This is a genomic window from Paraburkholderia sp. JHI869 (genome assembly GCF_038900775.1).
Lineage (GTDB): Bacteria > Pseudomonadota > Gammaproteobacteria > Burkholderiales > Burkholderiaceae > Paraburkholderia.
Genome location: NZ_JAYMSC010000007.1, coordinates 1 through 57189 on the forward strand (window position 1 = coordinate 1; position 57189 = coordinate 57189).

Annotated in this window: 49 protein-coding genes; 22 read left to right on the plus strand and 27 right to left on the minus strand. The window is 65.1% G+C overall.

Going from position 1 to position 57189, the window contains the following annotated elements; all coding sequences use genetic code 11:
* The first annotated feature begins 74 nt into the window (after positions 1-74).
* Genes VSR72_RS14270 through pcaC form a run of 3 tightly spaced genes read left to right on the plus strand, consistent with a single transcriptional unit; the run spans position 75 to position 2649 of the window.
* Positions 75-1442, plus strand: a complete 1368-nt coding sequence (locus VSR72_RS14270; protein WP_342952982.1) for a 3-carboxy-cis,cis-muconate cycloisomerase — start codon at positions 75-77, stop codon at positions 1440-1442.
* A 29-nt stretch (positions 1443-1471) separates the two neighbouring features.
* Entirely contained in the window at positions 1472-2260 is a 789-nt protein-coding gene (gene pcaD / locus VSR72_RS14275) for a 3-oxoadipate enol-lactonase (RefSeq protein ID WP_342952983.1), read from the plus strand.
* Entirely contained in the window at positions 2260-2649 is a 390-nt protein-coding gene (gene pcaC, locus VSR72_RS14280) for a 4-carboxymuconolactone decarboxylase (protein WP_342952984.1), read from the plus strand. The genes pcaD and pcaC overlap by 1 nt, the downstream gene beginning before the upstream one ends.
* A 37-nt stretch (positions 2650-2686) precedes the next feature.
* On the opposite strand, the gene VSR72_RS14285 is transcribed toward pcaC, so the two are convergent.
* From VSR72_RS14285 to VSR72_RS14295, 3 genes are all read right to left on the minus strand, one after another.
* A complete protein-coding gene (locus VSR72_RS14285; RefSeq protein WP_342952985.1) occupies positions 2687-3754 on the minus strand; it encodes an NAD(P)/FAD-dependent oxidoreductase in 1068 nt (355 codons plus the stop codon).
* A 46-nt stretch (positions 3755-3800) separates the two neighbouring features.
* Positions 3801-4049, minus strand: a complete 249-nt coding sequence (locus VSR72_RS14290) for a hypothetical protein (RefSeq protein ID WP_342952986.1) — start codon at positions 4047-4049, stop codon at positions 3801-3803.
* A 212-nt stretch (positions 4050-4261) separates the two neighbouring features.
* A complete protein-coding gene (locus VSR72_RS14295) occupies positions 4262-5590 on the minus strand; it encodes an aspartate aminotransferase family protein (RefSeq protein ID WP_342952987.1) in 1329 nt (442 codons plus the stop codon).
* A 170-nt stretch (positions 5591-5760) separates the two neighbouring features.
* Between VSR72_RS14295 and VSR72_RS14300 the strand changes: the two genes are divergently transcribed.
* A complete protein-coding gene (locus tag VSR72_RS14300) occupies positions 5761-7164 on the plus strand; it encodes a PLP-dependent aminotransferase family protein (protein WP_342952988.1) in 1404 nt (467 codons plus the stop codon).
* A gap of 11 nt (positions 7165-7175) precedes the next feature.
* Here VSR72_RS14300 and VSR72_RS14305 read toward each other — a convergent pair whose 3' ends face one another.
* Together VSR72_RS14305 and VSR72_RS14310 are read right to left on the minus strand one after the other, a co-directional pair.
* Positions 7176-9551, minus strand: coding sequence for a DNA polymerase II (locus VSR72_RS14305; protein ID WP_342952989.1), 2376 nt, complete (start codon positions 9549-9551; stop codon positions 7176-7178).
* Between the two features lie 72 nt (positions 9552-9623).
* On the minus strand, positions 9624-10241 hold the full coding sequence (locus VSR72_RS14310) for a LysE family translocator (protein ID WP_342952990.1): 618 nt from the start codon (positions 10239-10241) through the stop codon (positions 9624-9626).
* A 450-nt stretch (positions 10242-10691) separates the two neighbouring features.
* Between VSR72_RS14310 and VSR72_RS14315 the strand changes: the two genes are divergently transcribed.
* The 3 genes from VSR72_RS14315 to VSR72_RS14325 are packed head-to-tail and all read left to right on the plus strand — an operon-like array spanning position 10692 to position 16229.
* A complete protein-coding gene (locus tag VSR72_RS14315) occupies positions 10692-11657 on the plus strand; it encodes an efflux RND transporter periplasmic adaptor subunit (protein ID WP_342952991.1) in 966 nt (321 codons plus the stop codon).
* Complete coding sequence (locus VSR72_RS14320) at positions 11654-14731, plus strand: efflux RND transporter permease subunit (RefSeq protein ID WP_342952992.1); 3078 nt, start codon at positions 11654-11656, stop codon at positions 14729-14731. Before VSR72_RS14315 ends, VSR72_RS14320 begins: the two co-directional genes overlap by 4 nt.
* Positions 14721-16229, plus strand: coding sequence for an efflux transporter outer membrane subunit (locus tag VSR72_RS14325; RefSeq protein WP_342952993.1), 1509 nt, complete (start codon positions 14721-14723; stop codon positions 16227-16229). The genes VSR72_RS14320 and VSR72_RS14325 overlap by 11 nt, the downstream gene beginning before the upstream one ends.
* A gap of 8 nt (positions 16230-16237) precedes the next feature.
* Here the strand turns inward: VSR72_RS14325 and VSR72_RS14330 are convergent, their stop codons facing one another.
* Positions 16238-17194, minus strand: a complete 957-nt coding sequence (locus VSR72_RS14330) for a cation diffusion facilitator family transporter (protein ID WP_342952994.1) — start codon at positions 17192-17194, stop codon at positions 16238-16240.
* Between the two features lie 62 nt (positions 17195-17256).
* On the minus strand, positions 17257-18672 hold the full coding sequence (locus VSR72_RS14335; protein WP_342952995.1) for a basic amino acid/polyamine antiporter: 1416 nt from the start codon (positions 18670-18672) through the stop codon (positions 17257-17259).
* Between the two features lie 292 nt (positions 18673-18964).
* Here VSR72_RS14335 and VSR72_RS14340 point away from each other — a divergent pair, with 292 nt between their 5' ends.
* The 4 genes from VSR72_RS14340 to VSR72_RS14355 all read left to right on the plus strand — a co-directional run bounded on the left by VSR72_RS14340 (position 18965) and on the right by VSR72_RS14355 (position 23298).
* Positions 18965-19426, plus strand: coding sequence for a hypothetical protein (locus VSR72_RS14340; RefSeq protein WP_342952996.1), 462 nt, complete (start codon positions 18965-18967; stop codon positions 19424-19426).
* A gap of 62 nt (positions 19427-19488) precedes the next feature.
* Positions 19489-20913, plus strand: a complete 1425-nt coding sequence (locus VSR72_RS14345) for a basic amino acid/polyamine antiporter (protein ID WP_342952997.1) — start codon at positions 19489-19491, stop codon at positions 20911-20913.
* A gap of 21 nt (positions 20914-20934) precedes the next feature.
* Positions 20935-22269, plus strand: coding sequence for an arginine deiminase (arcA, locus tag VSR72_RS14350; protein WP_342952998.1), 1335 nt, complete (start codon positions 20935-20937; stop codon positions 22267-22269).
* Between the two features lie 177 nt (positions 22270-22446).
* Positions 22447-23298, plus strand: a complete 852-nt coding sequence (locus VSR72_RS14355) for a mechanosensitive ion channel family protein (protein WP_342952999.1) — start codon at positions 22447-22449, stop codon at positions 23296-23298.
* A 16-nt stretch (positions 23299-23314) separates the two neighbouring features.
* Here the strand turns inward: VSR72_RS14355 and VSR72_RS14360 are convergent, their stop codons facing one another.
* Together VSR72_RS14360 and shiA are read right to left on the minus strand one after the other, a co-directional pair.
* On the minus strand, positions 23315-24085 hold the full coding sequence (locus VSR72_RS14360) for an IclR family transcriptional regulator C-terminal domain-containing protein (protein WP_342953000.1): 771 nt from the start codon (positions 24083-24085) through the stop codon (positions 23315-23317).
* 85 nt (positions 24086-24170) lie between these two features.
* Positions 24171-25484 carry a shikimate transporter gene (gene shiA, locus VSR72_RS14365; RefSeq protein ID WP_342953001.1) on the minus strand — a complete coding sequence of 438 codons (1314 nt, stop codon included), beginning with the start codon at positions 25482-25484 and terminating at the stop codon, positions 24171-24173.
* 305 nt (positions 25485-25789) lie between these two features.
* Here shiA and VSR72_RS14370 point away from each other — a divergent pair, with 305 nt between their 5' ends.
* Positions 25790-26896, plus strand: coding sequence for a VOC family protein (locus VSR72_RS14370; RefSeq protein WP_342953002.1), 1107 nt, complete (start codon positions 25790-25792; stop codon positions 26894-26896).
* A gap of 55 nt (positions 26897-26951) precedes the next feature.
* Here VSR72_RS14370 and VSR72_RS14375 read toward each other — a convergent pair whose 3' ends face one another.
* The 7 genes from VSR72_RS14375 to VSR72_RS14405 form a co-directional block, all read right to left on the minus strand.
* On the minus strand, positions 26952-27926 hold the full coding sequence (locus VSR72_RS14375) for a LysR substrate-binding domain-containing protein (protein WP_342953003.1): 975 nt from the start codon (positions 27924-27926) through the stop codon (positions 26952-26954).
* A gap of 101 nt (positions 27927-28027) precedes the next feature.
* Complete coding sequence (gene hutC / locus VSR72_RS14380; RefSeq protein ID WP_342953004.1) at positions 28028-28777, minus strand: histidine utilization repressor; 750 nt, start codon at positions 28775-28777, stop codon at positions 28028-28030.
* Positions 28778-28790: 13 nt separating this feature from the next.
* Positions 28791-30416, minus strand: coding sequence for a histidine ammonia-lyase (hutH, locus tag VSR72_RS14385; protein WP_342953005.1), 1626 nt, complete (start codon positions 30414-30416; stop codon positions 28791-28793).
* A gap of 23 nt (positions 30417-30439) precedes the next feature.
* Positions 30440-31231 carry an ATP-binding cassette domain-containing protein gene (locus VSR72_RS14390; protein ID WP_342953006.1) on the minus strand — a complete coding sequence of 264 codons (792 nt, stop codon included), beginning with the start codon at positions 31229-31231 and terminating at the stop codon, positions 30440-30442.
* A gap of 25 nt (positions 31232-31256) precedes the next feature.
* Positions 31257-32003 (minus strand): ABC transporter permease subunit, encoded by a 747-nt coding sequence (locus tag VSR72_RS14395; protein WP_342953007.1) that lies wholly within the window; start codon positions 32001-32003, stop codon positions 31257-31259.
* Between the two features lie 17 nt (positions 32004-32020).
* Positions 32021-32752 (minus strand): ABC transporter permease subunit, encoded by a 732-nt coding sequence (locus VSR72_RS14400; protein WP_342953008.1) that lies wholly within the window; start codon positions 32750-32752, stop codon positions 32021-32023.
* A 73-nt stretch (positions 32753-32825) separates the two neighbouring features.
* Entirely contained in the window at positions 32826-33677 is an 852-nt protein-coding gene (locus VSR72_RS14405) for a transporter substrate-binding domain-containing protein (RefSeq protein ID WP_342953009.1), read from the minus strand.
* A 413-nt stretch (positions 33678-34090) separates the two neighbouring features.
* Here VSR72_RS14405 and VSR72_RS14410 point away from each other — a divergent pair, with 413 nt between their 5' ends.
* Both VSR72_RS14410 and VSR72_RS14415 read left to right on the plus strand, forming a co-directional pair.
* Positions 34091-35386 carry an MFS transporter gene (locus tag VSR72_RS14410; RefSeq protein ID WP_342953010.1) on the plus strand — a complete coding sequence of 432 codons (1296 nt, stop codon included), beginning with the start codon at positions 34091-34093 and terminating at the stop codon, positions 35384-35386.
* 58 nt (positions 35387-35444) lie between these two features.
* On the plus strand, positions 35445-36656 hold the full coding sequence (locus tag VSR72_RS14415; RefSeq protein WP_342953011.1) for a M20 aminoacylase family protein: 1212 nt from the start codon (positions 35445-35447) through the stop codon (positions 36654-36656).
* 14 nt (positions 36657-36670) lie between these two features.
* On the opposite strand, the gene VSR72_RS14420 is transcribed toward VSR72_RS14415, so the two are convergent.
* On the minus strand, positions 36671-37405 hold the full coding sequence (locus tag VSR72_RS14420) for a helix-turn-helix domain-containing protein (protein ID WP_342953012.1): 735 nt from the start codon (positions 37403-37405) through the stop codon (positions 36671-36673).
* 142 nt (positions 37406-37547) lie between these two features.
* Between VSR72_RS14420 and VSR72_RS14425 the strand changes: the two genes are divergently transcribed.
* From VSR72_RS14425 to VSR72_RS14435, 3 genes are all read left to right on the plus strand, one after another.
* On the plus strand, positions 37548-38987 hold the full coding sequence (locus VSR72_RS14425) for an MFS transporter (RefSeq protein ID WP_342953013.1): 1440 nt from the start codon (positions 37548-37550) through the stop codon (positions 38985-38987).
* 133 nt (positions 38988-39120) lie between these two features.
* Positions 39121-39525, plus strand: a complete 405-nt coding sequence (locus tag VSR72_RS14430; protein WP_342953014.1) for a DUF302 domain-containing protein — start codon at positions 39121-39123, stop codon at positions 39523-39525.
* Positions 39526-39666: 141 nt separating this feature from the next.
* The gene (locus VSR72_RS14435; protein ID WP_342953015.1) at positions 39667-41001 is read left to right on the plus strand and encodes a multidrug efflux MFS transporter; all 1335 of its coding nucleotides are present in this window, start codon (positions 39667-39669) and stop codon (positions 40999-41001) included.
* A gap of 134 nt (positions 41002-41135) precedes the next feature.
* Here VSR72_RS14435 and VSR72_RS14440 read toward each other — a convergent pair whose 3' ends face one another.
* Positions 41136-41393, minus strand: a complete 258-nt coding sequence (locus tag VSR72_RS14440; RefSeq protein ID WP_342953016.1) for a hypothetical protein — start codon at positions 41391-41393, stop codon at positions 41136-41138.
* A gap of 626 nt (positions 41394-42019) precedes the next feature.
* Here VSR72_RS14440 and VSR72_RS14445 point away from each other — a divergent pair.
* Positions 42020-43705 (plus strand): alkaline phosphatase family protein, encoded by a 1686-nt coding sequence (locus tag VSR72_RS14445; RefSeq protein WP_342953231.1) that lies wholly within the window; start codon positions 42020-42022, stop codon positions 43703-43705.
* Between the two features lie 247 nt (positions 43706-43952).
* Positions 43953-45323, plus strand: a complete 1371-nt coding sequence (locus tag VSR72_RS14450) for a cytochrome c peroxidase (protein WP_342953232.1) — start codon at positions 43953-43955, stop codon at positions 45321-45323.
* Positions 45324-45436: 113 nt separating this feature from the next.
* Here the strand turns inward: VSR72_RS14450 and VSR72_RS14455 are convergent, their stop codons facing one another.
* From VSR72_RS14455 to VSR72_RS14490, 8 genes are all read right to left on the minus strand, one after another.
* Positions 45437-45775 carry a cupin domain-containing protein gene (locus VSR72_RS14455; protein WP_254315481.1) on the minus strand — a complete coding sequence of 113 codons (339 nt, stop codon included), beginning with the start codon at positions 45773-45775 and terminating at the stop codon, positions 45437-45439.
* Between the two features lie 9 nt (positions 45776-45784).
* On the minus strand, positions 45785-46213 hold the full coding sequence (locus tag VSR72_RS14460; protein WP_042260258.1) for an OsmC family protein: 429 nt from the start codon (positions 46211-46213) through the stop codon (positions 45785-45787).
* 105 nt (positions 46214-46318) lie between these two features.
* Positions 46319-47116, minus strand: a complete 798-nt coding sequence (locus VSR72_RS14465) for a c-type cytochrome (protein ID WP_342953017.1) — start codon at positions 47114-47116, stop codon at positions 46319-46321.
* Positions 47113-48738, minus strand: coding sequence for a b(o/a)3-type cytochrome-c oxidase subunit 1 (locus VSR72_RS14470; RefSeq protein WP_342953018.1), 1626 nt, complete (start codon positions 48736-48738; stop codon positions 47113-47115). Before VSR72_RS14470 ends, VSR72_RS14465 begins: the two co-directional genes overlap by 4 nt.
* The gene (locus VSR72_RS14475; protein ID WP_342953019.1) at positions 48728-49303 is read right to left on the minus strand and encodes a cytochrome C oxidase subunit II; all 576 of its coding nucleotides are present in this window, start codon (positions 49301-49303) and stop codon (positions 48728-48730) included. The genes VSR72_RS14470 and VSR72_RS14475 overlap by 11 nt, the downstream gene beginning before the upstream one ends.
* A gap of 28 nt (positions 49304-49331) precedes the next feature.
* Positions 49332-49514, minus strand: coding sequence for a hypothetical protein (locus VSR72_RS14480; RefSeq protein ID WP_342953020.1), 183 nt, complete (start codon positions 49512-49514; stop codon positions 49332-49334).
* 7 nt (positions 49515-49521) lie between these two features.
* The gene (locus VSR72_RS14485; protein WP_342953233.1) at positions 49522-50799 is read right to left on the minus strand and encodes a cytochrome c; all 1278 of its coding nucleotides are present in this window, start codon (positions 50797-50799) and stop codon (positions 49522-49524) included.
* Positions 50800-50878: 79 nt separating this feature from the next.
* Positions 50879-51484: a c-type cytochrome gene (locus VSR72_RS14490; RefSeq protein ID WP_342953234.1), complete on the minus strand. Its 606-nt coding sequence runs from the start codon at positions 51482-51484 to the stop codon at positions 50879-50881.
* Positions 51485-52009: 525 nt separating this feature from the next.
* On the opposite strand from VSR72_RS14490, the gene VSR72_RS14495 reads away from it, so the two are divergent.
* Positions 52010-52750 carry a FadR/GntR family transcriptional regulator gene (locus tag VSR72_RS14495; protein ID WP_342953021.1) on the plus strand — a complete coding sequence of 247 codons (741 nt, stop codon included), beginning with the start codon at positions 52010-52012 and terminating at the stop codon, positions 52748-52750.
* Positions 52751-52826: 76 nt separating this feature from the next.
* Here VSR72_RS14495 and VSR72_RS14500 read toward each other — a convergent pair whose 3' ends face one another.
* A complete protein-coding gene (locus VSR72_RS14500; protein ID WP_342953022.1) occupies positions 52827-54410 on the minus strand; it encodes an aldehyde dehydrogenase (NADP(+)) in 1584 nt (527 codons plus the stop codon).
* A 271-nt stretch (positions 54411-54681) separates the two neighbouring features.
* Here VSR72_RS14500 and VSR72_RS14505 point away from each other — a divergent pair, with 271 nt between their 5' ends.
* Positions 54682-56013, plus strand: coding sequence for an MFS transporter (locus VSR72_RS14505; RefSeq protein WP_342953023.1), 1332 nt, complete (start codon positions 54682-54684; stop codon positions 56011-56013).
* A gap of 39 nt (positions 56014-56052) precedes the next feature.
* Positions 56053-57141: a beta-propeller fold lactonase family protein gene (locus tag VSR72_RS14510; protein WP_342953024.1), complete on the plus strand. Its 1089-nt coding sequence runs from the start codon at positions 56053-56055 to the stop codon at positions 57139-57141.
* The last annotated feature ends 48 nt before the right edge of the window (positions 57142-57189 follow it).

Genomic DNA, 57189 nt, shown 5'->3' on the forward strand with positions numbered 1-57189 from the left:
GTCGACGGTTGCCGCGCCCGCTTCGTTCCATTTGTACTATCTGAACGCGTGCATCTTTCTACGCGCCACATTCCATGATTGAACGTCTCACGAGCCTGATCTGCGGGACCGAACCGATGAACGCGGTCTGGTCTCCCGATGCCACGCTGCAACGCATGCTGGACGTCGAGGCGGCGCTCGCGCGCGCCTGTGCCGCGCATGGTGTGATTCCGCAGTCGGCGGTGGCCGCGATCGTCGAGGCCTGTGCGGCGGACCAGCTCGACGCGCCGGCGCTCGCACGCGACGCCGCATTGGGCGGCAATCTGGCGATCCCGCTCGTCAAGCAGCTCACGGCGCGCGTGAAGTCCGCCGACCCCGAAGCCGCCAAGTACGTTCACTGGGGCGCGACGAGCCAGGACATCATCGATACGGCCACCGTGCTGCAGTTGCGCGACGCGCTCGTGCTGATCGAGCGCGGCCTGGACGCGCTGTGCGCGACGCTCGCGGACCTCGCGCGCACGCATCGCGCGACGCCCGCCGTGGGGCGCACGTGGCTCCAGCAGGCGCTGCCCATCACGCTCGGCTTGAAGTTCGCGCAATGGCTCGACGCGATGCTGCGTCATCGCGAACGCCTGGCTGTGTTGCGCGAGCGTGCGCTCGTGCTGCAGTTTGGCGGCGCGGCTGGCACGCTCGCAAGCTTGCGCGACGCCGCGCCCAAGGTGAGCGCCGCACTCGCGCAAGAACTCGATCTCGCATCGCCTGCGTTGCCGTGGCACACGCAGCGCGACCGCATTGCCGAAGCCGCATCGTTCTTCGGCATGCTCATCGGCACGCTCGGCAAGATCGCGCGCGATATCTCCCTGCAGATGCAGACCGAAATCGGCGAGCTGGGCGAACCGGCTGCGGCGGGCAAGGGCGGTTCCTCGACCATGCCGCACAAGCGCAATCCCGTGGGTTGCGCAGCAGTCCTGACGGCCGCCACGCGCGCGCCGGGCCTCGTCGCAACCGTGTTCGCTGGCATGGTTCAGGAGCACGAGCGCGCGCTCGGCGGCTGGCAAGCCGAGTGGGATGCGTTGCCCGATCTCGCGCGACTCGCTGGCGGCGCGCTCGCGCAGATCGAACAGATTACGGCTGGGCTCGAAGTGCGGCCCGAACGCCTCGCGGCGAATCTCGACGTCACGCATGGCCTCATACTCGGCGAAGCGGTGATGCTCGCGCTCGGCGACCAGATCGGTCGTCTGGACGCGCATCATCTCGTTGAGCACGCATCGAAATCGGCGGTCCAGAGCGGCCGCACGCTGTACGAAGTCCTCGCGGCGGAGCCCGCCGTGACCCAACACCTGGGCGAAGCGCGCCTGAAGGCGCTGCTCGATCCGGCCAACTACGTGGGGCAGGCGCACGCCTTCGTCGACGCGGTGCTCGCGTCGTATGAAGCGAATGCAAAGCAACGCACGTCCCATTGATCATAGAAGACACACGAGGAGTAACACGCATGCCTTACGCAGCCGTCAACGACACGCATTTGTTCTACCGCATCGACGGTGCGGAGAACCGCTCGGCGCCGTGGGTGGTTCTGTCGAATTCGCTCGGGAGCGACGTGTCGATGTGGACGCCGCAGATCGTCGAGTTCACGAAGCACTTTCGCGTGCTGCGCTACGACACGCGCGGCCACGGCCACTCGGCGGCGCCGCAGGGCCCGTACACGATCGAGCAACTGACCGGCGACGTGATCGGCCTGATGGACCAGCTCGGCATCGAGCGCGCGCATTTCGCGGGCGTTTCGATGGGCGGCCTGACCGGCGTCGGCCTGGGCGCTCGTTACGCCAACCGTATCGATCGCCTCGTGCTGTGCAATACGGCCGCGAAGATCGGCTCGCCGGAAGTGTGGGTGCCGCGTGCGGCGAAGGCTCGCAGCGAAGGCATGCTCGCGCTTGCCGAAGCGGTGCTGCCGCGCTGGTACACGCCCGAATTCATCGCGAACAATGCGCTCGTGATGTCGCAAGTGCGCGACGTGTTCGTGCATACCGACAAGGACGGCTACGCTTCGAACTGCGAAGCGATCAATGCCGCCGACCTGCGCGGCGAGGCGCCGTCGATCAAGGCGCGCACGCTCGTGATCTCGGGCACGCACGATCTGGCTGCAACGCCCGCACAAGGGCGCGAACTGGCCGAATCGGTGCCCGGCGCGCGCTATGTCGAACTGAACGCCGCGCACATCTCGAACGTCGAACGGGCGGACGAGTACAACAAGATCGTGGTCGATTTCCTGCTGGGGGCGTGATGAACGACGAAGAGCGCTACGAAGCGGGCATGAAGGTGCGCCGCGCGGTGCTGGGCGACGCACACGTCGATCGCTCGCTCGCCAACCGCACGGAAGTGACCGAGGAATTCCAGAACTTCATCTCGCGCTACGCATGGGGCGAGATCTGGACGCGTGACGGCCTGCCGCGCCACACGCGCAGCCTGCTGACGATCGCGATGATGGTCGCGCTCAACCGCAGCGAGGAACTCGCGCTGCATCTGCGCGCCGCGCGCAACAACGGCGTCACACGCGACGAGATCAAGGAAGTGCTGCTGCAAACGGCGATTTATTGCGGCGTGCCGGCGGCGAATTCGGCGTTCCATCTGGCCGACCGCATCTTCCGCGAGCAGGACGACGAAAAGGCCTGATCGTGTGGTGACAAAACGCGGGGCGCTCGCCCCGCGCTCAGTCGAACACTGGCGACTCTACGCCGAGCACCTTGTGCAGGCGCGTGCTGGTCGTTGTGTACTGCAGATGAATTTTCTTCTCGGGAAACACATGATGCGCCGCGCCGAAAGCTGCGAGCGCGGCTTCGTGAAAGCCTGAGAGAATCAGCTTCTTCTTGCCCGGATACGTATTGATATCGCCGACGGCAAAGATGCCTGGCACGCTCGTTTCGAAGCGCGCCGTATCCACCGGCAACTGCTTGCGTTCGATTTCGAGGCCCCATTGCGCGATCGGCCCGAGTTGCGGCGACAAGCCGTAGAACACGAGCAGATAATCCAGATCCAGCGCGCGCGTGACGCCGTCGCCGCCGGTTACCTTGATGCGCATAAGCTTGCCGCCTTCCTCGTCGAAGCCGGTCAGTTGGCCGACGATCGACTGCATGCGCCATTCCTCGCATAGCGCGTGCATTTTCGCGACCGTGGCGGGCGCCGCGCGATAGCCCTCGCGCCGATGCAGCAGGATCACGCTCTGCGCAACATCCACGAGTTGCAGCGCCCAGTCGAGCGCCGAATCCCCGCCGCCGCACACCACGATGTCCTTGTCGCGAAAGCGCTCGAGATCGCGCACGCGATAGAACAGCTGCGTGTCGCGGTATCGCTCGATGCCGCTCAGCTTGAGCGTGCGCGGCTGGAACGAGCCCACGCCTGCCGCGATGAACACCGTCTTCGCAAGAAACTGCGTGCCTTTGCTCGTCTGCACGAAGAAACGGCCGTCTGCGCGCGGCTCGACGATCTGCACTTCCTGGCCGAGATGGAACGTCGCGCCAAAAGGCTCGATTTGTTTCATCAGCGAATCCACGAGCTGTTGCCCGGTGCACATGAGCACCGCGGGAATGTCGTAGATCGGCTTGTCGGGGTAGAGTTCGGCGCACTGGCCTCCGACCACGGGCAGCGAGTCCACTACGTGCGCGTGTATTTCCATCAGACCGAGTTCGAACACCTGGAAAAGGCCCACCGGTCCTGCGCCAATGATGAGCGCGTCGGTTTCGATGAGCTGCGGCGGGAAGTGATCGTTGCGCTCGTTCATCGGCGCGCTCTCCTTGCTGGGGCAGGTGCGGTGTTGCTAAAGACTCCTATTCTTCCGGCTGCACGTCGGCCACATAACGGCGCAGGCAGGCGAGCAGCGCGGCTTCCTCGGCGCGGCTCGCGGCGTCGCTGGCCGAACCCGCGTCGCGTTCTTCGCCGAACATGGCCGCGGGCGCGGGGATCGTGTCGACCACGCGGCCATCGCGGAACACGCGGATCTGATGCGTGTTTTCCACATACTCGGCGATCCAGTGGACGCCCTCGATATGCGTGCCGATGCGGACTGGCATCTTCATGAAATTCCCTCCTGGCGCAGCGTACGTCGGTCGATGCACGCTCGCCGCAATCGTATTTGCTATGGCGGATAGGGCAACGATACGCCGACGGCGCGTTCCGTGCTCGATGCTGACCCTCGCGGAAAAAAAGAAAAGGCGGCCCGACCCCGGGCCGCCCTTGCGGCGCATTACCAAATGAAAGCAGGCGCGAGCGAGGGCTCGCGCCGTGCGTGTTACTGCACCGTGGCGAGCACGTCGCGCACCGTGCCGAACAGGCGCGCGATTTCCTCTTCGGTCACGATGAGCGGCGGCGAGAACGCGAGAATGTCGCCCGTGTAGCGGATCAGCACGCCCGCCTCGAAGCACTTCACGAATACCTCGTAAGCGCGCGCGCCCGGCGCGCCATCGCGCGAGTCGAGTTCGATGCCGGCAACGAGGCCGAGATTGCGTACGTCCTTCACGTGCTTCTCGCCGCGCAGCGCGTGGGCGGCGGCCTCGAACTTGGGCGCGAGCGCGGCGGCGCGCTCGAACAGGCCTTCACGGCGGTACAGGTCTTGCGTCGCAATCGCAGCGGCGGCGGCGAGCGGGTGCGCCGAATACGTGTAGCCATGGAACAGCTCGATTGCGCCCTGTGCGCCGGCGTTCACGACGGTGTCGTGAATCGTGCGGCTCGCGGCCACGCCGCCCATCGGCACGGCGGCGTTGTTGATCGCCTTGGCCATCGTGATGATGTCGGGCGTCACGCCGAAGTACTCGCTGGCCGTGGCCTTGCCAAGACGCCCGAAGCCCGTGATGACCTCGTCGAAAATCAGCAGGATGCCGTGCTTCGTGCAGATCTCGCGCAGGCGCTGCAGATAGCCTTGCGGCGGAATCAGCACGCCCGTCGAGCCCGCCACGGGTTCGACGATCACGGCGGCGATGGTCGAGGCGTCGTGCAGCGCGACGATGCGCTCGAGGTCTTCCGCGAGATGCGCGCCCCAGGCCGGCTGGCCCTTCGAGAACGCGTTGTGTTCGAGATTGTGCGTATGCGGCAGATGATCGACGGCGGGCAGCAACTGGCCCGAGAACGCCTTGCGGTTCGGCGAGATACCGCCCACGGAGATGCCGCCGAAGCCCACGCCGTGATAGCCGCGCTCGCGGCCGATCAGCTTGGTGCGCTGGCCTTCGCCGCGTGCGCGATGGTAGGCGAGCGCGATCTTGAGCGCGGTGTCGACCGACTCCGAGCCGGAGTTCGTGAAGAACACACGGTCGAGCCCGGCCGGCATGATTTCGGCAATCTTCTGGGCCGCTTCGAACGCGAGCGGGTGGCCCATCTGGAAGGTCGGAGCGTAGTCGAGCGTCGCCGCCTGCTGGGCGATCGCCGCGACGATTTCCTCACGCCCGTGGCCCGCGTTCACACACCAGAGGCCCGCGCTGCCGTCGAGCACTTCGCGGCCGTCGGTCGTGCGGTAGTACATGCCCTTGGCCGATTCGAGCAGGCGCGGAGCGGCCTTGAACTGGCGATTGGCGGTGAAGGGCATCCAGAACGACGAGAGATCGTCGATGACAGGGCGCGAAGTCATGCGTGCTTCTCCTCAGGTGGGTTTGGCTCAACTGTAGCGCCGAGGCTTGAACGGCGGCATAGACAGTCTCTATACTGATCTGCAAACCGTGCTGGACAATTCTCGCCAACTGTATTGGTCGGCGCTCGAATCGTACGGGTTTTCCCTCGCACTATACGCTTGCTTTCCCGATGATCGAACTTGAACTGGAGCGCGGCCGCGGCGTCACGACAACGCTCGTCGAACAGCTTGTACAGGGCTTCACGCGCGCTATCGAAGCGCAATCGCTGCGCGCCGGGGCGCTGTTGCCCTCGGTGCGGCAGCTCGCGCAAACGCACGAACTCTCCACGTATACAGTGACCGAGGCGTACAACCGTCTCGTGTCGATGGGCTTCGTGATCGCGCGGCGCGGCTCGGGCTACCGTGTGGCGCCCCGCAACGAGTCGGCGCGCGCGAGCGCGGCGGGCTGGCAGCCGCCCACGCTCACGGCCACGTGGCTGCTCTCCGACGTATTCGCCGACCATTCGGTGCCGATCAAGGCGGGCTGCGGCTGGGTGCCGGGCGAGTGGATCAACGAAAGCGGCCTGCAGCACGCCTTGCGCGCCATGAGCCGGGTGCCGGCCGTGCGTCTGGGCGACTACGGGCATCCTTACGGCTACGCGCCGCTGCGCGAGCGCATCGCGGCGCAACTGGACCGGCAGGGGCTGCCGGTCGAGGTGTCGAACGTGTTGCTCACGCAGGGCGCGACGCAAGGGCTCGATCTCATCGTGCGCACGCTGCTGCGGCCCGGCGACACGGTGCTCGTGGAAGACCCCGGCTACTGCAATCTGCTGCAGATCCTCAAGCTCGCGGGGCTCACGGTGCACGGCGTGCCGCGCACGCCCGCCGGGCTCGACATCGAAGCGCTCGAACGCCAGGTGGCGGCGCACCAGCCCAAGGCGATCTTCGTGAACACGACGTTGCAGAATCCCACTGGCGCGACGTTCACGATGGCCAACGCGTTCCGCTTGCTGCAGATCGCCGAGCGCCAGCGCATGTGGGTCGTGGAAGACGACGTGAGCCGCGAGCTTGCGCCGCCGGGCGCCCCGTTGCTCGCGGCGATGGAAGGCTTGCAGCGCGTGCTTTACGTCAGCGGCTTTTCGAAGACGGTCACGCCTTCGCTGCGTTGCGGCTATGTGGTCGCCGAGCGCGACGTGCTGCGCGAACTGGCGCGCGCGAAGATGGCCGTGGGGCTCACCTCGTCGTCGACCATCGAGCGCATGGTCGACAAGGTCTTGCTCGAAGGGCGCCACGCGCGGCATGTCGAACTCGTCAACGAGCGGCTGAAGGCGGCGCATGCCTGCGTGGAGGAGCGGCTCGATGCGTTGGGGCTGGAGATTTTCCACCGGCCGCGCGCGGGGCTTTTCGTGTGGGCACGTCTTGCCATCGAACCCGAACGGGCGGGCGCGATCGCCACGGCGGCGCTGCGCGACGGCATCTGGCTGGCGCCTGGCTCCTATTTCCGGCCCGACGACGAACCCGGCGCGTGGTTTCGCTTCAACGCGCCGTATTCGACGGACGACGCGCTGTGGCGGTTTATCGAGCGCGCGCGATAGGGCGTGCGCGTTTAGAACAAACTCTGCTGCCCCGACATCAGTGTATCGAAATCATCGCGCAGGAAAGGCAGAATCGCGTCCGCAACGGGCTGTAGCTGGCGGCTCACATAGAACGCGTAATCGAGCGGCGAACTCAGCGTTTCGAGCGGCTCGGGGCCGGCCGTCGTCATGACGTAGCTGATCCAGCCGCCGTTCTGATACTGGAGCGGGCGGCCTTTCGCGCGATTGAACTCGTCCGCGACGCGCGCGGCCCGAACGTGCGGCGGCACATTGCGCTGATACTCGACAAGCGGCCGGCGCAAGCGCTTGCGGTAGACGAGCTGGTCGTCCATTTCGCCATTGAGCGTGCGCCGCACATAGTCGCGGATGTACTCCACATAGGGCTCGCGCTGGAAAATGCGCCGATACAGTTCGCGCTGGAATTCCTGAGCGAGCGGCGTCCAGTCGGTGCGCACCGTTTCGAGGCCCTTGAACACGACTTCCTCGCGGCCATCCTTGGCGAGCGAGAGGCCCGCGTAGCGCTTTTTACTGCCTTCTTCCGCGCCGCGCACGGTGGGCATGAGAAAGCGCGAGTAGTGGCGTTCGAACTGCAATTCCAGGGCGCTTTGGAGACCGAAGCGTCCTTCTAGTTCAGCCTTCCACCATGCGTTGACGTGCTCGACGAGCTGCTTGCCGGTTCGAGTGGCATCGGCCTCGCTGTGCGCGTGCTTGAGCCAGACGAAGGTCGAGTCGGTGTCGCCGTAGATGACGTCGTAGCCTTGTGCCTCGATGAGCTGACGCGTTCTGCGCATGATCTCGTGCCCGCGCATCGTGATCGAAGAAGCGAGACGCGGGTCGAAGAAGCGGCATCCCGTTGAGCCGAGGACGCCGTAAAACGCGTTCATGATGATCTTGAGCGCTTGCGAAAGCGCGGCGTTGTGCTGCCGCTTCGCCTGCTCGCGGCCTTCCCAAACCTGGCGCACGATGTCTGGCAAACAGTGCTTCTCGCGCGAAAAGCGCGCGCCGAGAAAACCGGGCACGGAAGCTTCGTCGCCAGGATCGCTCAGGCCTTCGATGAGCCCGACGGGATCAATCAGAAACGTGCGGATGATCGAAGGGTAGAGGCTCTTGTAGTCGAGCACGAGCACCGAATCGTAGATGCCGGGGCGAGAGTCCATGACGAAGCCGCCGGGGCTGTTTTCGCCCACGACATCGCCGATATTCGGCGCGACGTAGCCGAGCCTGTGCATTTTCGGCAGATACAGATGCGTGAACGCAGCGACTGAGCCGCCGCTGCGATCCACGGGAAGCCCCGTCACGGATGCGCGCTCGAGCAAAAAAGCAATCAGCTCGGTCTTCTCGAAGACGCGCGTGACCAGTTCGCAGTCCTTGAGGTTGTATTTGGCCAGCGCGGGTTTGTCTTCGTCGAAGCGGCGCTGGATTTCGTCCATGCGCTGGTACGGGTTGTCGATCGATTTACCCTCGCCGAGCAGCGCTTGCGCGACGTATTCGAGGCTGAACGATGGGAAGCTCCACGTGGCCGAGCGCAGCGCCTCGATGCCGTCGATGATGAGGCGGCCCGCGGCGCCCGCGAAGAAATGATTCTCCCGCATGCCGTGCTCGCGCCACTCCATGACCTCGCCGCCGCGTCCGAGACGCAGGGGCACGCCGGTTTGCTGGGCATGGGTGTGCAACACACGCAAATCGAACTGAACGAGATTCCAGCCGATGATCGCATCGGGATCGTGCTCCGCCATCCACGCGTTGAGGCGTTCAAGCATCCGCGCGCGGCTTTCGCAGTACTCGAAGTCGAAATCGATCTGGCTCGCGTCGCCGTTTGCGGGGCCGAGCATGTAGACCTGGCGTTGTCCGCAGCCTTCGAGCGCAATGGAATAAAGCTCGCCCTGCGCGCTCGTTTCGATGTCGAGCGACACCAGTTTCAGTTGCGGGCGATAACCGTTGGCGGGTTTCATCTCGCCGTCGAGCAGCACACCGCTTTCGGTCGTGCCACCCGCGTCGCCGCGAAACAGCACAGGCGCGGTGATGAACCGCTCCATCATGTAACGGTCCGGCGGCTGGATATCGGATTCGTAGACGTCGACGCCCGCTTTGGCGAGACGCTTTGCGTGCCCCGCCAGGGCGCGATATTGCGGCGAGTAGAGCCCGAGCACCTGGCGGCGCTGAAAGTCGCACAAATTGAGCGGGCGAAGCTCAGCGCGTGCGTCGCCCTTTAGCGCAGCGCGGGCCGCTGCTTCCTGAGCGGCCGGCACGAACGCGACAGAAGGCTGGGGGCGCAGACGCACCTGGCGCGGCCCCGCGTCGGTCGCGAGCCAGAAGTCGACCTCGGTGTGTTCGCCCGTATCGCGCCAATGGCGGGTGAGAATAAAACCCGCTTCAAACTCAGACAATGTGTGACTCCGCCGCCCATGTTCCCCGGTTGCGATTGTAGCGTTTGAACCGGGGAAAGGCGGCAGGTCGTTTTAACGCTGAAGCAGGTGCGCGAACATCGGATACAGCGAAACGAGCAGCGAAAGCGCCATGAAGATATTGAAAGCGCGCAGCCGCCGCGGATTCGACAGAAAGCGCCGCATGCTGGTGCCGAACGCGGCCCAGATGCAGATGCAGGGCAGGCCGATCACGTAGAACAGGAAGGCCATCGCCATCGTATTGGTGCCGAAATTCGTTGAAAGGCGAATCGTGGTGGCGGCCGTGAGCACCATCATCCAGGCTTTGGGATTGACCCACTGGAACGCGATGGCTTCGTGAAAGCGCATGGGTCGGTGTTCGCCGCTCTTCACCTTGATGTCGCCCGAGGTGCCGATCTTCCATGCGAGATACAGCAGATACGCAATGCTTGCGACCTCCAGCACGGTATAGAGCGACGGAATGTGCCGGAACACCTGGCCAAGCCCGAAGCCAACCGAGAGCATGAGCACGACTACGCCCGCGCTGATGCCGAGAATGTGCGGCACCGTGCGGCGAAAACCGAAGTTGACGCCTGAAGCCAGCAACATGGTGTTATTGGGGCCGGGCGTGATGGTCGTGACCACGACGAAGAGCATGCCGGCGGGCAGCGCGCTGAGCATTTCGGGCAGCATGATGCGAGGGGCTCCGGAAAGAGAAGACAGATTCGACGGGAACCAGTTTATCGACAGTGCGCGGTACAGTACCGGTACAGTTTAGAAGACGCTGAACAGTACGGATTGGGGCGCGAAGGCGGCGTTCGCCCGGCCGCGTTCAAATTTCGCCGCGAAAGAATCCGCTATGCTCACTTCGCGTCAGATCGTTTGACTTTTGCATCGGCCATGCACTGCATGACGTGAACGAAGTTAGCTAACGCGTGTATGCGCGTTCGGTCGATGACGAGACAACTGATTGCGAGGGCACGAATGAGCGGTCAGGATGCCTTTTCAAATTCGAGTGCGGATGCAAGGCCGGGGGTGCAGCGGTCCACGCGCGCTCGTCACTGTGCGGTCGCGGTGCTTCTCGCCGCCGTGCTGGCGGCATGCGGAAAGCCCGCACCGACCGCACAGACGCACGAGCCGCGCATGGTCGAACTGGCTAGCGTTGGCACGAGCGCCGCGAGTCAATTGCGCGTGTTCTCCGGCCAGGTCGAAACGACCAACGTTTCCGCCATCGCATTTGAAGTGCCAGGGCGTGTCGTGCAGATCGCGGTGCTCGACGGCGCGCGTGTACGGCAAGGCCAACTGCTCGCCCGCGTGGACGACGAGCCCTACCGGCTCCAGGTGCAGCGCGCCGAAGCCCAATACAATCAACTCGCCGAAGACCTCAAGCGCAAGTCCGCGCTGCACGACGAAAACATTCTCTCCGGCGCGGCCTACGATCAGTTGAAGGCCGCTGTCGAAATGGCGCGTGCGCAACGCGATCTCGCGCGCCGCGACTTGCGCAATACCCAGCTTATTGCGCCGTTCGACGGCCGCATCGCGCGGCGTACCATCGAAACGCAACAGGTGGTGCAGGCCGGCGCCCCCGTCTTCACGCTCGAAGCGACTTCGCGGCTCGAAGTGGGCGTGGCGTTGCCCCAGAACGTCGCCGAATCGCTGCCGTTCGGCAGCGCGTTGCGCGCGCAGGCGTGGCCGCCTGACCGGCCTTCGACGATCTTTCCGCTCGTGTATCGCGAGCATTCCACCGTTTCGACGCCCGCAGGCAGTGTTTACCGCCTGCTGTTTTCGCTTGCGCGGCCCGAACAACTCACGCTGCTGCCCGGCATGGCATTGCGCGTGAGCATCGATGTGCCGGCCTCGGCTGGCGCGCAGTCCTCGCTGACTGTGCCGGTGAACGCGCTGACGGTTGCCGCGGACGGCAGTCGCGCGGTCTGGAAATATGATGCGCAGACCCATCGCGTGCAGCGCACTGCGGTCGAATTGCAGGAAATCCGGCAGAACGACGCCGTGGTGACCGGTGCGCTGCATGCAGGCGACCAGGTGGTGGCCGCCGGGTCGCAGTTCGTGTCCGAAGGCGAAGAAGTTCGCCCACTGGAAGCGAACCCATGAATCTGGCGCGAGCATTAATCGAGAAACCGCTCATTGCATGGACCATTGCGCTGGTGTCGTTGATCGGCGGCATCATCGCGTATATCGACATCGGGCGGCTCGAAGATCCGAAGTTTACGATCAAGACCGCCGTGGTGGTGACGCTCTATCCGGGCGCGAGCGCGAGGCAGGTCGAAAGCGAAGTGACCGACCGGATAGAGAGCGCGGTTCAGCAACTGGAGCAGGTGGATTTCATCCGCTCGCGTTCGATGGCGGGCTACTCGGAAGTCCGGGTGCAGATTCGCGATCAGTACGCGTCGAAGGCGTTGCAGCAGATCTGGGAGCAGTTGCGCCGTCAGGTGAATGACGTGACGCCGCGCCTGCCGCCGGGTGCCGGGCCGCCGATCGTGTTCGACCGTTTCGGCGACGTGTACGGCATGTTCTATGCGATCACGGGCAAGGGCTATTCGCAGTCGCAGTTGTTCGACTACGCACGCGACCTGCGCAAGGAACTGCTCACCATTCCGGACGTGGCCGATATTGTCATCGCCGGCAATCAGCAGGAGCAGGTCACGATCACGGCCGACCAGTCCCTGCTGGTTGCGAACAATCTGTCGTCGGACGATATCGCGCAGGCGCTCGGCGTGCAGAACGAAATTCGCAGTGCGGGACGCGAGCGCGTGGGCGATCAGCTCATGCGTCTCTCGCCAACCGGCACGCTCGACACGCTCGCTGCCGTCCGCGCGCTGCCCATCGGCACGACGCCGGGCGAGCTGCTGCTCGGCGACGTGGCCCGCGTCCATTTCGGCTACGCGAGCATACCCACGCAGGCCATCCGTTACAACGGTCAGGATGCCTTGACAATAGGCATCAGTGCGCGCTCGGGCGTCAATGTCGTGAAGGTTGGCGAGGAAGTGAAGGCGAAGATGCAGGCGCTCGAACGATCGAGACCGCTCGGCATCGAATTGCACGTGCTCTACGATCAGCCCGATGCCGTCGACGCGGCGGTGCGCGGCTTCGTCCTGGACGTTTTGCTCTCCGTTGGCATCGTGACGGTGGCGCTCGGTATCGGGCTTGGATGGCGTGCTGGCGTCGTGCTCGGCATCGAACTGTTCCTCTCCATTCTCGGCACGCTGTTCGTGATGTACGCGGTGGGAATCGAATTGCAGCGCATTTCGCTCGGCGCGCTGATCATCGTGATGGGCATGCTCACCGACAACTCCATCGTCGTTTGCGAAGGCATGCTCGTGCGCGTGCAAAAGGGGCTCTCACACATCGAAGCCGCCGCGCAGGTGCTCAAGCAGGGGCAGTGGCTGCTGCTGGCTTCGACGGTTGTCGGCATTCTCGCGTTTTCCGGCATCGGCATGTCGCCCGACGCCGTGGGCGAGTTCTGCGCGTCGCTCTTTGCCGTGGCGGCGATTTCGTTGCTGCTTAGCTGGGTCATCGCGATCGCGCTCACGCCATTGCTTGGCTATTATTTCTTCCGCAAGGCGGAAGGCGAGCAGAAGGACCCTTTCGATGCGCCGCTCTATCGCCGGTATGGGGGGCTGCTCGGCTGGGTCGAGCGACGGCGCGTGTGGGTCATCGCCGCGATGGTGGTGCTGTTCGCGGTGTGCGTCTGGGGCTTTCGCTTCGTCGAGCAGAGTTTCTTTCCTGCGTCGACCAATCCGATCTTCTATGTCGATATGCGTTTGCCGCGCGGCGCCGATATCCGCACGGTGATGGAGCGAACGAAAGGCCCGGAGAAACTGTTGCTCGCGCAACCAGGCGTGGTGAACGTCGGGACCTATATCGGCGGCGGGGCGACGCGTTTCATCCTGGTCTACGATCCCGAGACCCAGGACCCGTCGTACGCGCAGTTCATTGTGACGGTGGACGACGCCTCGCGCATCGACGGCATGATCCCGAAGCTCGACACCGAACTGCGCAAGCGCTTTCCCGACGTAAGCTGGTCAGTCACGCGGCCGAACTTCGGGCCGTCTAGCGGGCTGCCGATCCAGGCGCGCTTTCTCGGCCCCGATCCCGCGGTTTTGCGCTCGTTGGGCGCGCAGGCCGAGGCCGTGCTCCACAAGGATGCAGGTCTGCAATCAATACGCAACGACTGGGAAAACCCCGTGAACGTGGTGCGGCCGGTGTTCGACGACACGCGCGCCCGCGCGCTCGGTGTGACGCGGCGGCAACTCAATGACACGCTTGCGTACGCAACCGAAGGTCTTCGCGTCGGCATCTTCCGCGACAACGATCTGCTGCTGCCGATCGTGCTCAACGAGCCTTCTGGCGAGAACGGCATCGAGCGCGTGGCGGGCCTGCAGATCTTCAGCCTCGGCCAACGGCGTTACGTTCCCGTTGCCGACGTTCTGACCGGCGTCACGTACGGCACCGAAGATGGCTTGATCTCGCGGCGCGACCGCATCCGCACGTTGACCGTATCGGCGGGCACGCTCTACGGCGAGAACAGCGTGGCGGCCTTCGATCGCATTCGCGCGCCGATCGAGGCTATCCCGTTGCCGCCCGGCTACCGGCTCGAGTGGGGCGGCGAGTACGAGTCGTCGAACATGGCAAAGGAAAGTCTCTTCCGGCAATTACCGATCGGGTTTGCGGGCATGGTGCTGCTCGTGCTGTTCATGTTCGGGCGGCTCAAGCCCGCATTGATCGTACTGCTCGTCGTACCGATGTCGATCTGCGGCGTGACCATCGGGCTGCTGCTTTTTCGCGGCGCGTTCGGCTTCATGTCGCTACTCGGCCTGCTCAGCCTCATTGGCATGCTGATCAAGAACGGCGTCGTTCTCGTCGATGAAATCGATCTGCAGATCGCCTCCGGCCTGCCACGCATGCGGGCCGTAATTGACGGCTCCAAGAGCCGCCTGCGACCGGTCGCTCTTGCGGCGGGCACGACGATACTCGGCATGGTGCCGCTGCTTTGGGACCCGTTCTTCAAGGACATGGCGATCACGATGATGGCGGGCCTCGCGTTTGCGACGGTGCTGACCATGGCCGCGGTGCCCGCACTCTACGTGCAGTTCTTCTCGATCCGCAGCGACGAGACTGAACCGCGCAAATCGAACGGCACGAACGGAGAACATCATGAAACGTGATGATGTTCGCGATGTGCGTTCGGCGGCGCGTTGCATGCGACGGCTCGCGAAAGGGCCCGTATTACTTGCGTTGCTAGCGGCATGCACCGGCCCGCTGAAACTGGATCGACCTCCTGATCTGCCCGGGCAATATCAGCAAAACAAAGTCAATTCGACGAGTGCACAATCGCTCGATGAAACGCAGCTCGCGAACTGGTGGCTCCAGTACAACGACCCATCGCTCAACACGCTGATTCAACGCGCGCTGGAGCATAACTACGATCTCGCGCTCGCGGCTACGCGCGTGGACGACGCACGCTCGAACATCCTCGCAGCGCGCTCGGCCTTGCTGCCAACCGTAGGTGTGGGCGTGGAGGCCGCGAAATACCACGGTGGCGAAACGCAGCTCGAATTTGCGCAGTTCCTTGGCATCACCGATCTCGATGCGCAGTTCTGGCGTGTGGGGCTGCAAACACAGTGGGAAATCGACGTGTTCGGGCGCGGGCGCGCAAGACTGGCCGCCGCGCGTGCGATCACGCTCGCCGCGGCGGGCGATGCGCAGGCCGCGCGGCTCGCGGTGGTCGCCACCGTCGCCGACGCCTACATGACATACCGCGGGCTGATCGAGCAGCGCCGCTTCGTCGTGCAAAGCCGCAAGATCGCGGAGGACTTCGTCGTGATTGCGCAGCACAGCTTCACGGCCGGCGTGGTGTTGAGCACCGACATCGACGCAGCGCGTGCGGCGCTGGCGCAGGTGCAAGCGCGCGAACAGGAGGTCAATAGCGCGATTGTGGCGGCCCGTCTTTCCATCGAGCAGATCTGCGCGGCGAGGCCCGGCGAACTGGCGGATGTGCTCGACGAGACCACCGGTCTCCCGAACGCGTTACCCGCAATCGCGCCGGGGCAGCCGGTCGATTTGCTCGAACGGCGTCCCGACCTGATTGCCGCGCGCGACCGTCTGTTCGCGAGCATACGTCAGGCGGATGTGGCGCGCCTGAACTACTGGCCGACGTTTTCGCTGAGCGCCGTGCTCGCGCGCAACGGCTGGGAAATTGCGGGGCAGTCGCTCGGGCCGAGCACGTTGTGGCTCTTCGGCGTGGCGGCGATGATGCCGCTCATCGATTTTGGCGCGCGCGAATCGCGCGTGCAGGCAACAGACGCCCAGGCGCGCGCAGCGGAAATCGCCTATGAAAAAGCGGCTAACGGCGCGCTCTTCGACGTCGAGCAGGCGCTCACGCGGCTCTCGCGCCAGGCGCAACTGCAGGCCGCGCGCAACGACGAAGTGGCGCAGCGCCGCACGCTCCTCGGCAAAGCGCAAACGCAGTTGCGCGTGGGCGAGGTGGGGCGCATGGACGTCGATCGCGCGCAACTTGCGCTCGCGGATAGCGAGGCGGCGCTCGTACGCGAGCGGGTTGGCGAACTGAGCGCGCAGATCGCGCTGTTCAGGGCGATGGGCGGCGGTTGGGAAAAGACGGGTACGCCGCTGGAATTTTCACCTTCATTGAGCGCGGTTTGGTGAGGTGAGCGTCATCCCGGTTCGCGTCCGTCTTCCCAGCGCGGGTCCGCGGTGATCTGTACGGTGAGGCGGTTTTCCAGCGGGTTCGCGCTGAGCGTTTCCCAGATCCGTTCGCGCAACCGGTCCTGCGAGGCGAGATCGCTTAACGGGGACGTTGCGCCAACAAGCACATTGACTTCGACAAAATTGCGCCGGCCCGCCTGAATGACGTGGGTGTGATGGCGCAGAATGTCAAGCTCGCGTTCGAGCTTCGAAAGCGCCTTCTCGATTTCCGAGCGCGGATTGTTCTCTTCGGGGCTCATGTGCAGCAATTCAGCGAAGCTCGTGCGCACGATTTTCACCGGCGCGGAGAGAAATATCAGCGAGAGCCCCGCGGTCATCGCGCTGTCGATATAGCGCGCCCATAGATCGTGAAAGCTTTCGGGCAAGATCGAATACACGAAGAAGCCGAGCAGCGTGGCCGCGCTGAACGAGAATTTCATGATCCATTTCCAGCCATCGGTTTTGAGCAGCTTGGAATTGATCTGCGCGGCGGCGCGCTTCTTGTAGACCACCATGGCAAAGCAGACCACGCAACTCGCCATGCTGATCAGGATGACGCCGGACGCATTGACGACGTGACCCCCAGAACGTATGCCCTCGATCCCGTTCACGAAGCCATACACGCAAACCAGCAGCATCATGAGACCGTTGATGCCGTTCACGAGCGGCTCGAGAAACCAGTAGCCATATTCGAAGCGCGTCGTCGCGGGCCGGCTGATCACGGTGGCCGCGAGCAATCCGAGCGCGGAGCTGATGAGATTGAGCAGATAGAAGATGGCAGTCAGCAGCAGCGTGTCTGACTGCACAAGGAAGCCGTAACCGACGTTGGCCGCGAAACCGAGGCACACGACGTAAATGGAAATCTTCATCGCGCGCTGCTCGACGGCGGCGAGCTGCGCCTTGCGGAGCGCGTAGCTGATAGGCATGGTTCCTCGCTGTCGAACGTTGGAACATCTGAATGGCGGCGGTGCGGCGCAATGGCGCGCGGCTAACGCCAGGCGGAGCTGCTCAGCCCGAAAATCGCAACGAGTCCGCCACCCATCACCACGAGAAACGCGCACCACTCAGGCCGGGAAAAGAACGCCTGGCCACGCTCGCGCCGCGCCCACATGTAAAGCAGGCTGCCGGGCCCATACAGGAGCGCTGACATGACGAGCAGTTCCAGCCCGCAAGCGTAAAGCAGGAACAGTGTATAAATCGTGGCGATGACTGCTGTGGCATAGCTCTGCGCGCGCTTTCGTGCGCTCATGGCCGATTGCGGGAGCGCGCGTATGGCCTTGAGTCCGAAGGTCGCCACGAAAAAGTAGGGGATGAGCGCCATGGCGCTCGTGAGGCGCAGCATGAGCGAGAAAGCGTCGGTGGACCAGTACGTGCTGATGACGAAGGCCTGCACCACGCCGCTCGTGAGCCAGATCGCGGCGGTGGGAAGCTGCCGCGCGTTGCGGCGCGCAAAGATGGCTGGCATGGCGTCCGCTTTCGCGCTTGCATACAGCACTTCCGCGCAGATCAGCGACCATGCGAGGTAGGCGCCCAGAACCGAGACGATCAGGGCACCGCCAATGAACACCAACCCCGGCGAGCCGATGACGGCGCCCAGCACCGACGCCATCGAAGGTTGCCGCATGACGGCGATATCCGCGCGCATGAGGTGCGCGTAGGGCAGTAGCGTGACGAGCACGAGCAGCAACAGCACGAAGGCAAAGCCGAGTACCGTGGCGGTCCCCACGTCCGAGCGCTTTTTCGCGTAGCGGGAATACACGCTCGCCCCTTCAATGCCGAGAAACACGAATACCGTGACGAGCATGGTCCCCTTGACCTGCGGGGCAAGCCCCTGAGCGCTTTCCGCGAGATTGCTGGTAAATGGCTCCGCGCTCGCATAAACGCTCAAAATACCGATAAAAACGAAAATCGGCAAAATCTTCACGACAGTGAGAATCGCATTGATGAGCGTGGCCTGTTGAATGCCCCGCAACAGCATCCAGTGAAATGCCCAAATGCCGACCGATGAAACCGCAATGGCAATCGGCGTATTGCCGTTTCCAAATGCTGGGACGAATGCGCCGAGCGTGGATTTGATCAGCACCCAATAAGAGACGTTGCCGAAGCAACCGGCCATCCAGTAACCGAATGCGGAGAGAAAGCCGGCGTAGCCGCCAAAGCCGTCGCGTGCATAAGCAAAGATGCCCGAGTCGAGGTCGGGCCGGATTTCCGCGAGAAGCTGGAACACTCGGGCCAGCATATACATGCCGCCTCCCGCAATGCACCATGAGACGACGGCGGCAGTTGGGCCCGCTTCGAGCGCGAAATTGCGCGGCAGCGAATAGATGCCAGCGCCGACCATGGACCCCACGACCATGGCCGTCAGTACCGGCAGCGACAATTTCTGGTCATCCGTCGATTTCATGTTCGAGCCTTTTTGTGATCTTCAACCTGTCGTAATGTGAGCGCGGGAAATCGCGGATGAAAAATACGCGCCACATTGAATTGCTGAACTATTCTCGAACGAATGCCACGTTGAATACATCATGTGCGAATCGTATTCCATAATGTTCGTCAGGTGTCCGGAGGATGGATAGCAGAGGAGAATCACCGGGTACGTAATGGCTAAATGTTCGCTAATGAATATATGTTGAATCGTTAGCAAACAGGCCAAATGAATTAGCGAATCCGCAATGCGCCGCATTAGGGGGAATGTCATGCGATATCTCGCTGTAACACTTCTTGGCACAGTGGCCGCCTCGCTCGCGCTTTCCGGCTGCGAGGCGCCGACTTCGGGCTCCGTTTTCACACCGGCACAGGCGCAGCAGGTGTTCGTGATCGAACTCGGCGCGGTCGAAACCGTGCGCCCCATCACAATCCAGCCGGGTCCCACGGGCATTGGCGCGATAACGGGCGGCGCGCTTGGCGGCATCGCGGCAGGCAGCAACATCGGGCGCGGCACGGGCTCCGTTGCGGCGGGCATCGGCGGCGCGGTGCTGGGCGGTGCGGCAGGCAATGCCGTGGAGCAGCGCGTCACGCAGCGGCAGGGCCTTGAAATCGTCGTGCGTCTGGATTCGGGGCAACTGATATCGGTGGTCCAGGATGCGGATCAGCAGTTCGTTCCTGGTGATCGCGTGCGTGTGCTGATGGGCAACAACTCGGTGCGCGTGACGCGGTGAAGTGAACGCAGGTGTGGTTGGTCGCTCGATAAAGCGAAGTTCAAGACAAAGCGAGGAAACCGATGGCCGATACCGAGCAGAAGATGAGTCGCGTGCAGTTGACCGCGATGGTAGTCGGGGGCATGGTGGGCGCCGGGATCTTTTCTCTGCCGCGAACTTTCGCTAATGCAACGGGACCGGTCGGCGCGGCCATTGCGTGGCTCGTGGCGGGCGTGGGTATGTACACGCTCGCGCGCGTGTTTCAGGCGCTCGCGGAGCGCAAGCCGAAGCTCGACGCCGGTGTGTTCATGTACGCCAAGGAGGGCTTCGGCGATTACCCCGGCTTCCTCTCCGCATTCGGTTACTGGATCGGCAGTTGCATCGGCAACGTTTCGTACTGGGTGCTGATCAAGTCCACGCTGGGCGCGTTTTTCCCGGTTTTCGGCGACGGCAATACGGTCACGGCCATCATCGTCGCTTCGATCGGCATCTGGCTGTTTCACTTTCTCATTCTTCGCGGCGTGAAGCAGGCCGCGTTCATCAACACCATCGTGACGTTCGCCAAGGTCATTCCGATCGTGGTGTTCATCGTCATCCTCCTGTTCGTATTCAAGTACGGCACCTTTCACCTGAATATCCAGTCCGCTGCGCAAGAGGGCGGTCTCATCCAGCAGATTCGCGCGACGATGCTCGTGACTGTGTTCGTTTTTATCGGCATTGAAGGTGCGAGTGTGTATTCGCGCTATGCGAAGGAGCGCGCAGACGTGGGGCGCGCAACGATCTTCGGCTTCGCCGGGGTGACCACGCTCATGGTGCTCGTTTCCATGCTGCCTTTCGCCGTGCTGCCGCGCGCGGATGTGGCGGGTATGCGCCAGCCCTCCATGGCGGCCGTGCTCGAAAGCGTGGTCGGTCCGTGGGGCGGGATCTTCGTGAGCATCGGCCTGATCGTTTCTGTGCTGGGCGCGTATCTGGCGTGGTCGCTCATCTGCGCGGAGGTGATGTTCGCGGCAGCGCGCAATCAGGACATGCCGGCCGTGTTCGCGCGCGAAAACGCCAATAATGTGCCGGCCAATGCGCTCTGGATCACCAACATCGTCGTGCAGCTATTGGTGGCGAGCACGTATTTCTCGCGCGATGCGTTCTCGCTGATGCTCAACCTCACGAGCTCGATGTCGCTGATCCCCTATCTGTTCGTCGCGGCCTACGGGTTCATGGTCTCGAACCGAGGCGAGAGCTACGAGGTGCGGCCCGAAGAGCGCAAGCGCGATCTCGCACTGGCCGCGGTCGCCGTGATCTACACGCTGTTCATGATCGTGGCCGGTGGCCTCAAGTTCATCCTGCTTTCGGCGATTCTTTACGCGCCTGGCACGGTGCTGTATTTCATCGCGCGGCGCGAGCGCAAGCTGAAGGTTTTCCAGCGTACGAGCGACTGGGTCATTTTCATCGTGGCGGCGGTAGCGGCGATCGTAGGCGTCGTTGCGCTGGCCACGGGCACCATGGCGGTCTAACGAGAGCGAGTGGAGATCAATATGGCCAAGGCGAAGGGCAGTGGGAAGAGTGAAAAGGGCGAAAAGGTAGAAAAGGCAGAAAAAGCCGCGAAGGGCGCCAAGGGCAAGGCGAAGAACGACAGCGCGTTTGGCGTGTATTCGGAAGTCGGCCAGCTGCGCAAGGTGATGGTGTGCGCGCCTGGCATGGCGCACTCGCGTCTCACGCCGAGCAATTGCGACGAGTTGCTGTTCGACGACGTGCTGTGGGTCGACAACGCGAAGCGCGACCATTTCGACTTCGTCACGAAGATGCGCGACCGCGGTGTGGAAGTCGTGGAAATGCACAACCTGCTCGCCGAAACCGTTGCCGTGCCCGAAGGCAAGAAGTGGATTCTCGACAATCAGATCGTCCCGAACCAGGTCGGGCTGGGTTTCATCGACGAACTGCGCAGCTATCTGGAAGGGCTCGACGACCGCAAGCTGGCGGAGACCTTGCTCGGCGGTCTCTCGATCTACGACTTTCCCGAATCGCATGGCGGCGCGGCGCTCAAGGTCGTGCGCGAAGCGGCCGGGTCCACCGAATATCTGCTGCCGCCGCTGCCGAACACCTTGTACACGCGCGATACCACTTGCTGGATTTACGGCGGCGTGACGCTCAATGCGCTCTACTGGCCCGCGCGTCACGAGGAAACGATCCTCACCACGGCAATCTACCGGTTCCATCCGGACTTTGCGGGCAAGGTCAACGAGTGGTGGGGCGACCCTACGGTGGACCACGGCATGGCGACGCTCGAAGGCGGCGACGTCATGCCCATCGGCAACAAGACCGTGCTGATCGGCATGAGTGAGCGCACGTCGCGCCAGGCGATCAGCCAGCTTGCCGCAACGCTGTTCAGGAAGGGCGCGGCCGAACAGGTGATCGTGGCCGCGATGCCGAAAATTCGTGCGGCCATGCACCTCGACACGGTCTTCACGTTTGCCGATCGCGACTGCGTGCTGATCGCGCCGGATTTTCTCGCGCGCACCCGAACGTTCACGTACCGGCCCAGCGATCATCCGGCGGGTGTGGAACTGCACCAGGAGAAAAAGTCCTTCGTGGAAGTGGTCAGCGCGGCGCTCGGCGTCAAGAAGATGCGCGTGGTGGAAGCGGGCGGCAACGACTATCAGCGCGAACGCACGCAATGGGACAGCGGCGCGAACCTGGTTTGCACGTCGCCGGGCGTGGTGTTCGCTTATGACCGCAACACCTATACGAACACGCTGCTGCGCAAGGCCGGAATCGAGGTCGTGACCATCGTGGGCGCGGAACTGGGGCGCGGGCGCGGCGGCGGCCATTGCATGACGTGCCCGATCATTCGCGACGCGGTGGACTTCTAGTCTCGCTATATGAGGAGATCGTTGCGGACGCAGGCAATTGTCCCGCAATGGTGCCGGATTGAAGTGTGTGCGAAGACGGGGCTTTCAAAGCTTACGGGCATGCGGACTGCTGCTTGTCTGTTTGGGGTGCGCAATGCGCGCACCCCGCTCCCTATCGCAACCACTTGATTCCCGATCATGGACGATTTCTTCAACCGCCTTTTCCATCTGCAACCCTCGCTGCTCGCCACGATGACGCACGACGTGATGAATTTGATCGTCGCCGTGCTGATCCTGGTGGTGGGCTGGTGGGTTTCCAATCGCGTTGCGCACGTGTTCGCGAGCATGCTGGCGCACTCGCATGCCGATCCGACGCTCGCACCGATGCTCGCGGGCATGGCGGCGTGGACCGTGCGCGTGATCGCGCTCGTCGCTGCGTTGAGCGAAGTGGGCATCGCTACGGCTAGCGTGCTCGCCGCGCTAGGCGCTGCGGGTCTCGCCATCGGCCTCGCGCTGCAAGGCACCCTGCAAAATATCGCCGCGGGCATCATGCTGCTGATGCTGCGCCCGTTTCGCGCGGGCGACGTGATCGAAGGCAGCGGCGCGGCGGCCGGCATCGTGTGCGAAGTGGGCCTGTTCACGACGCGCATCGAGCGCGGCGACGGCAATGTCGTATTCGTGCCGAACAGCCAGATCTGGAGCAATCCCGTCATCAACTACAGCAGCGGTGGCACGCAGCGCATTGACGTCACCGTCGATCTCGCGCGGCGCGATCAGGTGGACGCCGCCATCGGCAAGCTCAAGGAGATGGTGTCCACCGAACCGCGTGTGCAAAGCGGCACGACGCTCGCACCGACGGTTGCCGTGGACTGCTACCCGTCTGGCGGCGGCGCGCGCTTGCTGGTGCGTGCATGGGTGCGCAACGCCGATGCACAATACGCCGTCGACGACATACGCGGTCATGCGCGCGAAACGCTCGCAACGGCGGGGCTCGCGGTCACGGGCAACGCGCGCGTGGCTGGCGCCAATGCCGCGCTAACGCAGCGCTAGGGCACGTCAAAGCAAATCAAAGCACGTTGAGCATGGCGAGCGCGCTTTCCTGCAGATGCGGCAACACGCGCTGGAGGGCGGCCTCAGGGCTTTCGTCGCCCATCGGCATGTTGGTGCTGAGCGCGGCGACCACCTCGCCGATGCGATTCCTCAGCGGCACGGCAATGCCGCGCACGCCCACCTGCAACTGCTGCTCGATGAGCGCATAGCCATCCACACGCGCGCGCCCGATTTTCTCGCGCAGGCGCGCGCCGCTCGTGATGGTATGCGGCGTGAAGGGCGAAAGCTCGACCGTATCGAGCCATGCAGAAACCGCATCCTGGTCGGCCTCGTGCGCAAGCAGCACGACGCCTGGCGAGATGAGCGGCGCGGGCACGCGCGCGCCGAGCACGAAGCCCGTGGTCATCACGCGGGACACGCCATTGCGCGCGATCACGACGAGATCCCAGCCATCGAGCACGCTCACATAGGCCGATTCGTTGAGCGTCGCGCTCAGCTGCTGCAAATAGGGCTGCACGGTGCGCGGCAGGCGCGCCGAATCGAAGTAGGACCAGCCCACGCGCAGCACGCGCGGCGTGAGGCCGTACAGGCGGCCGTCCGTATACACATAGCCCAGCGACTCGAGCGTGAGCAGATAGCGGCGCGCAGCGGTGCGCGAGAGGCCCGTGCGCTCGGCCGCCTGCGTGGGGGTCATGCGCGCGTGCTCGCTGTCGAAGGCTTCGAGAATCGCGAGGCCTTTTTCGAGCCCGGCGATCCAGTCGCGCCGGTCCAGTGGCGGTTTCTTCATCGACGTGCGAGAGCGGGTACTGCACAACGGAAAAAGCCGCAGGCATTCAACGCCTGCGGCTTGCGAGCCAAGGATCTGCGCGCGCTCACTCCGGCTTCATGCGCGCCGCCACGATCAGCGAGATCAGGCAGCCAACCGCCAGATACGCGGCGACGAGGTGCCACGAACCGCCGCCGACGCCCACCAGCGCCACCGCGATGAACGGCGTGAAACCGCCGCCCACCACGCTCGCGAACTGGTAGCCCACGCCCGCGCCGCTGTAGCGGTACTCCGCGCCGAACAGTTCGGTGAAGAGCGGTTGCTGCACGCTCACGACCATGTCGTGGGCGATGTTCGCGAGCATCACCGAGAAGATCACGATCCAGAGCGTAGCCCGCGCTTCGAGCGCAAGGAAGAACGGCACGGCGCTCAACAAGCCGATGAACGCGCCGATGAGGTAGATGCGGCGCAGCCCGAGGCGGTCGGCGAGCCACGCGAAGCAGGGGATCGTGATGCAGCTCAGCGCGCCCACGAAGAGGCCGATGCCGAGAAAGAGGTCGCGCGACATGCCGAGGTTGGTCGTCGAATAGCTCAGCGCGAAGGCGGTCACGATATACATCGTGAAGAGTTCGGCGAGGCGCAGCGCGACGATGTACAGAAAGGCCTTGGGGTGGCGCGTGAGCGCTTCGAGCACAGGCATCTTGAGCTTGCGGTCCCCGTGCTCGACTTTCTCGACGAACTCGCGCGACTCGTCCATGCTCGAACGCACCCACAGGCCCACGAGCACGAGCACGACGCTGAAGAGGAAGGGCAGACGCCAGCCCCACGAACGGAACGCCGCTTCGCCGAGCAGGTGGCTCAGGAGCGCGACGAGCCCGGTGGCGAGCACAAGGCCCACGCCGTAGCCCACCTGCACGCCGCTGCTATAGAACGCCTTCTTGCCGCTCGGCGCGCTTTCTACGGCCATGAGGGCAGCGCCGCCCCATTCGCCGCCCACGGCGAAACCTTGCAGCGCGCGCATCGTCACGAGCAGCACGGGCGCCCACCAGCCGATGGTCGCAAAGGTCGGCAAGAGGCCGATTGCGACGGTGGAGAGGCCCATCATCATGACGGTCAGGACGAGCATGCGCTTGCGGCCGAGCCGGTCGCCGAAGTGGCCGAACACGACGCCGCCGAGCGGCCGGAACAGGAAGCCCACGCCGAAGGTCGCGAACGCGGCGAGCGTGCCCATCGTCCTGCCGACCTGCGGGAAGAACGCCACGTTGAACACCAGCGCGGCGACAATGCCGTAGAGCAGGAAGTCGTACCAGTCGACGACCGCGCCGACGAAACTGCCGAGCGCCGCCTTGCGGGCCTGGCTGCGCGACGGAGAAAGAGGGGCGGCGTCGGGCGAGCCGGTGGTGTCGAGGCTTGGGGTCATGAGTTGTCTCCAGACTTTTGCGCATGTGCCATGCTGCGGTATGCGCTAAACGTGAGACGCAGCATAGGGCGGCCCGCGCGGTCCGGCAATGCGTGGCGGCGCCGTTTTGCGCGATTATCGCCCAAGTGCGTGCGATTATCGAACGCTTTGCGGGTTTGCACCGAGATGGCGCGTGGACCGCCCGCGTACGGCGGTCTTCGTCAAAATGAACGAAATGGTTAAAATCGCGCTGCTTCGCGCGCCCGCCAGGTTTGCGGCGCGGCGGCGAAGCATCCGTTTCAGCGCTTGCGTCAGGAGCCTATTGCATGTCCAGCCCCTCTAATCCTCCGCCGCAGGCGGACAATCCGCTCGGCATGGCCGGTCTCGAGTTCGTCGAGTTCGCCGCGCCCGAGCCCGCCGAGCTCGGCCGCCGCTTCGAACAGTTCGGCTTCAAGGCGATCGCGCGCCACGTGAGCAAGGCGGTCACGCTCTACCGCCAGGGCGGGATGAATTTTCTGCTGAACGCCGAGCCCGACTCGTTCGCCGCGCGCTACGCGCAGGAGTACGGCATGGGCATCTGCGCGATCGGCGTGCGCGTCGACAATGCGAAGCGCGCGTTCAAGCACGCCATCTCGCTCGGCGCGTGGGCGTTCGAAGGCGAGCGCCTGGGGCCCGCGGAGCTGCACATTCCCGCGATCCAGGGCATTGGGGATTCGCACCTCTATTTCATCGACCGCTGGCGCGGACGCGGCGGCCAGCGCGGCGGCGTGGGCGACATTTCGATCTTCGACATCGACTTCCGGCCCATCGACGTCGCCACGGCGCATACCGATCTCGATCACGGCGGCACCGGCCTCACGCGAGTGGATCACCTCACGCAAACGGTGGGCGCGGGGCGCATAGGGGAATGGCTCGACTTCTACCGCGACCTGCTGCATTTCCGCGAGATCCACGAGATCAACGCGAACTGGCATGTGTCCGAGGAGTCGCGCGTGATGGTGTCGCCCGATGGCGAATTGCGCATTCCTGTCTATGAGGAAGGCACGCGGCGCACGGAGCTATTGCACGACTATCTGCCCGAGCATCCCGGTGAAGGCGTGCAGCATATCGCGCTTGCCAGCGACGACATCCTCGCGAGCGTCGATGCGCTCAAAGCCAATGGCGTGGAGTTCGTCGAGCCGCCGCCCGCTTACTACGACACCGTGGATGCGCGTTTGCCCGGCCACGGCGTGGACCTGGAAGCCTTGCGCAAGCGTCACGTGCTGATCGATGGCGAGATTGGCGACGACGGCGTGCCGAGGCTCTTTTTCCAGACGTTTGCCAAACGCCATCCCGGCGAGATCTTTTTCGAAGTCGTGCAGCGCAGCGGCCACCACGGCTTCGGCGAGGGCAATCTCGACGTGCTCGCACGGGCTCGCGAGGCGGGTGCGTAATACAGCCCGAGCGCAGGGCTGAACCCCGGAATTCGCAACGCTAGCGTTCTAAACGTTACTTCGCTGCCGCGCCTGTCGTTTTGCGCGTGCGCGCCGTGCCGAGCGCGGCGTCGCGCGGCGGGACCATCGTGCGGCAGCGATGGCGCACCTCTTTGCTGAACTCGGTGCACACCTGGGTCATCAGGTCCGTGGACCGGTACACCATGAACACATGGAAGTCCGGCAACTCGTCGCGGATGGGCAGCGTGTGCAACGCGTCGCGCCTGAGGACGAGCGGCCCGCTCATGCCGTAGAACACGAAATCCGACCACATGCTGATCACATCCGTGCAGGTCGCGAGTTGCAGGCCGAGCAGGTTCGACACGCTGTGGACGATGCGCCTCGGCATCTCGAGGCGATGGAGGCGCATGAGGCTCGCGAGCGGGCTGCCGGGATCGTCCAGCGGGTCGAGCGTGAGCCAGTCGGCCTCGAGCAGATCGCGCAGGCGCGTCGTACCCGCTAGCGGATGGCCGGGGCGCGTGGCGAGCACCATGCCCACGGAAAAGAGCGGCTCCCACTGAAACGCGCTCGTGCCAGGGCCGCTGTTCGTCGAGATCAACGCGAGGTCGAGGCGGCCTTCGCGCAACCCTTCGAGTATCTGCTGCGGCCGCATTTCGTAGGCATGCACCTCCACGCCCGGAAAGCGCGCGCGAAACGCGGCGATGGATTCGGGCAATGGCCCGCTCGATGCCACCGCGGAAAAGCCGATGTTCAATTGCGCCTCGGCATGGCCGCGCATGCCTTCGATATCTTCCAGCGCGTGGCGCAATTCCTGTTCGACCACGCTCGCGCGCTTCGCGAGCGCGCGCCCGTAATTCGTGAGGCTCACGCCGCGCACCGAGCGCGACATGAGCGTCACGCCCAGTTCGCGCTCCAGTTCCGCAATGGCCTTGGAAAGCGCCGGCTGCGAAATGTGCAGGCTGCGCGAAGCCTCGTGCATGCTGCCGTGCTGCGCGAGCGCGAGCAGGACGCGCAACTGGTGCAGTTTCATCCGTGGGGCTCCAACGTTCTCCAATCGGAAGAGATTCTAAACGTTGCACGACTTGGCGAGGCGCGGAGCGCAGTCTGGTATGCCCGGTGTTATCCCCGGTGTTATCCCGATACCTTGCCGACCAGATGAAAACGCGAAGACGGATGCCAAAGCTCGACAGCCGTCGCAACGGCACTGCCGACCCACGTACGCCGCCACATCAGCAAGCAGGGCTCGCCGATATTCATCGCAAGATGGCGGCGGATATCCGCGTCCGGTTTTTGCGCATAGATGCGGAACTCCGCGCGTTGCACTGGCGCGAGCCGCATCATGTAGTGATTCGGCGTTTCGAGCGTGAAGTCCTGCTCGAGATACCCCGGAAACACATGCGGGTTCACATAGCGGTCCTCGTACAGAATCGCTTCGTCTTCCTCGTAGTGGACGATACGCGAATGGAACACGGAACCGCCACCAAGCTCGAGTGCGGCCATCGCCTGATCGTTCGAGCTTGCTTCCAGCGTGAGCACCCGCGCGCTGTGCCGGTGACCGCGCGCGGCGATTTCGTCGGCGATGTTGCGGACCTCGAGGACCGTCGATTCGACGTCGCGCGACGCGACGAACGTTCCCGCGCCCTGAACGCGTCTGAGCACGTGCTCGGCCGACAGTTCGCGCAACGCGCGCGATACGGTCATGCGCGCAACGCCGAATTCCTTGACAAGCTCCGTTTCGGACGGAATGGCTTCACCCGGCTTCCAGGTCCCGTCCGTGATTCGATCGACCACGTAGCGCTTGATCTGTTCATAAGCTGGAGCGACCTTGTGCGCTGTCGCGCCACGCGTCGAAGTGTCGATGAGCGAAGAGGGCGCGTTCATGGCTGACCTCGCTTCAGACGCCGACAGTGCCGTGAACCGCGCTTCCCGCCGGGGCTGTCGCATTGCGCACCGCATGGTGCACGACCGGAAGCGTGTCCAGCTCCGTTTCCCGCGAGCGGGTCCTCGCGCCGTCACCCGTCGGGCCGGGAAGCGGCGGCGGTGCGCCGTCGGCCACGAGGCGAAACGCGAAAGTCATGTCGTCCGAGAGCGGGCGGTCGTCGCGATAGGTCGGCAGCGTGGCGCGCACGCTGGCGTAAAGCGCGTCCGTGTAGGGCGCGCGCGCCGCAGCGAGCGGCTGCAGATCGTAGGCTTGCGCCGTAGCGAGCAGTTCGATGCCGAGAATGCGGTTGCTGTTCTCGATGACCGCGAGCGCCTTCAGCGCGGCCGGCGTTGCGTGGCACAAATGGTCTTCCTGAAGCCCCGATGTCACGCCGCCGTCGAGACTCGCGGGTGCGGCTTCACGGCGGTTCTGCGCGACGAGCGACGCCGCCGTGTACTGCGCGATCATGAAACCCGAACGCGTGCCGCATGCGTGCGCGAGGAAGGCGGGCAGGCCGCTCACGAGCGGGTTCACCAGACGGTCGAGACGGCGTTCGGCCATCGCCGCAACTTGCGCAATCGCGGTGGCAAGACTGTCCATGGCGAGTGCGATCGAGGCGCCGACCGCATGCGCCTGCGAGTACACCCGGGGCGATTCCGGCGTGCCGGCAACGATCGGATTGTCGGTCACCGAGGCCAGCTCGCGGTTCACGACTTCGGCCGTTGCGGCGAATGTGTCTCGCGCGGCGCCGTGCACGTGCGGAATCGTGCGTACGCTGAGCGGGTCTTGCGTGCGCCGCCCGAGAGACGCTTCGAGCAGCGAGCTGCCGGCGAGTGCCGCGCGCAGGCGCTCGCCCACGCGGGCCAGGCCCGGCGACACACGAAACGCAAGCGAATGGGTGTCGAACGCGGCGATCTGGCCGCCGAGATTCTCGAAGCTCATCGCAGCAACGACGTCCGCCCAGTCGAGCAAGCGCTCGGCGCGGTGCAGGGCGAGCGCGGCGAGCCCGGTCACGCACGGCGTACCGTTCACGAGGCTCAGTCCCTCCTTCGCTTCGAGCGACAGGGGCTGCAAGCCGAGCCGCTGCAGGGCTTGTGCGCCGCTCAGGCGCTCGCCGTTCCAGCGCACGTGTCCAGCGCCCACGCAAACGAGCGCGATGTGCGCCATGTGACTCAGATAGCCGACGGAACCGAACGCTGGCACTTCAGGCAGGCAATTCGCCTCCAGCAGCGTGGCGAGCCGCTCGACGACTTCGAGTCGCACACCCGAATGTCCATGTGCGAAGTTGTTGATGGCGGCAGCCATGATCGCGCGCGTTTCCTCTGCGCCGAGCGGCTCGCCTACGCCGACCGCGTGGCTCATCAGGATGTTGTGCGAGAGGTCGTGCTGTTCGTTTTGCGAGACGACCACGTCGCACAATGCGCCAACGCCTGTGTTCACACCATACGCGCGGATGCTGCGCGCGACGATCTGTTCGACGAGCGCACGGGCGCTACGAATGTTCGCCTGCGCATCGGCGCAGAGCAGCAGCGGCTCGCCTGCGGCAACGGCGGCGATGGCGCGCCAGTCGAGCGGATTCTGGGTACGTACGATTGTCATGAGAGCGTGTGCGTCGCGTGGGTTCAGTGAGCGTTGCGGTCCTGATGGCTCGATACGAACTGCCGGAAGCGCTCCGACTTCAGTTCGCCGAAGACCTCGTCTGGCGTGCCGTCCGAATCGACCTGGCCCTGATGCAGGAACATCACGCGATTCGAAACGTGACGCGCGAAGCCCATCTCGTGCGTAACGACGAGCATCGTGCGGCCTTCGGCGGCGAGCGTGCGCATCACGCGCAGCACTTCGCCGACCAGCTCCGGATCGAGCGCCGAGGTCGGTTCGTCGAACAGCATGACCTTGGGATGCATGGCAAGCGCGCGCGCAATCGCGACACGCTGCTGCTGGCCGCCCGACAGATGCGCCGGATAGTGGCCGCGCTTGTCCGCGAGACCGACCTTGGCGAGCAGCGCTTCGGCTTCTTCGATCGACTCGGCGCGGCTGCGCTTGAGCACCCGCATCGGCCCTTCGATCAGGTTCTCCAGCACGGTCATGTGCGACCACAAGTTGAAGTTCTGAAACACCATGCCGAGCTGCGAGCGCACGCGGTCGACCTGGCGCCGGTCGCCCGGTTGCAGTTTGCCGTCGCTGCGGCGCTTCATCTTGAGTTCCTCGCCCGCGAGCGCGACCGAACCGTCGTCCGGCGTCTCCAGCAGGTTCAGGCAGCGCAGGAACGTGCTCTTGCCCGAGCCGCTCGCGCCGAGAATCGAAATCACGTCGCCTTCGTGAGCGTCGAGCGAAATGCCCTTCAGGACGTGATGGTCACCGAACGATTTGTGGATGTTGCGCACCGACAGCGCAATGGGTGTAGAGGTATTCATCAATCTCTCCAGATAAGGCGGCGGGTCACGATGCGGCGCGGCGAGCTTCGAGCGGCGCGGCGGGCTTGCTTACGGCGGGCGGCGCCGCACGCAGGTGGCGCGACAGGCGTTGTTCGACGAAGCCGATCACGCGCACGACGACGAAGTTCAGGAACAGATAGATCAGCGCCGCGCAGGTGAACACCTCGGTGGTGCGATACGTTTGCTGAATGATTTGCTGCGCAACGCCCGTCACTTCCCAAACCGTGACGAGGCTGGCCAGCGCCGTCGACTTGACGAGCAGCACCGCTTCCGTCGAATACGCGGGCAGGCACTGGCGCAGCGCGATCGGCCCGATCACGCGGCGCAGCAGGGCGAAGCCGGAAAGGCCGATCGAGTAACCGGCTTCGATTTGCCCGACGGGCACGGCCATGAGGCCGCCGCGGATGATTTCGGCCGTATATCCCGCCGTGCACAGCGCGAGCGACAGGACTGCGCAGACATAGGGCTCTCGCAGCACCGGCCACAGAAAGCTTTCGCGAATCACGCCGAACTGTCCGAGGCCGTAGTAGACGAGGAACATCTGGATCAGCAGCGGCGAGCCGCGAAACACGAGGATGTATGCGCGTGCAAAGCGATTCGGCAGCCAGTGGGGCGAGACGCGCATCGTGACGATCACGAGCGAGAGCAGGCCGCCCAGCACGAGCGACGCGAAGAAAAGACCGAGCGTTGTTGGCACCGCGCCGATGAGCTGGCGCATCGTGTCGAGCAGGAACGCGAAATCGATAGTCATGATTGAGCGCTCCCGGATCAGTTGCGCGCGAAGTTGCGCTTGAATGAGCGGCCGACGATCGCTTCGGCTCGACCGAAGACGCGGTTCGACAGGCCCGTCATGGCGAGATAGAGCAGACCGCCAACGACAAAGAAGAGGAAGTACTGATGCGTCGAGCCGGCCGCGATCTGGCTTGCACGCAGCAGCTCGGCGAGCCCGGTGACCGAAATCAGTGCGGAGTCCTTGAGACTCAGTTGCCAGACGTTGCCGATGCCGGGCAACGCGTAGCGCAGCACTTGCGGGATCAGGATGCGCCGGAACAGGGTCAGCGTCGGCATGCCGACTGCGCGAGCGGCTTCGAGTTCGCCGCGCGCCACCGCGAGCACGGCTGCGCGATAGACCTCGGCCTGATACGCGCCCGAAATCATGCCGACGGCGAACGCGCCGACGGCGAAGGGCGGCACGCCCACGAAACCTTCGGCGCCGAACCACTGGCCGACGGTGGTGACCAGCGAGGAGCCGCCGAAATAGAACAGATAGATGACCAGCAGTTCGGGCACGCCGCGAAAGACGGTCGTGTAGAAGTCGCCGAAGACGCGCAGCACGCGCAGGCGCGAGAGTTTCGCGGCAGCGATGAGCGCACCGAACACCGCGCCGATTGCCAGTGCGGCGAGCGTCAGGACAACGGTCATCAACGCGCCGAGGAGCAGCACGCTACCCCAGCCGTCCGGCCCGAGGCCGAGTGTGTTGAATAGCGATAACAGAGACATGGCTTGGATCCAGGCGGGTCGGGAAGCGAAGGCGCGCGCCAGAAGCGGCGCGCGTACGGCCAGGATGCGGCGCTTATGGCGTCACGTCGGTCTTGAACCACTTCAGGGCGAGTTTCTTCACGGTGCCGTCGGCGAGCGCCGCCGTGATCGCGGTGTCGAACTTCGCCTTCAGGTCGGCGTCCTGCTTGCGGAAGGCGAGGCCTTCGCCCGGACCCCAGATCGGGCCGGAGATCATCGTGCCGGCGATCACCACGGGCGACTTGTCGGCGTTGGCGGTGTAGTAGGTCACGTCGTCGAACGTGGCGTCGATGCGGCCGTTCGTGAGATCGAGGTCACGCTCGGGTGCGGTCTTGTACACGCGCACCGACGCGACGTCCTTGAAGTTGGCGTTGATGAAGCCCGTATAGACGGTGCCCGACTGGATGCCGATCGTCTTGCCCTTCAGCGCCTTTCGCATCGACTCGATGGCGGGCGCGTTGCTGCGCGAGTCGGCGTCGAGCTTCAGGGGCGTCGTGTTCGGGCCGCCCTTCGGCAGGATCTTCGGATCGGACACGGCGAACGTTGCCGGGGTAGCCGCATAGGGCTTCGAGAAGGCAATGATCTTCTCGCGGTCGGGTGTGATCGAGATCGCATCCATCAGGACATCGAACTTTCCGGCCTGGAGGCCGGGAATCATGCCGTCCCAGTCCTGCGCCACGAGCTTGCACTGAATCTGTGCACGCGCGCACAGGTTTTCGACGAGTTCGGGTTCGAAGCCACCAAGCTTGCCGCCGGGCAGGGTGAGGTTCCAGGGGGCATAGCTGCCGTCGAGCGCGATCGTCACGCTTTTCCATTCCTTCGCGCCGGCACTGCCGCTTCCAAGCAGCGTGACGCCGAGTGCAGCGCCGATCAGCGCTTTTGCCAGCCGGGTGTACTTCGCCTGCATGACCATGCTCCTTTGTCGGTGGGTATCGTGGACCCGTGGGGACGTTCTTGCGTTCGTTCGACTTGCATAGACAAGCATGGAGAGAAAAGAATTTGAGCGCAAGGGAATTTCAGAAATCCGGGCTCATGGATAACCCTGTTAAGCCGCCTGTAATTGCGCTAGATCCGTGCTCTCGCGGTGAGGCATTACGTTGCCGGCTCAGCGTCGAGCGTATTCAATGGGGTGTTTCGTTAATTTGTCTAGTCATGTGAGGGCTGTAACGCAGTGTGCTTACGCGATGGCCGTTGCGTTTCGCTGTGATTCCATCCGGTTATCAAGATGAAAATTTGTGACTTCTTTCAAAAATGAGAGCGGCCTGAATATCGTTCGGCCGGTTCCCATTCCTATCGCTCCACCGCTCGCGGAGATCCGCCATGAATGACGCAACGCTCAGCGCCACCGCCCCGATCGCGCCGCCCGCGGCCACTCGCCAGAGCCAGTTCCGCCTGATCGCCGCGTGCTCGATCGGCAATGCGCTCGAAATGTACGACTTCACGGTCTACAGCTTTTTCGCGCTCCTGATCGGCCGGCTCTTTTTCCCTTCCGACAGTCCTTACGGCTCGCTGCTGCTCGCCGTGGCGACGTTCGGCATCGGTTTCTTCATGCGCCCGCTGGGCGGCCTCGTGATCGGCAGCTACGCCGACCGGCGCGGGCGCAAGGCCGCCATGACGCTGACCATCGCGCTGATGGTGGCGGGCACGCTGTGCATCTCGCTTGCGCCTACCTATGCGCAGGCCGGCGTGATGGGCTCGCTCGTGATCCTCGCGGGGCGGCTCCTGCAGGGCTTCTCGCTCGGCGGTGAAATCGGCGCTTCTACGGCCATGCTGATGGAATCGGGCGAAGTGGGGCAGCGCGGCTTTCGCGTGAGCTGGCAGCTGGGCAGCCAGGGCATCGCGGCGCTCGTCGGCGCGCTCACGGGCGCGGTGCTCTACGCCACGCTCTCGCCGCAGGCGCTGGAGAACTGGGGCTGGCGTCTGCCGTTCCTGGGCGGTCTCCTGATCGCGCCGGTGGGCCTCTATATCCGCGCGAAACTCGACGAAACCCACGAGGCCGAGCCCGACGCACCCAGCCCGCTCGGCACGCTCATGCGCGAGCACGGCGCGAAAGTGGGCCTCGGCATTCTCTCGATCACGGCGGGCACGGTGGGCATGTATCTCGTGGTGTTCTTCATGCCGACCTACATGATCCGCGTGCTCAAGATGCCGCCCTCGCTCTCGCTGCTGTCGGGCTGCGCCACGGGCCTCACGATGCTCGTCGCCTCGCTCGTCTCGGGGCGTCTTGCCGACCGCCTCGCGCGCCGCAAGCGGCTCGTGCTGGGCGCGCTGCTCTTCAACATCGTGGCCATCGTGCCCGCGTTCTGGCTGATGACGCGCATGCCGAGCGTGCCGCTCGTGCTCGCGCTCTCGGTCATGATCACCGCCGCCGCGAATCTCGGCTCCACGCCCATGCTGCTGATGCTGATGGAAATGCTCCCCGCCAATGTGCGTGCGAGCGGCCTTTCGGTCATCTATAGCGTGGGCGTGACGGTGTTCGGCGGCAGCTCGCAGTTCATCGTCACGTGGCTGCTCGCGAAAACCGGTAATCCGCTGTCGCCTGCGATCTACCTCGTCGTTTGCGGGTTCATCTCGCTGTTCGCCATCGGCGCGATTCGCGAGCAGCGCGTCGGCTGACGATGCGTGGTTCGCAGTCTCCCGCCTTTCGATCCATCACACGAATAACGGAATCCTCATGAAACGTGAACCGTCGCTCACCCCGTTCCAGTTGCTGCCCACCTTGCTGCCCGAGATCGAGATCGACGCCGAGACTTTCATCGGCATTCGCCGCCAGATTCATTCGCAGCCCGAACTAGGCTTCGAAGTGGGCGCAACGGCGAAGCTCGTCGCCATGCTGCTGGAGAAGTGGGGTTACGAGGTGCATACCGGCATCGGCAAGAGCGGCGTGGTGGGGCAGCTCAAGGTGGGCGACGGCAAGCGGCGTCTTGGCATTCGCGCCGACATGGACGCACTGCCGATCGTCGAGAACACGGGCCTGCCGTATGCGAGCCAGACGCCCGGCAAAATGCACGCGTGCGGCCACGACGGCCACACGGCCATCCTGCTTGCCGCCGCGAAAACGCTGGCGGAGCGGCGCGATTTCGACGGCACGCTCAACCTGATCTTCCAGCCCGACGAAGAGAACCTGTGCGGCGCGAAGGCGATGATCGAAGACGGCCTCTTCGAGCGCTTTCCGTGCGACGCCGTGTACGCGCTGCACAACATGCCTGGGGTGCCGGCGGGAACGTTCCGCGTGCTGCCGGGGTCGGTGAGCCTTTCATCGGACGTGGCCGACGTGACGCTCAAGGGCGTGGGCGGCCACGGCGCGATGCCGCACCGCGTGAAGGACCCCATCGTGGCCGCGGCGGCGCTCGTGACCGCGCTGCAAACCATCGTGGCGCGCAACGTGGCGCCCGACGAATCCGCGGTGGTGTCCGTGGGCTTCATTCGCGGCGGCGCGACCCACAACGTGATTCCGGAGACGGTCACGCTCGGCCTGAACATCCGCGCGGCGCGCGCCGAAACGCGTGCGCTCGTGGAAGCGCGTGTGCGCGAGATCGTGGCGCTCACGGCACAGGCGCACGGCGTAGAGGCGCTGATCGACTACCGGCAACTCACGCCGCCGATGGTCAACACGCCGGAAGAAACCACGCTCGCGCAGCAGGTCTGCGCGGAGCTGGTGGGCGAGGACAATGTGGTCATGCAGGCGCCCAAGGGCTTGAACGGCAGCGAGGACTTCGCGTGGATGCTGGGCGCGGTGCCGGGTTGCTACCTGCTGCTCGGCAACGGCGAAGGGGAATTCGGCGGCTGCATGGTGCACAACCCCGGCTATGACTTCAACGACAACGTGCTACCGCTTGGCGCGGCGTGCTGGGTTCGGCTCGCGCAGCGGTTTCTCGCGGCGTGACGAGGCGAGATTAGTTAGTCATTCGAATCATCTGCGTGGGCGGCTAGCAATTCGGGTGTCAGGCCCAGCCGCTCGCGCAGATCGATCCAGCCGCGCGGCGTCACTTGCACCGCGCGCGACGCTTTCGCGCGCCGCATCCAGCCGCGCTCGCACAGCAGCGTGAGAAAGGCCACGCCGAGCGGCCCGGCCAGGTGATGCTGGCGTTCGGTCCAGTCGAGACATTGGCGCGCAATGCCATGACGCCCCGGCTTGAGCGCGGCGACGTCGAGACCGAGTTCGCCGAACCACGCCGCGCCCGCGGGCGTCACTGCGAAGCGTTTGTCGGCTTCGGCGGTGATGAGCCCGGTATCCGCGAGGCGCGCCGTTAGCGCTACGCCCACCTGGCCCGCGAGATGGTCGTAGCAGCAGCGCGCGAAGCGCAGGTTCTGCGCCTCGCGGCCAAGCGGCTTGCGTCGCACCGGCGCGTGCGCGCCGACTGTCGCCAGGTTTTCGAGCAAGGTGGCGACCTGGGCGTCCGCGAGCCGGTAGTAGCGGTGGCGGCCTTCCTTTTCTACGGCGAGCAGGCCGCCGTCCAGCAGCTTCGCCAAATGGCTGCTCGCGGTTTGCGCGGTCACGCCGGCCGCGTAAGCCAGTTCCCCGGCGGGCAGGGCGCGGCCGTCGGCGAGCGCCATCAGCATCGCGGCCCGCGCGGGGTCGGCGATCAGAAAGGCCGTGGCGGATACCCTCGGCTGCATGTTCATGCCATTCATGCGTTTCTCCAGGACATACACGTAGCGTAGCGCGCAAGCAGGGTCGCATGTTTCGACACGCATCGAAGCATCGCCCCGGCCGCGCGCCCGATACTGGGCTCGTAACCGGCGGCCAATGCGCGCCGCCGCAGCGGGAGAGCCTATGCAGACGCACAACACGCGCAACACGCGCAACACGCACAGCAGCGAACAGCAACGCCGGGTGCTTTGGGCCACGAGCATCAGTTATGTCGTGGTGATCCTCGATACCTCGATCGTCAATGTCGCGCTGGAGCGCATCGGCGCAAGTCTCGCGGGCGGCGTGTCCGGCCTGCAATGGGTCGTGAACGCTTATACGCTCACGTTCGCGAGCCTGCTGCTCTCGGGCGGCACGCTCGGCGACCGGCTCGGCGCACGTCACGTCTACATGGCCGGGCTCGCGGTCTTCACCGTGGCCTCGGCATTGTGCGGCGCCGCGCCGAGCCTTGCGCTGCTCACGCTCGGGCGTGTGGTGCAGGGTGTGGGTGCGGCATTGCTCGTGCCGGCTTCCATGGCGCTCATCAACGGCGCGTGCACCAACGCGCGCGAGCGCGCCGCCGCGTTCGGCGTCTGGGCTGGCCTCGGCGGCGTCGCGATGGCGGCGGGCCCGTTGCTGGGCGGCGTGCTGATCGGGCTCGTTGGCTGGCGCAGCATCTTTCTCCTCAACGTGCCGGTGTGCCTCGCCGGCATCGTCATGGCCGCGCGCGTGGCGCCGCAGCCACGTTCAGGCGCGCCGCGCCGGCTCGATCTCGCGGGTCAGGCCGCGGCCATCGCGGCGCTCGCGCTGCTCAACGCGGCCATCATCGAGGCGCCTGCACAGGGTTGGCATGCGCCGCTCGTCGCGGGCGGCCTCGCGTTGGCGAGCGCGGCGGCGATCGCATTCGTCGCGCTCGAAAAGCGCCGCGCGCAACCGATGCTACCGCTCGGGTTCTTCCGCGAGCCCGTGTTCAGCGCGGCGGTGCTGGTCTCGATGATTTCGGCGTTCACGTTCTACGGTCTGCTATTCGGCCTCAGCCTGTATTTCCAGCAGGAGCGCGGCTACGCGCCGTTGCGCGCGGGCCTCGCTTTTCTGCCGCTTACCGTGGTGGTGCCGCTCGGCAGTCTGCTTTCGCGGCGCGCGGTAGCGTGGCTCGGGCCGCGCGCACTCGTCGCGCTCGCGTGCCTGCTCGCGGCAGCGGGCTATCTCGGCGCGGCGGCGTGTGGGACGGCGACGCGCTACGACGTGCTGGCCACGCCGTTGCCGGCCATCGGTTTTGCCGCGAGCCTGTGCATGCCCGCAGTCACGGCGGCGCTCATGGCGACGGTCGATCAGGGCCGCGCCGGCATTGCGGCGGGCGTGCTCAACGCCGCGCGGCAGACTGGCTCGGCGTTTGGCGTGGCCGTGGCGGGCGCCATGATCGCAGGGCGCGGGTCGATTGGCACGGGGATGCGTGAGAATCTGCTGATCGCCGCCGTGCTCTCGGCAGGCGCGGCGTGGGTGTGGTGGCGTGCGTGGCCCCGCGACGCGGCGCACGCCGCCCGATCGCACACCCAATCGCACACCCAATCGCACGCCGCGAAGTAGACGCGTGCCGCGAAGCCGTGCACCTGAATCCTCCCCGCGCGCGCCCTGGATCATCCGCTGTGAATTCTGGGATAAAGTGCCGTTGCATGCATCGCGCATTCGCGCGGGCCGTGCGCCAAAGGAGGAGTTTGTCATGGCCGAATACGGGCAACATCCCTCGTCCGTGCTGTCGCTCAAGAGCGCCCACGACTTCGACACGACGATCGCGCGCCTGAAGACCGCGCTGGCCAAGGCGGGTGCGGATATCTTCGCCGACGTCGACCAGCGCGAAGCTGCCGAGACCGCGGGGCTCAACCTGCGCCGCACGCGTCTCATCCTGTTCGGCAACCCGAAGGCAGGCACGCCCGTCATGGCGGCCAACCCGCATGCGGCGGTGGAGTTGCCGCTGCGCATGGTGATCTGGGAAGACAACGAAGGGCACGCGCGGCTTGACTATCGCGACGTTTCGCAGACGCTTGGCCCGCTCTATGGCATCGACACCGAAGTGCTCGTGCCGCTGCAGCGCGTGGTAGGGCTGTTGCAGACCGCCGTGCAATAGACGGCAAGCGCGACTGAACACCTATCTTCGGCGGACGCTTAAAAATTGACAGGCACGGCGCGCTTCGCTTAATGTAGGCCGCTAGCGACTTCACCCGGCAAGCGGGCGAAGCGCGTTGCTCGCCGCTGCCTCAATCCGCCGATGACCTCCCGCGCCGAAGACCCCGACGATCCGCCACGCGATCGCGCCGGGGCGTCCGACTCGACTCCCGCTTCTTCGCCCCCAGGAACGCCTGCCGTTAGCAGCACGAAGCGGGCGCCGCCCGAAGACCCGCACGAAGCCGCTGTCGCGCAGCACTGGCAGCGCAATCTCGCGGTCTGCGTGGTGGGCTCGTTCACGACGCTCGTCGCCATGACGCTGATGCTGCCGTTCCTGCCGCTCTACGTCGAGGAACTGGGCGTGCGCGGTCACGCGGCGATCGTGCAGTGGTCGGGCATTGCGTACAGCGCGACGTTCTTCACGGCTGCGCTCGTTGCGCCCGTGTGGGGGCGACTCGGTGACCGCTACGGCCGCAAGCCCATGCTCGTGCGCGCGAGCCTCGGCATGGCGATCACGATGTCGCTCATCGGCATGTCGCGCAATATCTGGCAGCTCGTCGCGCTGCGTTTGCTCGCGGGTTTCGCGGGCGGCTATTCGTCGGGCGCAACCATCCTCGTCGCCACGCAAACGCCGCGTCACCGTTCGGCATGGGCGCTCGGCGTGCTGTCGTCGGGCGTCATGGCGGGCAATCTCATCGGGCCGCTGCTGGGCGGCTCGCTGCCGCCGCTCATCGGTTTGCGCGCGACGTTCTTGGCCGCGGGTGCCACGATCTTCGCGGCCTTCATTGCGACCTGCGTGTTCGTGAAGGAAGCGCCGCGCCCCCCACGCGTTGCGCACACAGCGCCAAAGGGCGGCTGGTCGGCGCTGCCCGACAAGCGCCCGATCGTCGCCATGCTCGTGACCGGCATGCTGCTGATGCTCGCCAATATGTCGATCGAGCCCATCATCACCGTGTACGTGGCGACGCTCGTGCACGACCCCGCGCGCGTGACCTTCGTCGCGGGCCTCGCGATGTCGGCGGCGGCGCTCGGCAGCATCGTCGCGGCGTCGCGCCTCGGGCGCATGGCAGACCGCGTGGGGCACGCGAAGGTGATCGTCGTGGCGCTGGCGGCCTCGGCATTGCTGCTCGTGCCGCAGGCGTTCGTCACGGCGGGCTGGCAGCTCGTCGCGCTGCGTTTTCTCATGGGCGTGTCGCTCGCGGCGCTGCTGCCGTGCATCGCGACGGTGATCCGTCACAGCGCGCCGGACCATGCGGCGGGCAGCGTGCTCGGCTATTCGGTATCGGCGCAGTTCGCGGGACAGGTGGTCGGACCGTTGATCGGCGGCTTCGTAGGCGGGCATCTGGGCATGCGCGCCGTGTTCCTCGGCACGAGCCTGCTGATGCTGGCGGGCGCGCTGTTTACATGGCGCGCGGTGGGCTTCGCCCGGCGCGCGTGAAGCGGCGGTAAGCCCGCGCGCAGGCGTCGAAGGATTCAATGGCGAGGGCGGCGGATCTTGCGCGCCGCCGCCTCGGGTTCATCGGCGCTCGTTCACCGGCCGTGGTGCAGTGGCCAAAACCCAGCGGCCAAACCTCAGTGGCCAGAAAACACGTCGCAGTCGGGACGCGGCCAGCACATCTTGCCCGTGCGATGGCCCGAAGCGCTGTGCGTATCGGGCGTGCCACCGTACGACATGTCGGTGCTGGCCTGAGCCGAAGCATCGGCGTCATCGGTCATCGTCTGATGCGCGCGCTCCTGCGAAACGGGCTCGTCCTTCGCGCGCGCCGTGCCGGGCGCAACGGCTGCCACGGCCGCCACGCATGTGGCGATCAATGCCAGGCGTAATGTCATATCAACCTCCTTTCTCGAGTTCGTGAGTGCGCCTTCGCGGCGGCGACAGAGTCACTGCGCAATAGCTGCGAAGCGAGTTCGCGGCGAAGGTGCGCGCGAGCGAAAGGCATGGCCTTAAGCCGCACACTCATCTGGAAAGTCGGGATGCCTGCGCGCAGCGCACGGCTGCCGAACGTCTTAGCTCACTGCTCACGAAGGAAGCGCGCCCACGCATTCGGGGGCGGCACAGTGCGGCGCGACGCAAGAAGAAGGGGCGAGCGGGCGCGCAGAGAACATCCGCACTGTGATTTCAGTTATAGCTCGCGCCGCACGGAGTGCAATGGGCTGAACCCCGGCCCTGCGCATGCTCCGAATCCAGGGCCGAATCTGGACTCTCGCACACACGGTCCTTTGCACGATTCTTTCGATTTTGAAATTCGATGAAAGTAATCGGAAATTAAACGGTCGCCGTGTAGTCATGTTGCGATGTTGTAATGCGCTCGCTCTGATGTAAGGCGCATGGGGGCCCGTTCGCAGAATGCACGGGGCCCGCCTGAAGGCGTGGCGGCAGGGCGCACTTGTGCGCGCCGCGTCCGCAGGACTCTAAAAATAAGCAACTCAAACAATCGATGGAGCATAACTACATGTTGTATCGCCGAGCACTACTCGCCCTGCCTTGTGCGGGCCTCGCTGCCGCTCTGTTTGCCTGCGGCAGCAGCAATTCGAATTCGGGGACTTCTGCAGCCGCTGCCGTGTCGGCGCAAGACGCGCTGACGACGGCCACGCCGATCAAGCACCTCGTCGTGATCTACGGCGAGAACGTTTCGTTCGACCACTACTTCGCGACCTACCCGAACGCCACGAACCCGAGCGGCGAGCCGGCCTTCACGGCCGCTTCGGGCACGCCGACGGTCAACGGTCTCACCGCCGCGCTGATCAACTCGAACGGCAACGCGAGCACGACGCTCAACGGCGCGAACGCTGCGGCGCCGTTCCGTCTCGACCGCACGCAGGCCGCGACGGCCGACCAGAACCACGCCTACACGGCCGAGCAGCAGGCCGGCGACAACGGTTTGCTCGACCTGTTCCCGACCTACACGGGTAAGGGCACGAGCGGCGGCGCCGGCGCCTTCGGCACGAAGGGCCAGGTGATGGGCTATTACGACGGCAACACCGTCACGGCGCTGTGGAACTACGCGCAGAAGTTCGCGATGAGCGACAACGCATGGACCACGACCTACGGTCCGTCGACGCCGGGCGCCCTCGAAGTCGTGTCGGGCCAGACCAACGGCCTCGAACTCGTGAACACGTCGAAGCTGCCTTCGACGGTGGCCGTGCCCACGTACTACATCGAAGACGGCGCAGGCGGCCTGACGATGATGGGCGACGTGGACCCGGGCTACGACACGTGCTCGAGCAAGACCGACCAGGGCATGATCAACGCCCAGAACATCGGCGACCTGCTGAACGCGCAGAAGATCACGTGGGGCGGCTTCATGGGCGGCTTCAACCTGCAGACGGTCAACGCCAACGGCACGACGGGCTGCCTGCGCAGCACGGTCGCAACGGCCGTGAACGCGGCGACCGCCGATTACAGCCCGCACCACAACTGGTTCCAGTACTTCAAGACGACGGCGAACCCGCAGCACTTGCGCCCGAGCTCGACGGCGGCCATTGGTTCGACGCTCGAAACGGACGGCAAGACGCTGGACCCGGCCAACCACCAGTACGACTCGGACGACTTCTTCGCGGCTGTGAAGGCGGGCAACTTCCCGTCGGTGAGCTTCCTCAAGGCGCCGGCCGCTCAGGACGCGCACGCGGGCTATTCGGACCCGCTCGACGAGCAGCAGTTCGTGACCAAGGTCGTGAACTTCCTGATGCAGCAGCCGGACTGGAAGAACACGGCGGTCGTCGTGACCTATGACGACTCGGACGGCTGGTACGACCACCAGTACATGGCACCGGTGCATTCGTCGCTGAACGCGGCCGACCAGCTCAACGGCAACAGTGTTTGCGGCACGGGCACGCAGCCCACGGGCATCGCGGGCGCGCCGGTCAACGGCCGCTGCGGTCCGGGCACGCGCATTCCGTTCGTCGTGATCTCGCCGTGGGCGAAGGCCAACTACGTCGACCACACGTTCATCGATCAAGCGTCGGTCGTGCGCTTCATCGAAGACAACTGGCTCGGCGGCGCACGTCTTGGCGGCGGTTCGTTCGATGCAGCCGCGGGTGACATGCGCGGGCTGCTCAACCTTGGCGGTACGGGTAATTTGCCGGTGTTGTATCTCGACGGTACGCAGGGCACGCAGTTGAGCTCCGCGCCGTCGATGTGATCGACGTCCGGCGCGAGGTTCGATCGCCTGCACGCGCGCGGTGCGCGCGTGCAGGGCGGCCGGCCTCGCGCCGTAGTCACGTCGTGTGGCTCTCGCCGCGTTGCACGCCAGCTTCGATGTTCGCTGGGTGCTCGCGGCGTTCGGCTTTTCCTTTTCGTCGTATTACGCACAGAAAGATCGCATCATGTCCGAGCTTTCCACTTCGCCTGGCTCCTCCTCACCCAAACCGCGCAGCGCGGCGAGCCCCATGCGGCTCGTGCTGCGCGCCGCCGCCGCCGTGATCGCGGTCGGCGCACTGGGTTTTTGTGCCTACGCCGTGGCGTTTCCGGCCAACGTGCCCGATGCCGTGGGCGAGGTCGTCGAGAACCTGACCGGCGCGAATCCGCACCCCGTGGTGTTGCAGCGCCCGCCAGTCGCTCCGCTTTCGGCGATGGCGCAGCTCGGCAAGCAGCTTTTCTTCGATCCGGCGCTGTCGGGCTCCGGTCAGCAGTCCTGTGCTTCGTGCCATAGCCCCGATCGTTCCTACGGTCCTCCCAACGGGCATGACGTGCAGATGGGCGGCCTCGCGATGAACCAGCAGGGTTATCGCCCGCCGCCGTCGCTCATGTATCTGTACCGTCAACCGAACTTCAGCATCGGACCCGACCAGGGCGAAGCCGACGACGCGCCGACGGTCGCCCAGCAGGCCACCGCCGCTGCCGACGTCGTGAAGTCGCAGAAAGTAGCGGGCGGCGCATCGACTTCCGTGGAGATGGTGCCGCAGGGCGGCCTCTTCTGGGACGGACGCGCCGACACGCTGCAGCAGCAAGCCTATGGCCCGTTGCTCAATCCCGTGGAAATGGCGAACACGAACATCGAGCAGGTGGCGACGAAGCTCGAAAAGGCGCCGTACGCAAAGCACTTCACGGAACTATTCGGATACCGAATCTTCGGCGACCCGAAGATGGCCGTGGCGGAGGCGATGTTCGCGATCTCGCGCTACCAGGTGGAAGATCAGTCGTTCCATCCGTATAACAGCAAGTACGATCGCTGGCTCGAAGGCCACGCGCGCCTCTCGCAAGCCGAGTTGCGCGGCCTGCGCCTCTTCAACGATCCGAACAAGGCGAACTGTGCGGGCTGCCACCTCTCGAAGCCCGGCCGCGACGGCTTGCCGCCCATGTTCACGGACTACCAGTACGAGGCGCTGGGCGTGCCGCGCAATAACAAGCTCGCGCAGAACAAGGACCCGCACTTCTTCGATCTGGGCGTGTGCGGCCCGTTCCGTTCGGACTTCAAGGACCAGACGCAGTACTGCGGCATGTTCCTCACGCCCACGCTGCGCAACTCGGCCACGCGCACGGTGTTTTTCCATAACGGCGTCTATCACAACCTCGACGACGTGATGGCGTTCTACAACGATCGCAATACGGACCCGGGCAAGTTCTATCCGCGCAGCCCCGACGGCAAGATCGCCAAGTACGACGATATCCCGCCGCAGTTCCAGAAGAACGTGGACGTGACCGATGCGCCGTTCGACCGCAAGTTCGGCGACAAGCCCGCGATGACGCAAAGCGACATTCAGGACATCATCGCGTTCCTGAAGACGCTCAACGACGATCCGGTGACGTCGAAGCAGTGAGCGGGGCGGGGCAACCCGTCGTCGTCGGAATGCAAAAGGGGCGTGGCAGGCATTCGCCCGGGCACGCCCCTTTTTTTGTTGCTACCGAGACTGCACTCAGCCAGAAAACGCCGTCACTTGTCCCCATGGGCAAGATGAATCGTGACGATCACGGAGGCGTCGTCGAGCGCTTCCAGCGCGTGCGTTTCGCCGCCGCCGAGCAGCAGCATGTCGCCGGCGTGCATGGTGCGCGGGTCGCCGTTCACGAAGAAGCGGATCACGCCTTCCACGCACTGCACCGTGATCTCGCCGGGCACGCTGTGCTCGGGCAGGCGCTTGCCCGCCGGCAGCACGATGCGCATGACTTCGAGTTGCTGCGCGCGGATCAGGGTGGTCGACTTCGTGTTCTTGAGCGCGCCGCCTAGCGGCCGTACGTCGAAGACCTCACCCGGCGCGGCATGGGGGATGGCCATGACCGTCTCTCAAACGAGCTTCGCGTTGAGCGTGATCTTCGCGTTGTTGGCGAAAAGCTTCGACACCGGGCAGTTCTCCTTGGCGCCCTTCGAAAGCTCGTCGAACTTCGCTTGATCGATGCCGGGAATCTTCGCGGTCATGTCGAGCTGGCAGCTCGTGATGGCGAAGCCTTCGCCCACCTTGTCGAGCGTGACGGTCGATTTCGTCTCGATGCTTTCGGCCGTGAAGCCCGCCTGGGTGAGAAAGAGCGAGAACGCCATCGTGAAGCAGCCCGCGTGCGCCGCGCCGATCAGCTCTTCGGGGTTGGTGCCGGGACCGCCTTCGAAGCGCGAGGCGAAGCCATAGGGCGCTTCTTTGAGCACGCCGGTTTGCGTCGAGATCGTGCCTTGTCCGTCCTTGATGCCGCCGTGCCATTTTGCCGATGCCGTCTTTTGCATGATGTCGCTCCGCGAGGTTGGGTAACGAAGTTGGGTAACGATGTTAGGTGAGGGACGTGTAGGGCGCGCAATTTGCATACCGCGCATGCCCCGCGCGCAGGGTGGTCAGGGTTGCTTCGGCGGCGTTTCGCCCGCGTACCAGGCGGCGGCCGCGTCGATTTCCTCGGGCGTCATGTTGCGCGCGATGTTGCGCATCTGCTCGGAAATATCGTTATGGCGCGTGCCGTTCGCGAACGCCTGCAACTGGGCCTTCGTGTACGCGGCCGGCAGGCCGTCGAGCCACGGGCTGCCGATCTTGCTGTCCACGCCGCCATGGCAGGACGCGCAAGCGGGAATATTGCGCAGCGGCGCGCCGTGCACCACGATGGCGGGCGCGCCGCCATGCAGGTGCGCGATCGGCTGCAGCGAGGCGTAGTACGCCGCGAGGTCGCGCATGTCCTCGTCGGACAGATCGCGCGCCATGGGCGACATCACCGCGTTCTGGCGCGCGCCCGTCTGGAAGTCGTGCAGTTCCTTGAAGACCACGATGGCGAACTGGCCCGCCAGATTCGGCGAATTGGCCATGCTGATGCCGCGCGGGCCATGGCACATCGTGCAGCGCAGGGCGAGCGTCGCGCCGCGGCCAATCGAGAGCGTCGTCGCGCCATCGAGCATGTGCGGCGTGAGTTCGACCTGGCTCAACTTGTAGTCCGGCGCGACCGCCGACTCGACCGGATGCCACTGGCGCGGCACGCCGGCCGCGCTGCAGATCGCCGTCCAGACGCCCTGAAAATACGGGTCGCTCTTGGCGGAAGGCAACCAGATGAAGCCGATCAGCACGGCAACGACGAACACGACGATCGTCGCGCCCACGCTCGTGCGAAACCACACATTGCGAAACGAGAACAGGCGTTCGTCGCTCATCGCTGCGCTCCAATCGGGATCGCGGGCACGGCCGTTTCGGGCGTCGCCAGCAGCTGCGCGATCGGGTAGCCGTAGTTGGTGATCGTGAGGGCAATCATCAACACGATCCACAGCCCGAAGCTATTGAGCGCCACCGGCAGCGTGGCCGACTCGTGCACCGGCTTGCTGAAGCGATATTCCTCGGGCGCGGCCGCCTCGCTGCGATGCCCCTGAAGCAGCACGATGAAGAACAGCACCGCCGAAATCACGAGGATCAATCCGCCGATTGCCGAGAGCACCACGAGCGCGCCCTGGCCCGCGAGCGCCGGGTCGCTGTAATCGTAGTAGGCCATGCGCCGCGGCATGCCCATCAAGCCGACCAGGTGCCACGGGAAGGTCGTCACGATCATGCCGATGAACCACAGCCACAGCTGCCAGCGCATGAGGCGCCAGTTGTTGAGCGCGCGGCCCGTGATCTGCGGCCACAGGTCGTAGGCGATAGCGAAGTACATGATGACGATCGCGCCGCCATAGATCAGGTGAAAGTGACCCGTGATCCACTGCGTGTTGTGCACGGTCTGGTCGAGCTGATAGCTCATGTTGATGAGGCCGCCTGCGCCGCCGAAGCCGAGCATGACGAACGAGAACGCCACAGCGAGCATTTGCGGGTTGTCCCACGGCAGCTTCGCGATCCAGCCGAACGGGCCCTTGCCGCCGCGCAGCCGCCCCGCGATTTCAACCGACGCGCAGATCGTGAAGACGGTGAGGAGCGTGGGCACCGAGACGAGCGCTGTGAACACCGACTGCACGAACTTGAAGCCCGAGCCCACCTGCGGATCGGTGAACAGATGGTGAATCCCGATCGGCATGGCCACCACGAGGAACAGGATGAACGAGATGCGCGCCATCACGTCGCTGTAGAGCCGCCCGCCAATCGCGCGCGGAATGATCGTGTAGTAGGCGATATAGGCGGGCACGAGCCAGAAGTAGACGATGGCGTGCAGCGTCCACGAGAAGAACACGCGCGCGAGGCCCGCGTCGATCGTATTGCGCCAGCCGAAGGCCACCGGCAGGATCTGGAACAGCACTTCGATGGCCGCGCCCACCGCGGTCCAGCCCCAGAGATACGCGCCCGCCGTGGTCGCGAACATGGCGAGCGGCAGCGGTTTGCCGCGATTCTCGCGCTTCCACTTGGCGGTGTTCACGCCCATCAGCGCGACCCAGACCCACGAGCCCACCACGACGAGCACGACGCCCAGGTAATAGAACACGTTGCCGATCATCGGCGGGTAGAACGTGTAGAGCACGGAGGCCAGGCCGAGCGCCACGGGCACCGAGGCCGTCACTGCGCCGAGCGCGAGCAGGATGAAGCCGAGCCAGGCCCACTTCACGCCCACGAGCGGGCGCTTGAGCGCGAGTTCCGTGACCGAATAACCGAAGCCCATGGCGATGAGCGTGGGAAACACATAGCCCATCACGGTGCCGTGCTCCGTGACCGAGCGGTAGTACAGCTCGGGGTCGTTGAGCCACGGGTGCAGCGGGCTGCGCACGAACATCTGCCACGCGCCGAGCAGCAGCGCCACGCCGAAGACGATGAACGCGAGCCAGAAGTGGGCGAGTACGAGTCGCTTGTTATTTAACACAGCTGAGTCTCCGCGCTGAATTGCCTGCCTGGTTCGCCATCTGCATGAAGGCATCCTTGTCGATGACCTTCACGTGGGCCCACATGCCCTGGTGGCCCGTGCCGCAGTATTCGTGGCACGGCATGAGGTGGTCGGCGGGTTTGTCGAAGGTCGTGCGGAATGTCGAGATGTAGCCCGGCTCGACCATCGAGTTCAGGTTGGTGTCCGTGACGAGAAAGCCGTGCACGACATCGGCGCTCGTGGCGCGGAACGTAATGGGCGTGTTCGCCGGGACGATGATGCATTGCGGCGTAAACGAGTATTGCTGTGCGAGAATGCGCACCGTCACGGAGCCGTCGGTCTCCACGGCGCTGCCGAGATTCGATTCGACGAATTCGCCGGTCACGTGCAGCGTTTCCGGATTGACGAGCTCCACGCGCGAGGGCGGCATCATGGCCCAGTGCAGACCGGTGAACACCACCACCGCCACGAGCAGGGAGACGAACGCCACCATGAGCGTCGCCCAGCGGCGCTCGACGCGCGCGGCGACTTCGGCACTGGCATGGTTATCGAGCGGATTCGACATGAGGCCGGCCTTTTCTTGTCTGTCTGGTCTATTGGATGACGCCGCGCGGCAGGAACACGACGAAGTAGAAGATGAACCACAGCGCGGCCACGATCGCCGTGGCGACGCCCGCTACCGCGAGCGCGCCGCCGGGGCCGCTGGCCACGATCTCGTCGATCTGTTCGTGTTGCGGGCGCTCGCCCGGCTGTTCGGGTACGGGAGTTTCGATCATCGCAGCCTCAGAAAAGCGGCGCGGAACGCAGCGCGTTCACTTCGTGTTCGGAAACCGGCGTGCCGTGATTGCCCCACGCCGTGCGGATATACGTGACCACGGCCGCCACTTCTTCGTCGGAGAGCGACTGCGCGAAGGGCGGCATGCCATAGGGCATGGGGTTCTTTCGCGTGCCCGGCGCATAGCCGCCGTTGAGCACCATGCGAATGGGGTTCACGGCCGAGTTCATCTGGATCGACTGGTTATTGGCTAGCGGCGGGAAATGCGGCAGCTTGCCCTGGCCTTCGGTCGCGTGGCACACCGCGCACTGCGACTCATAGATCTTCTTGCCGAGCGGCACGAGGCGCGCGGCTTCCTCCGTCACGAAGGTGCTCTTGGGCGACTTGTCGACTTCGGTGTTGTGGCCCGGCAGCGACTTCAGATACACGGCCACGGCGCGCACATCGTCTTCGGTGAGGTACTGGAAGCTGTCGTAGACCACTTCGGCCATCGGTCCGTACACGGCGCCGCGCTTCGAAACGCCTGCGTGCAGCAAGTCGACGATGTCCTCGATGCTCCAGTCGCCGAGGCCTGCTTCCTTGTTCGAGGTGAGCGAGGGCGCGTACCAGTTCTGCACCGGAATCAGGCCGCCCTGGAACTCCTTCGAAGGCGAGTTGCCGCCGAGCGCGTTGATGGCCGTGTGGCACATCGTGCAGTGGCCGAGGCCTTCCACGAGATACGCGCCGCGATTCCATTCGGCCGATTGTGTCGGGTCGGGCTTGAACTCGCCCTGGCGGAAGAACAGCGTGCGCCAGCCGAGCAGCAGCGCGCGCTTGTTATACGGGAAGCGCAGGTCGTGCGCGCGGTTCTCCTTGTGCACCGGCTGCGTGGAGAGCAGATAGGCGAAGATGGCGTCCGAGTCCGCGCGCGTGACCTTCGTGTACGACGCGAATGGCATGGCCGGGTAGAGCAGCGTACCGTCGCGCGACTTGCCCTCGTGCAGCATGCGGTAGAACTCGTCGGCGGTCCATGAGCCGATGCCGAACGTCTTGTCCGACGAGATATTCGGCGTATAGAGCGTGCCGAACGGCGTTTCCATCGGGCGCCCGCCGCCGAACATCTGTTCGGAAGGCACCGTGTGGCAGGCAATGCAGTCGCCGGCGCGCGCGAGATATTCGCCGCGCGCGATCAATTCGGCGTTGCTCGCGACCGGCTTGGCGTTGGCCGTGGCTGCCGCTGCTGCTGCGCGCGCTGCGTCCGCTGAGTTCGCGCTGGGCGCGCCCGTTTGCGCGAGCGCGGCGCCCATGCAGAGCGTGGCCGCCGCGAACGACAGGCGAAGCGAGGTGGGGAGAAGGGATCGAAGTCTGCGCACGTCGAGGCCCCGGCTAGTTATGGACGCTGCCGCACGCGAGCGGCAGCGGCGAGGCCGCCGCGGGCGTCGTGTCGGCGGGCGCGGGTTGCGACGAGAGCCAGGCCGCGATCGCGGTGATGTCGCGGTCGGCGAGACGGGTGGCGATGTCGTGCATGCAGTCCGGCGCGGCGGCGCGCCGCGTGCCGTAGCGGAACGCGCCGAGCTGCGCGCTGATGTAGTTCGGATGCAGGCCGACGAGACCCGGAATGGCCGGCTGCATGCCCGTGAGCGAGGCGCCGTGGCAGAGCGCGCAGGCGGGCACGTTGCGCTTGCTGTCGCCGTCCATGACGAGCGACTTGCCGAGCGCGAGCGTGGCGGCGTCGACCGTGGGCTTGGCCGGTGGCGGATAGGGCGGGTGCTGCTGCGAGAAGAATTCCGCGATCTGCTTGAGGTAGGCGTCGGGCAGATACGCCAGCAGATAATTCATCGGCGGATAGCTGCGGCCGCCGTCGCGGAAGGCGACGAGCTGGTTGAACAGATAGCCTGCCGGCTTGCCCGCGAGACGCGGGAAATAGTCGTTGTCGGTGCCTTCGCCGTGCGCACCGTGACAGGCCGCGCAACCCATCACGCGGGCCTGCATCGTGTCAGGCGCGGGCTCGGCGGGCGGCGCCGCGAACAGCGGCGCACATGGCAGCGCGAGCGCAAAGAAGAGGAGGACGATGCGGGTTCTCAATGATTCCCTCGTTGCGGATGGTAACTACACAAACGCGTTGCGATTCGATATCAGTTGAGGCGTCGTCCGTGGGGGTTCTCTTTGTCTAATACGGCCGGGCGCGCACCTTGTTGAGGAGAGTATCGGAGAACGCCGACTTGTGCAGCCAGGATGCGCAAATAAATTCGCTCCGGTCCCAACAACAAGACATGTTTGCTAACATAACGATATACGCTGCGCATTGCAGGTCGGCACAGCGTCTTAATTGCATCGGAATGCGAAATAAAATGAGGATCGTTCAAGACGCCATTTCGTGTGGGGGGCACGCCTGCGCCGATAGCGTCCATCACGCAGTCATCGGATGTCCTCAGCCGCTTGTGCGTGCGCTTTTCCTGCGGTTGTCCGACAACGTATAATGGAACGATATACGCACATCGAGCCAAGGAGATCCACATGGCGGAGTCGCTTGCCACGCCCATCGCCGCGCGTAGCCGCAATCTCGCCGAGCAGGTCGTCAACTTCATCAGCGAGCAGATCGCCACGCGCGCGCTCAAGCCTGGCGACAAGCTGCCCACTGAAAGCAACCTCATGACGCAACTGGGCGTGAGCCGCACCGTGGTGCGCGAGGCCATCTCGCGCTTGCAGGCCATGTCGGTGATCGAAACGCGTCACGGTATTGGCAGCTTCGTGCTGGAGCCGCGCCGCGAGCCGCTCGATCTCGACGTCGTACCGGCCAGCACGCTCAACGATGTGCTTTCCGTGCTGGAACTGCGCATCAGTCTCGAAACGGAGGCTGCGGGTCTTGCTGCCCAGCGCGCGAGCGAGCGCGACCTGGCCGGCATGCGCGCCGCGCTCGACGCACTCGACGTCGTCATCCGCACGGGTGGCGACAGTTCGGGCGCGGACCTCGAATTTCACATCTCGGTGGCGCGCGCGACGGGCAATCGCTATTTCGTCGACATCCTCACGCAGATGGGCGCGGCGTTGATCCCGCGCCGCCGTGTGGATTCGGCGGGCATCGCGCATCGCGATCCGCAGGCCTACGCCGAACTGGTGAACCGCGAGCACGAAAGCATTTTCGACGCCATTGCCCGTCACGATCCCGATGGCGCACGCGCGGCCATGCGCATGCATCTGTCGAGCAGCCGCGAGCGGCTCAGGCGCGCGGCGGCGGAGTCCGGGGAAAAGGCGTAGCACGTTCCAACTTCGAACGTGGATGGAAAAACAGCGGCCAAGGCCGCTGTTTTCATTTGCACTGCGCGCAGGGAGATTACCCGCGCACGAGCTCGCCGTTCTTGCGCCGCCAGAGGTCGAGCGGATTGGCATCTGCGAGCGCCTGCGGCAACAGTTCGGCCGGGAAGTCCTGATAACACACGGGCCGCAGAAAGCGCTCCATTGCGCTCGTGCCCACCGAGGTCGCACGGCTATCGGAGGTGGCCGGGAACGGGCCGCCGTGCACCATCGCGTGCGTGACTTCCACGCCGGTCGGGAAGCCGTTCACGAGCAGGCGGCCGGCCTTGCGTTCCAGAATCGGCACGAGACGCATGGCGGCGGGCACGTCCTCGCGGTCCATCTGGATCGTCGCCGTGAGCTGGCCCGCGAAATGCTCCGCCACCGCGAGCAGTTCGGCTTCGTCCTTGCAGCGCACAAGCGTCGAAGCCGGGCCGAACACTTCGTCTTCGAGGGCGGGCTGCGCGAGGAAGGTCTGCGCGTCGGTCACGAAGAGGGCGGCGAACGCCTGGTTCGGGCCGCTCGCGGGCTGGCCTTGCGCAAGCGCGCTCACACCCTGGGTTTCGGCCAGACGCCGCGCGCCTTCTTCATACGCCGCGTGGATACCCGAGGTGAGCATGGTCTGCGCGGGCTTGACGCCCAGCGCCTGCGCCGCGGCCTGCGCGAACGCATCGAGCGCCGGACCTTCGATGCCGATCGCCAGCCCCGGATTCGTGCAGAACTGCCCCGCGCCGAGCACGAGCGAATCGGCGAAGCCCTGCGCGATGGCCGCGCCGCGCGCCGTGAGCGCCTCGGGCAGCAGGAACACGGGATTGATGCTGCTCATTTCCGCATAGACGGGGATGGGCTCGGGCCGGTTCGCCGCGATGCGCATGAGCGCCGTGCCGCCCGCACGCGAGCCGGTGAAACCCACGGCCTTGATGGCCGGATGCGCCACGAGCGCTTCGCCCACGGTGCGCCCCGCGCCGACGATGAGCGAGAACACGCCTTCGGGCAGCCCCATGTCTTTCACGGCTTGCTGGATCACGCGGCCCACCATCTCCGAGGTGCCGAGATGCGCGCCGTGCGCCTTCACCACGACCGGGCAGCCCGCCGCGAGCGCCGCGGCCGTGTCGCCGCCCGCCACCGAGAACGCGAGCGGGAAGTTGCTCGCGCCGAATACCGCGACCGGGCCGAGCGCAATCTTTTGCAGACGCAGGTCGGCGCGCGGCAGCGGTTTGCGCTCGGGCAGGGCGGCGTCGAGCGTGGGCGTGAGCCACAGGCCCTGGCGCACCTCCTGCGCAAACAGCTTCAGTTGACCGACGGTGCGGCCGCGCTCGCCTTCGAGGCGCGCCTTGGGCAGGCCGCTTTCCGCGTGGGCGCGTTCGGTGAGCGCGTCGCCCAGCGCGGCGATGCCGTCGGCGATGCGCTCGAGGAACGCCGCGCGCACGGCGAGGGGCAGCGTGCGGTAGGCGTCGAACGCCGCGGCGGCGAGCTTGCAGGCCGCGTCGACGTCGGCGGCCGTGCCGCTACCGAAGGCCGGCGCGGGGATCGCTTCGCCCGTGGCGGGATTGAACGCCGCAAGCGGCTTTTCCGAGCCGCGCACCGCGCGGCCTCCAATGAGCATCTCTCCAGTGATTTGCATGTCGTCTCCGAGCATCGTTGCAGTGAGTTAAGTCATCGTACAACTATCATACGCCAGATCGTTGCCGCCGAACACCTGCGGCAGACGCCTTGTGCAGGCAAGAAGCGCCGTAACCGCACAGATTCAAGCTTTATCGGTTATGATTCCCGTTCCAGAGCAGGGTAAACACGACATTGGTGTCGAGGGCGGACAAGCTTATGATGTCATCAGACAACGTACCACGAAGCATCCGATCCGAGCGCCGCTAGCGCGCCTAAAGGAGACAACCCCGATGTCCGCCCTCGCCAACCGTTATGAGGACCTGCTGGAGTCAGCCAGCGCCAAGGTTCTGCGGCACGTGCTGCCGCTCTTCCTCATCATGTTCATCGCGAACTATATCGACCGTGTGAACGTCGGCTTCGCTGGCGCGCACATGAAAGCCGACATCGGGCTTTCGGCCGCGGCGTACGGGTTCGGCGCGGGGCTGTTCTTCGTGGGTTACGCGATCTTCGAGGTGCCGTCCAACATCCTCATGCAGAAGTATGGCGCACGCGCCTGGCTCACGCGCATCATGGGCACGTGGGGCGTCGTGGCGGCCGCCATGGCGTTCGTGCACAACGACACCTCGTTCTACGTGCTGCGGTTTCTGCTGGGCGTGGCCGAAGCGGGCTTCTTTCCTGGCGTGATCTATTACTTCGCACAATGGCTGCCGCAGAAAGAGCGCGGCAAGGCGGCGGCCGTGTTTCTCGCGGGCTCGGCGTTCGCCTCGGTGCTCTCGGGTCCGATCACGGGCGCGCTGCTTTCCGTGCGCGGCTTCGGGCTTGCGGGCTGGCAGTGGATGTTCCTGATCGAAGGCGGCTTTTCCATCGTCTTGTGCGGCGTGAGCTGGGTGTTCCTGAAGTCGCGCATTCGCGACGCGCACTGGCTCACGAGCGACGAGCAGGGCGCGCTCGAAACGTATCTGGCGCGCGAGCAGGCCGAGCGCGAAGCCGCAACGGGCGCGCATGTGCCGGTGCTGCGCCTCCTGAAGGACCCGCAGATCGTGCTGTTCTGCTTCCTCTATTTCGCCATTCAGCTCACCATTTACGCCGCCACGTTCTGGCTGCCCACGATCATCCGCAAGATGGGCGGCCTCACCGACTTCCAGGTGGGCCTCTACAACGCCATTCCGTGGATGATTGCCATCGTCGCGATGTACTGCTTCGCGCTGCTTTCGGCGAAGTACCGCTTCCAGCAGGCGTGGCTCGCCGTCGCACTCGTGATCGCGGCCTGCGGCCTCTTTGCTTCGACTTCGTCGGACCCGGTGTTCTCGTTCGTCGCGATCTGCTTCTCGGCTATCGGCTTCAAGGCGGCTTCGTCGCTGTTCTGGCCCATGCCGCAGGGTTACCTCGACACCCGCGTGGCCGCCGGCGTGATCGCGCTCATCAATTCGCTCGGCAACCTGGGCGGCTTCTTCGCGCCGGCCACCTTCGGCTATCTTCAACAGCATACGGGCTCGATTACGGGCGGCCTCTACGGCCTGGGCGTGACTTCGCTCATCGCCGCCGCCGCCGCGTTCCTTGCCCGCAACAAGCCGTCGCGCCGCGCCTTTGCCGACGATTCGGTCCGCAGCGGCGCGCACTGAACCCAAGCGCAACCCTCAATCGAGAAGGAAACACCCACCATGAACCAGCCGAACCCCGAACGCTTCTTCGTCTACGTCGCGAATTCGAAAGACGGCGACATTGGCGTGTTCCATCTCGATGCTCGTAATGGCGCGCTCACGCCGCAAGCGCGCGTGGCCGCACAGGACAACGTGATGCCGATGGCGCTTTCGCCCGATCGCCGCCGCCTTTACGCGGCCACGCGCGGCGCGGACAAGCGCATCAACGACTACGCCATCGACGCGCAAAGCGGCAGCCTCGCACCGAACGTGCAGACGCCGATCGAATCGAGCCTCGCTTATCTGTGCGCCGAGCCGCTGGGACGTTTCCTGCTGGGCGCTTCGTACGGCGAGCATCGCGTGAGCCTGTACGGCGCGCAAGATCTCACGAAGGGGCACGGCGCGCCGCTGCAGGTGATCGGCGACATCGAGCACGCACACGCTGTGATCGTTTCCGCCGACGGGCGCTTCGCCTACGCGTCGTCGCTCGGCAGCAACCGCGTGTTCGCTTTCGCGCTGGAAGACGACGGGCGCCTGGTCGAAATCGGCACGGTCGATCTCGGCGCGGGCTTCGGCCCGCGGCACCTGCGCTTTTCGCCGAACGGCGAGGTGCTCTACGCACTGAGCGAATTCCGCGCGACGGTAGCCGCATTTGCTCGCGACGCCGCCACGGGCAAGCTCACGGCGCTGCACGTTTCGCCGCGCGCCGACGCGCTCGCGCAACTGAACGACGGCTTCGCGCGCCCGAGCCCCACGGACCCGGTGCAGCCCGACCCGGCGGTGCTCGCTAAGAACGTTTGGGCCGCCGATATCCACGTCTCGCCCGATGGTCGCTTCGTCTACGTGTCGGAGCGCACGACGAGCCAGATTCTCACGCTGCGTGTCGCTCAGGATGGCGTGCTCGAATACGTCGCCGCAACCGCGACCGAAACGCAGCCGCGCGGCTTTCGCATCGACCCGACGGGCCGTTTTCTGGTGGCGTGCGGAGAAAAATCGCAGCACGTCTCGGTCTATTCAGTCGACGCAACCACTGGCGCACTCACGCCTGTCTCGCGCGGCGAGGGCGGTAACGGCGCGAACTGGGTGGAGATCGTCGCCGCCAACGCGTAACCCGTTCAACCCAAAGTTTCGATTGTCAGGGCGCAGCGCGCCGCACTT

Bases quoted from the DNA above. Each gene is read 5' to 3' on its own strand.
- VSR72_RS14480 (WP_342953020.1), bottom strand. From the start codon at position 49,514: ATGATCGAAACTCCCGTACCCGAACAGCCGGGCGAGCGCCCGCAACAC.
- VSR72_RS14335 (WP_342952995.1), bottom strand. From the start codon at position 18,672: ATGAAATCGACGGATGACCAGAAATTGTCGCTGCCGGTACTGACGGCC.
- VSR72_RS14425 (WP_342953013.1), top strand. From the start codon at position 37,548: ATGCAGACGCACAACACGCGCAACACGCGCAACACGCACAGCAGCGAA.
- VSR72_RS14505 (WP_342953023.1), top strand. From the start codon at position 54,682: ATGTCCGCCCTCGCCAACCGTTATGAGGACCTGCTGGAGTCAGCCAGC.
- VSR72_RS14415 (WP_342953011.1), top strand. From the start codon at position 35,445: ATGAAACGTGAACCGTCGCTCACCCCGTTCCAGTTGCTGCCCACCTTG.
- VSR72_RS14360 (WP_342953000.1), bottom strand. From the start codon at position 24,085: ATGAAGAAACCGCCACTGGACCGGCGCGACTGGATCGCCGGGCTCGAA.
- VSR72_RS14310 (WP_342952990.1), bottom strand. From the start codon at position 10,241: ATGCTGCCCGAAATGCTCAGCGCGCTGCCCGCCGGCATGCTCTTCGTC.
- VSR72_RS14410 (WP_342953010.1), top strand. From the start codon at position 34,091: ATGAATGACGCAACGCTCAGCGCCACCGCCCCGATCGCGCCGCCCGCG.
- VSR72_RS14430 (WP_342953014.1), top strand. From the start codon at position 39,121: ATGGCCGAATACGGGCAACATCCCTCGTCCGTGCTGTCGCTCAAGAGC.
- VSR72_RS14400 (WP_342953008.1), bottom strand. From the start codon at position 32,752: ATGTCTCTGTTATCGCTATTCAACACACTCGGCCTCGGGCCGGACGGC.
- VSR72_RS14490 (WP_342953234.1), bottom strand. From the start codon at position 51,484: ATGCAGGCCCGCGTGATGGGTTGCGCGGCCTGTCACGGTGCGCACGGC.
- VSR72_RS14465 (WP_342953017.1), bottom strand. From the start codon at position 47,116: ATGAGCGACGAACGCCTGTTCTCGTTTCGCAATGTGTGGTTTCGCACG.
- VSR72_RS14295 (WP_342952987.1), bottom strand. From the start codon at position 5,590: ATGACTTCGCGCCCTGTCATCGACGATCTCTCGTCGTTCTGGATGCCC.
- VSR72_RS14325 (WP_342952993.1), top strand. From the start codon at position 14,721: ATGAAACGTGATGATGTTCGCGATGTGCGTTCGGCGGCGCGTTGCATG.
- arcA (WP_342952998.1), top strand. From the start codon at position 20,935: ATGGCCAAGGCGAAGGGCAGTGGGAAGAGTGAAAAGGGCGAAAAGGTA.
- VSR72_RS14450 (WP_342953232.1), top strand. From the start codon at position 43,953: ATGCGGCTCGTGCTGCGCGCCGCCGCCGCCGTGATCGCGGTCGGCGCA.
- pcaD (WP_342952983.1), top strand. From the start codon at position 1,472: ATGCCTTACGCAGCCGTCAACGACACGCATTTGTTCTACCGCATCGAC.
- VSR72_RS14390 (WP_342953006.1), bottom strand. From the start codon at position 31,231: ATGAATACCTCTACACCCATTGCGCTGTCGGTGCGCAACATCCACAAA.
- VSR72_RS14355 (WP_342952999.1), top strand. From the start codon at position 22,447: ATGGACGATTTCTTCAACCGCCTTTTCCATCTGCAACCCTCGCTGCTC.
- VSR72_RS14395 (WP_342953007.1), bottom strand. From the start codon at position 32,003: ATGACTATCGATTTCGCGTTCCTGCTCGACACGATGCGCCAGCTCATC.
- VSR72_RS14270 (WP_342952982.1), top strand. From the start codon at position 75: ATGATTGAACGTCTCACGAGCCTGATCTGCGGGACCGAACCGATGAAC.
- VSR72_RS14440 (WP_342953016.1), bottom strand. From the start codon at position 41,393: ATGACATTACGCCTGGCATTGATCGCCACATGCGTGGCGGCCGTGGCA.
- VSR72_RS14405 (WP_342953009.1), bottom strand. From the start codon at position 33,677: ATGCAGGCGAAGTACACCCGGCTGGCAAAAGCGCTGATCGGCGCTGCA.
- VSR72_RS14370 (WP_342953002.1), top strand. From the start codon at position 25,790: ATGTCCAGCCCCTCTAATCCTCCGCCGCAGGCGGACAATCCGCTCGGC.
- VSR72_RS14460 (WP_042260258.1), bottom strand. From the start codon at position 46,213: ATGCAAAAGACGGCATCGGCAAAATGGCACGGCGGCATCAAGGACGGA.
- VSR72_RS14300 (WP_342952988.1), top strand. From the start codon at position 5,761: ATGATCGAACTTGAACTGGAGCGCGGCCGCGGCGTCACGACAACGCTC.
- hutH (WP_342953005.1), bottom strand. From the start codon at position 30,416: ATGACAATCGTACGTACCCAGAATCCGCTCGACTGGCGCGCCATCGCC.
- VSR72_RS14330 (WP_342952994.1), bottom strand. From the start codon at position 17,194: ATGCCTATCAGCTACGCGCTCCGCAAGGCGCAGCTCGCCGCCGTCGAG.
- VSR72_RS14455 (WP_254315481.1), bottom strand. From the start codon at position 45,775: ATGGCCATCCCCCATGCCGCGCCGGGTGAGGTCTTCGACGTACGGCCG.
- VSR72_RS14315 (WP_342952991.1), top strand. From the start codon at position 10,692: ATGGTCGAACTGGCTAGCGTTGGCACGAGCGCCGCGAGTCAATTGCGC.
- shiA (WP_342953001.1), bottom strand. From the start codon at position 25,484: ATGACCCCAAGCCTCGACACCACCGGCTCGCCCGACGCCGCCCCTCTT.
- VSR72_RS14340 (WP_342952996.1), top strand. From the start codon at position 18,965: ATGCGATATCTCGCTGTAACACTTCTTGGCACAGTGGCCGCCTCGCTC.
- VSR72_RS14500 (WP_342953022.1), bottom strand. From the start codon at position 54,410: ATGCAAATCACTGGAGAGATGCTCATTGGAGGCCGCGCGGTGCGCGGC.
- VSR72_RS14345 (WP_342952997.1), top strand. From the start codon at position 19,489: ATGGCCGATACCGAGCAGAAGATGAGTCGCGTGCAGTTGACCGCGATG.
- VSR72_RS14320 (WP_342952992.1), top strand. From the start codon at position 11,654: ATGAATCTGGCGCGAGCATTAATCGAGAAACCGCTCATTGCATGGACC.
- VSR72_RS14375 (WP_342953003.1), bottom strand. From the start codon at position 27,926: ATGAAACTGCACCAGTTGCGCGTCCTGCTCGCGCTCGCGCAGCACGGC.
- VSR72_RS14420 (WP_342953012.1), bottom strand. From the start codon at position 37,405: ATGAATGGCATGAACATGCAGCCGAGGGTATCCGCCACGGCCTTTCTG.
- VSR72_RS14475 (WP_342953019.1), bottom strand. From the start codon at position 49,303: ATGTCGAATCCGCTCGATAACCATGCCAGTGCCGAAGTCGCCGCGCGC.
- hutC (WP_342953004.1), bottom strand. From the start codon at position 28,777: ATGAACGCGCCCTCTTCGCTCATCGACACTTCGACGCGTGGCGCGACA.
- pcaC (WP_342952984.1), top strand. From the start codon at position 2,260: ATGAACGACGAAGAGCGCTACGAAGCGGGCATGAAGGTGCGCCGCGCG.
- VSR72_RS14485 (WP_342953233.1), bottom strand. From the start codon at position 50,799: ATGGGCGCCGCGCTCGCGCAAACGGGCGCGCCCAGCGCGAACTCAGCG.
- VSR72_RS14495 (WP_342953021.1), top strand. From the start codon at position 52,010: ATGGCGGAGTCGCTTGCCACGCCCATCGCCGCGCGTAGCCGCAATCTC.
- VSR72_RS14510 (WP_342953024.1), top strand. From the start codon at position 56,053: ATGAACCAGCCGAACCCCGAACGCTTCTTCGTCTACGTCGCGAATTCG.
- VSR72_RS14285 (WP_342952985.1), bottom strand. From the start codon at position 3,754: ATGAACGAGCGCAACGATCACTTCCCGCCGCAGCTCATCGAAACCGAC.
- VSR72_RS14435 (WP_342953015.1), top strand. From the start codon at position 39,667: ATGACCTCCCGCGCCGAAGACCCCGACGATCCGCCACGCGATCGCGCC.
- VSR72_RS14290 (WP_342952986.1), bottom strand. From the start codon at position 4,049: ATGAAGATGCCAGTCCGCATCGGCACGCATATCGAGGGCGTCCACTGG.